The following is a 57,671-nucleotide window of genomic DNA, read 5'->3' as shown; positions in this document are numbered from 1 at the left end:
CGTGGTAGGCGCAGGTCTGGCACTCCGCGCTCCGGTCCAGGTCGGCGCCGAGTTCGCTGTCGGGAACCCGAAAGCGCGGACGTGCCAGGTGAGGGCACGCCCGTGATTACAGGTTGCCGACGGTCCAGCGGGAAACCTGGTCTCCGGCAGTGGTGGTAAGCCAGGTTCCGTCGCCGAGAGCGAGCGGGTCGGGGCCGGGTGCGGCCGGGTAGGTGAGTTCGGTGAGCAGGGTGAGGGTCCGCGGGTCGAGGAGGACATGGCGGGAGGTTTCCGCGAAGTCGTGTTCGGCGACCGCGGCGATGACAGCGGTGTCGGAGAGGAAGCCGGGGCGGTTGACGAGGCGGTCGTCGCCGGAGCCGGGGATGTCCGTGACGGAGATCGACGCGGCGTCCTGCCATGTTCCGTCGCCGGTGAGGGTGTGGAGTTGAAGGCGGGTGCCGGAGCGCTCGAGGGTGATCAGGCGGTCGCCGTCGGGGTTGCTGCCGGCGAGGAGTTCGTCGGGGCGGGCAGCGGGTGCGACGTCGAGCTTCCCATCGGCGCAAGCGACGGCTTAGGAGAGGGCGTCCTCCTGCCCTTGGCCGGCCGACAACAGCAACGCCCCGTCGGCTGTCGGCCGGCCGTGGAAGGTGTAAGTCGCCGACGCTGCGGTGAGGGCGATCCGGTCGATCACCTCCCCGGTCCGCGCGTCGACGGCGATGCACAGGTCACCGTCGTACGAGCCGTCCGCGGTCACAGGACCGGGAATGGTGGCGAGCACGTAGCGCCCGTCGGGGGTGGCGACGCACGCCCCGTCGCCGGACCCTCCGCTGCTCCACGGGGTGTGGTCCACGGTCCACAGCCGCCGGCCGGCGGTGTCGACGGCCGTCAGCGCCGCGTCCCCGCTCACGAACACCAGCGAGCCGTCGGCGTTCGGGGATGCGTAGCCGTGCTCGGCGAACGGTGCCGGGAAGACGGTGCCGTCGTCGAAGACCCGGTCGGCCTCGGGGCGGATGCGGTGGGCGGCGATGCTGTCGCCGTCGCGGGTGACGATCCACGCGGCCCTGCCGCGGGGCTGCCACCCGTCCGGCCAGCCGAGCGCGTCCTGCACTCCGGGAACGGTGGCGTGGGCGGTCGGGCGGGCGGGGGTGGTCACCGGTACATCTCTCCCTGTTGTATGACGGTTAGCCACCCAGTCTCCCACCAGTGTGCCGCGGCCGGGGCGGTGCGGCCGCGGCACACCAGGTGTCAGGGGAGCCATCGGTGAGCTGCCCTGCCGCGTCCAGGCCGTAGGCGACCGCGCGGCCGTTGAAGTCGCGCTCGCCCACGAGCCGTCCGGCGACATCGTGCTCGTACGTCCAGGTGAGGCCGTGCGGGTTGGTGATCCGGGTGAGCTTCAGCTCCGGGTCGTAGTCGAAGCGGTAGTGGGCGCCGTCGGGGTCGGTGAGGGCGGCGAGCAGGTCGAAGTACGTGTACTCGAACGTCGACGTGCCGCCGCCCGGGTCGGTGTGCCGCACGCAGTTGCCCTCGCCGTCGTACGCCCACCGCGCGGTGTTGCCGGCCGCGTCGGTGCGCCACGCGGGCCGCCCTTCGACGGTCCAGCCGAGCAGGGTGGTGCGGCCGAGCGGATCGGTGACCCGGCTGGGCAGGCCGAACGCGTCGTAGGCGCACGTGGACGTGGCGCCGAGCGGGCCGGTGACCGCTGTGGGCAGCCCTGCCGGGTTGTACGTGAAGGTGGTGGTGGCGCCGAGGGCGTCGGTGACCGTGACCGCGCTGCCGTGCGCGCCTCGCACGTACCGGGTGCTGGCCCCGGCCGGGTCGGTCGCGGCGAGCAGGTTCCCGCGGCCGTCGTAGGTGAACCGCTCGACGGCGCCGTCGGCGGTCGCCACCTCCAGGGGCTGATGCAGGTCGTTGTGGACGGCCTCGCTGAAGCTGCCGTCGGGCCGCGATATTCGGCGCCCCGCGGCCTGGGTGCGCAGGGCCGCAGGGCGGCCCGCGGCGGGGTGTGGTCAGCCGGGGATGCCCGCGGGGAGGCGGGTGGCGGGGCCGAGGTCGGGTTGCGGGGTGGTGGCGTGGTCGTGGAGCATCCGGCGGTCGTAGGCGAGTTGGTGGGCGCGGATGGCCTCGGTGTTGTCGACCGCCCAGGCGTGCAGCCGGCCGAAGGGCTCGCGCAGGGACTCGCCGAGCGGTGTGAGTGAGTACTCGACCCCGACCGGCGAGGTCGGCAGGACCTGACGCCTGATCATGCCGTTGCGCTCGAGTCTGCGCAGGGTCTGGGTCAGCACCCGCTGGGTCACGCCGTCGAGGTGACGCTTGATCTCGTTGAACCGTCTGGGTTCGGCCAGGACGGCCAGCACGGTCATCGACCACTTGTCGGCGATCTGGTCGAGGATCGGGCGGCTGGGGCTGTCGGACCGGTGGACGGTGTCGCCGGCGGGCGCAATAGTGGCCATTTCGATGCCCTTCGTGATCCGTGCAATGCCGAGGGTACGGGCGTGACGGTGACCGCCGCGCCCGCGGCTGGAGGGCCGGTCGACCCGCCGCAGGACCGGCCGGCCGGCAGGTACGGGTGGTCTGCGGACGGCGGTACGGCTTGGCATGGTCCCCTGACACGGGCGGCGAAGAGCGGGAGCCTCCAGGAGATTGTGAGCATGCCACGGCGAGATAGACATCCAATAGACCTTGATGTGCACATGGTCGACTTCGCGGCCCCGCCGGGCCTCCCGCTCAGCCGAGGGCGCGCGACATGAACCCCCGAACGCCGATCACCGCGGCGACCAGCAGGGCGGCGGACAGCACCAGCACGTCGATCCAGAGCGCGATCGACGGCCGCCCGGGCAGCGTCACCGCCCGCAGCCCCTCGCTGAGGTAGGTCAGCGGGTTGACCGAGGTGATCACCTGGAACCACCGCACCCGGCCCAGCGACGACCACGGGTACTGCACCGACCCGGTGAACGTCAGCGGCGCCAGCACCAGCGAGAAGGTGACGCCGATCCGCTCCGGCGAGACCACCGTGCCCAGCACCAGGCCGATCCCCGCGCCGGCCGCCGAGCCGAGCGCGAGGATGCCCAGCACCCCCGGCCAGGCCGACGGCGCCCAGCCCGAGGTGCCGAGCACCAGGAACCCGATCGGCGCCATCACCAGCCCGGCGAACAGACCGCAGAGCGTCCCGAAGACCATCTTGGCCACCGCGACCAAGCGGCCGCTCAGTGGCGCGAGCAGCCGGTCCTCGATCTCGCCGGACCAGGAGAAGTCCATGATCAGCGGCATCGCGGTGTTCTGCAGCGAGACCAGCAGCGCGTTCAGCGCCACCACCCCGGGCAGCAGGGTCGCACCGAAGTCGCCCCGGGTGTACCCGGCTTCGCCGAGCACCTTGCCGAACACGAAGAACAGCAGCATCGGCTGGACGACCACCTGCACCAGGAACGGACCCGGCCGCCGGGTGGTGGTGAACACGTCCCGCCACAGCACCGCGAGGAAGGTCCGCAGCACGGGGGCGGGTTGACGGGACAGGCTCCCGAGGGCGGCGGATGCGGCAGGCGCGGTCACCGCAGCTCCCTTCCGGTCAGCGAGATGAAAACGTCCTGGAGGCTCGGCCGGGCCACCGCCAGGTCGGTCGGCTCGGCCCCCGCGCCCCGCTCCGCGATGACGCGCAGCACCTCCGGCAGCAGGACCGACGGATCCTTCTTGGTCCGGACCCGGAAGCCGCACCGGCCCCGCCGGTCGGCGCCCTCCCCGGTACCCGGCACGGTGTCGTGCTCGACGCCCTCGACACCGTCGACGCCGGGCAGTTCGGCCAGCGCGGCCGAGAGCGCGGCGACCACCGCGTCCGCCCGGCCGTCGTGGCCGGCCGGGTCCGGTGCGAGCCGGACCTGCGCGGTGATCGTGGTGCCGCCGGGCAGCGCCCCGGTGAGCGCGTGCGGGGTGTCCAGGGCGAGGAGCCGGCCGTGGTCGACGATGCCGACCCGGTCGGACAGGCTCTCGGCCTCGTCCATGTCGTGGGTGGTGAGCACCACGGTGACGCCCTGCCCGCGCAGTTCGCGGATCCGCTCGTGCAGGAACAGCCGCGACTGGGGGTCCAGCCCGGTGAACGGCTCGTCCAGGAACAGGACTTCGGGCCGGTGCATCAGCGCCCGGGCGATCACCACCCGCTGGGCCTGGCCGCCGGACAGCCGTTCCACCCGGCGGCCGGCCAGGTCGGCGAGCCCCATCAGGTCGAGCAGTTCGTCGGTGCGCCGGACCCGCTCCGCCCGGCCGAGGCCGTGGTAGCGCCCGTGGAAGAGCAGGTTCTGCCGCACGTCCAGCGAACGGTCCAGGTTCTGCCGCTGCGGCACGACCGCGAGCAGGCGTTTGGCCTCGGCCGGCCGCGCCACCACGTCCGTGCCGTGGACCAGGCAGCGGCCCGACGTCGGCAGGATCCGGGTGGTCAGCACCCCGACGGTGGTGGACTTCCCGGCCCCGTTCGGGCCGAGCAGGCCGAAGACCTCGCCGCGGCCGACGGTGAAGCCGATCCCGTCCACGGCGGGCGGCGCGTGCGGGTGGTAGCGCTTGACCAGCTCGGTGACCGTGACGGCGTGGTTCATGACGTCCTCCCTCCTCCTGCGTCCGGGCACGGCCTAGAGCCGGCCGCCGCGGTCGACGAAGCCGATCAGGTCCTGGATCCGGTCCAGCGCGCTCACCCCGTGCACGTCCTCGACGGCGCGGGAGACCACGTGGCAGATCAGGTTGCGTTCCAGCTCGCCGATGCCGATCCGGTACATGTTGAGGTAGAGCCAGTTGAGCACCACCCGGTACTGCTGGAAGGTGTTCCAACCGCCGAGCTGGTCGGCCGCACCCCGGTGGCCGCCGAGCGTCTGGTGGAACGGGCTGCGCGCGGACCAGGCGGACCACGTCGACCCCCAGGCCTCGGGGTCACCGCTCTCGTCCGTGTTGAGGGCCAACTCCCCTGCGGTGATGAGCTTGTTGGCCTGCTCCCGGTAGTGCAGCAGGGTGTCGAGCAGCGCGCCGAAGGGCAGCACCTCGTGGTAGTGGGCGGCCGCGGTGATGGTGACGACCCGCTGCCGGAACCGGTCCGCGCTGGCCTCGTAGACCCGGTCGAAGCGTTCCCGCAGCCCGTCGGGGCTCTTCGCCAAAAAGGCGTCGGCGTGGCCGCGGTAGGACAGGTAGCCGTAGGTGACCGGAGGCAGGAAGCGGTGCGCCGTGGCGATGAACATGTCGACCGCGAGGGCCATCTTCGAGCCGCCGCCGCGGACCCGGTCCAGGATGGCGAAGGCGGTGTCGTTGGTGTCCACGTAGTAGTCGGCGAGCAGGTCGGCCGCCGCCCGCCCGCCGAGCACCTGCAGCCGACGGTCCAACTCCCCCGTCTCCACGGTGTTGTTGGCCGCCCAGGGCGTCAGCGGTCCCTGTTCCCGCTCGTGCCGGGCCAGCCGCTGGTGCTCGGCGTGGGAGGCGCGCTCGTCCAGGACCGTGAGGGAGGGGTGGGCCCGCAGGTACTCCCCCAGGATCCCCTCGGCGGCGGGGGCGACGACGGACTCGAAGGCCTCGGCGCTCGCCAGGACCGGGATCCGGACGTGCGGACCGCGCCGCCAGTGCGGCTGGAAGTACGCCCTGGACACGGCGGGGGCCACCGCCGCCAGGAACGGGCGCACGGCGTCGAGCAGCAGATCGGTCCGGTCGCGCTCGTGGTGGAAGACGTTCACGCTCCGCCAGGACGGCTCCGTCATGTCCCAACTCCTCGGCAGTTCAGCTCGATCAGGTACTCGGTGACGTGCGGACGGCCCTGCCGGTCGGTGAGCGCCGTCTCCGGCTGCGGTGCGACCTCGTGGAAGACCGCCGCGCTGCCCGGGTCCCGGGCCGAGCGTTCGAAGGCGGCGACCAGCAGCGGCGCGCCGAGGTCGACGAACATCGGCTTGCGGGCGCGGTCCTCGGTGAGCGAGCCCGCCGGGGCGGCGCCCAGCCGCAGCACCGAGACGAAGAACCGCGGCGGGATGCCGTGTTCGGCGAGCCAGCCGGCCAGCTGCAGCAGGAACGCCGCGTCCGACTGGCCGGGCGTGCGCCGCGGCAGGGTCCCCGGCTGGGCCACCCACGCGGCACGCCGCAGCACCACCCGGCCGATGGTCAGCCGGGGCGCGTGCAGCACCCGGCCGGTCGCGTTCCCGGCGCCCGCCTCGTGCTGCACCGGCTGGTCGGGGCGCAGCAGGATGGGGTTCTCGCCGAAGGCCTCGATCAGCAGGGCCATCACCGGCGGGAGTTGCCGTTCGTAGGAGAGCCCGCCGTGGACCGGCCGGACCGGGGTGGCGCCGTCGCGGAGGACCGGCAGTCCGTCCTGGTCGACGCCGACGGTGAGGTGGGCGGGCGGCGGGTGGTCGAGGCGGTCGGGCAGGGTGAGGTCGCGCTGGTTGAGCGAGGTGCCGAGGGTCCGGGTGAACTCGGCGTACCGCGGCGCGTTCGGGTCCCGGGGGTCGGCCGGGTGGACCAGGTCGACGGGGAGCGGCTCGTCGGCGAACCGGCGCAGCAGCCGGTGCACCTGGGAGCGGCCGCGGCCGAAGCCGGAGTTCACCGCGTTGACGATCAGCTGTGCGTCGCCGGGACCGCGGTCGTCGTACTGGGCGTAGACGGCGACCGAGCCGGGCGGGCGGATCCAGGGCGGCAGGGTGTCCAGCACCTTCTCGATCCGGTCCCGGTCCGGGAGTGCCCGGCGGACCTCGGCGATCAGCTGGACCAGGTGGCGGACCTCGGCGACCGGGCTGGCGCCGAGGGTCGCGGTCAGCCCGGTCATGGTGAAGGCGAGGGCGGCGGGGTGCAGGCGCATCACTTCGCCGCCCTCGCGGACCAGTTCGGCGTAGAACCGGTCGAAGGGCACGGTGGTGTCCGGGCCGAAGCGCTCCCGCAGGAAGGCGGCGACCGCGAGCCTGAACGGCAGGGTGTGGTCGAGGACCGCGAGCAGCCGGCAGGCGAGGGCGAGGTCGTCCAGGGCGCCGCGCCAGGACGGCAGCGCGGCCTCGGCGACCACGCCGGGGATCACGGACTGCTCGGTGACCAGGTCGCGGAGCCTGCCGGTGGTGCCGAGGCCGGCGAGCGTGTCGCCAAGCCGGTGGCCGAGCGCGACCCGTTCGGTGCCGCTCGCGTCGGCGTAGGCGCGCAGTTCCTCCCGGAGCGGGCCGAGTGCGGGCATCCGCCGCGCCAGCTGCCCGAGCGGGTCGGGGCCGTGTTCGTCCAGGTCGGTGCCGGCCAGCAGCAGTCCGGTGGCCAGCAGGGAACGCAGGTACCCGGCGGCCCGGTCCGGGGGTGCGGGCAGGGCGGCGGTCAGCGCGGCGAGGGTCGGTCCTTGGGCGGCGGCGCGCAGGCAGTGCCGGAGCGCCGGGGTGAGCGGCAGGGTGAGCAGTTCCTCGGCCGGTGCGGGGCCGAGGAACTGGACGCGGTCGGCGACCGGCCGTGCGCTCGGGTTGACCCGGACGGTCACCTCGGCGGGCGCGGCCGTGGCCGGGGAGGTCCACGGTGCGAGGGCGGACAGGTCGAGTTCGACGATCGAGCGCGGCGCCTCGGTCGCGGTCCGGCGCAGCGCCGGTCCGTCCGGGACGAAGCGGCCGAGGCCGCTGGCGGTGAAGGTGGTGAACGGGCTGGTCTTGGTGGCGGCGCGGGTGGCGTAGACGGCCAGCCGGATCAGTTCGGCCCGGCCGGGTCTGCCGCGCAGGACGGTGTGCAGGGTGGGGCTGGCGTGGGCGAGGCCCTGGTCGAAGCGGGCGTCGGCGGCGATCTGCCGCAGGGCGTCGGCGGTGGCGCGTTCCGCCTCGGCCAGCACCGCGGGCAGCTCGGCGCGGGCGGCCCGCAGCCGGGCGACGGCGTGTCCGAACTGGGCTATGTCGGAGGCGAGTTCGGTGCCGAGTGCGGCGGTGACCGGTGGCTCGGCGAGCAGCCGGGCCGGGTCGCGGAGCTGGTGCACGGCCCGTCGCAGGGCGACCAGTTTCGGTCTGGGGCCGGGGTCGGGCAGCGCCCCGATCACCCGGTGGCAGCGCTCGGACAGCGCCGCCGCGTCGGCGGTCAGCCCGGCCTCGGCGTGGACCGCCGCGAGCAGGGCGTGCCGCAGCCGCGGGTCGACGAGCCCGTCGAGCACGGTGGCCGGCAGGCCCGCGACGCGGACGCCGAAGGTGGTGGCGATGGCGGGGTCGCGGCTCATGGGAAGGGGTGGGGGTGCGGGTTGAGGTCGGCGTCGGTGAGCGGGCGCGGTGCGTGGCCGAGCCGGTACGGCACCTCGTGCAGCCGGGGCAGTCCGGTGGTGCGCCGGTTGCGGTGGCCGAAGGTCATCGGCAGTGCGCCGGGGGCGATCACCTTGACGCAGGCCAGGTCGGCGGCGCGGTGCAGCGGCGAGGTCTGGTCGACCACCACCACGTCCATGCCGCCCGCCAGCATCCGGTCGACGGCTTCGGTGAGGTCCTCGCGCAGGTCGGGGTGGGCCGGCCAGGGCCGTCGGCCGAGCCGGTCCCAGCCGATCGTGCGGTCGCCGTCGAGCAGGAAGGAGAAGCGGTCGAAGGCCTCGGGGGTGGCGGCGCACAGCGAGTGGTCGGTCATGACGCGGACCAGGTCGGGGTCGGCGGCCATCCGGCGGGCCCGCTCGGCCTCGGCGGGGTAGCGGCGCAGTTCCTGTTCCACGATGGGTGCGAGTTCGCCGAGGGCGCTGAGTACGGCGGCGACCGGGTCGAGGGCCGAGCCGCTGGTGCAGATGACCTGGGGGCGGGCCGGGTCGCCGGTGGCCTCCTGGGCCAGGACCCAGACGGCGGGGATGCCTTCGGTCATGGTGGTGTCGAAGGCCCGGACCCGGTAGCCGCTGCGTCCGAGGCGTTCGGCGACCAGCCGGATGCGCGGGTCGGGGGCGCGGGCGAGGTCGACCTCGGGCACCGGCAGCCGGGCGTACCAGGTGAGCAGGAACGCGTCGCGTTCGACGATCTCCAGGATGCCGTGCAGGACCGCCTCCTCCAGGCAGCCGCCGAGCGCGCAGCCGTTGGAGATCTCGAAGGTGAAGCCCCGGTCCGCGGTGGCGCCGGGCTGCCACTCGGTCCGGTAGTAGGCGTAGCTCTCCGGTACCAGGACCGGCCGGTCGCGGCCGAAGGAGTGGGCCCACACCCAGGACACCGCGGTGTCCTCGGTGAACGGCTGGTAGCGGCCGTCGGGGTCGGGGAAGCGCTCCGGGGGGAAGAGGCCGAGCGTGCGCGGGTCGAGGGCGTGGTCGGCGAGTTCGGCGTAGCTGCCGCGCACGGTGGTCCGCCGGCCCCAGGGCCACTGGCCGCCGAGCCGTTCCAGGGCTTCGGCGACGGCGGTGGTCCGGCAGGAGGCGTAGTCGCGGCCGCGGCCCCAGCCGGCCTCGCCGCGGTAGCCGTACTCCGTCAGGACCGCTTCGGCGAGCGGCAGGACGGCGTCGCGCATGCCGTTCGGCGGGGCGACGACGCCGGTCTCGGCGTCGACGTAGCGGGCGGTCAGGTCGGCCTCGGACAGGTCGCGGACCCGGGTGGCCCCGGCCCGGGGTTTGGGCCGCGGCCGGGGGGTGATCCGGGCCGCGTCGGCGGTGTCCGGCGGCAGTGTGCCGCAGACCCGGCACAGCGGGTCGGGCAGGAAGGTGTGCCGGGTCAGGGCCGCGGTCCGCAGGTCCAGGTACCAGCAGCGGTCCGGGGCGGCGCCGGTGTGCAGCAGGTCGGTGACCGCGTCGGCGGCGAAGGTGGTCAGCCAGCGCGAGGGTTCGGCGGCGATCCGCCCGTCGGCGCGCAGGTCGGCGGTCCGGCGGTCGGCGCGGGGGGCGGCGGTGCGCCAGGTCTGCAGGCACCAGGCGCAGCCGGGTTCGCCCGGGCGTACCAGCGGGCCGATGACGGCCCGGTCGAGTTCGGTCCACACCGGCAGCCATGGTTCGCCGCGGTCGTGGGCGGCCTGCCAGCCGTCGGTGTCCCAGCCGTCGCGGGCGACGACCAGTACGGCGGGCGGGCGCCGGGCGATGGCGGCGGCGAGCAGGCCGTCGCCGAGTACCGTCTCGCTCACCTCGGTGTCCCCCTCACCACGTCAGCCGGAACTCGGGGCGCCGCCCGGCCGGGTGTCCGGTGCCGAACTGCGCCATCAGCAGGCTGCGGCGGCGGCCCTGGAGGCCGAACCAGCCGTCCAGCAGGTGGGTGAGCACGTCGTTGTGGACCCGGCCGGCCACCTCGACGGAGGCGGCGGCCAGGCAGGCCCGGTGCAGGGCGGCTCCGGCGGCGGCCTGCTGGACGCGGTACCAGCGGGCGCCGAAGCGCTGTTCGGCGGCCTCGGCGTCGCCGACCGGCAGCAGCCACAGGTTGGCGGTGCGGGCGCCCTGCTGGGTGAGCGCGGCCAGCGCGGCCTCGCGCAGCCGCTGGCGGGGGTCGCCCTCGCCGACCGGTTCCAGCTGGTGCGCGCCGGGGTGGTAGCGGTAGGCGCCGGAGGGGATGCCGGTCACGTCGGCGATGACGCAGTAGTGCTCGACCAGGTCGGCCGGCAGGTCCCAGTCGGGTTGCCGGCCGTAGCCGGTGAGGATCGCGGCGAGGGTGTCGGCCGTCATGGGGTCGCCGTTGAAGCCGCGGATGGCGGCGTGCCGGGTCCGGGCGCCGGCCCGCAGGTCCGGGGCGGCCAGCGGCAGGCTGATCCGCTCGCCCTCGCCCGCGGGGGCGGCCGTCAGCGGTTCGGGGGCGGGGCGGCTCTGCGCGAGCACCGCCGCGTGGGCGCCGGAGGCGCGCGGGAAGGCGGCCAGCGAGGGGCCGCGGTCCGCGGGGGGTGTGGGCGGCAGCAGGTCGACGACGGCGTGCACCCCTTCCTCCCGGGGGTCGAGGCCGAGCAGGTCGGTGAGGTCGGCGTCGGGGAAGCAGAGCCGGGCGGTGGCCTGCTGCCCGTCGGCGACCGCGAGGGCCTGCGCCACCTGGATGCCGGACTCCAGGCAGGCGAGGCGGTAGTACATCTCGCCGTACTTGGCGGCCAGCCGCCAGAACACGTTGGTCTGCAGCAGGACGGTGGCCGCGGGCCGGGCCGCCGCCCAGCCGCGGTAGTCGCCGGCGCGCAGCTGGACCAGGTCGTGCCGGGCCGGGTCGTAGTAGTGGACGCCGGTGGGGACCTGGGAGTCGGGTCCGGCGAGGACGTACCACTCGGCGCTGTAGCGGGCGCCGCCGGAGGGCGTCGGGCGGCGGGTGACCAGCCACTGCAGCGGGTCGGCGTCGGGGATGGCCTCGAAGCTGTCGGTGAACGGCAGCAGGTCCAGCGGGGTCAGCCACTGCGAGCGGGTGATGCCGCCGAGGTCGGCGAGCAGCCGGCCGAGCCGGTGTCCGGACCGCTCCGGCGGCCAGGGCAGCGGGTGGCGCGTCGCCCCGGGGTAGCTCTTGACCAGCCGGGGGGCGAACGCCTTCGGGTCGGCCACCTCGGTCGGGGTGTGCACGTCGTCCTGGTAGCGGGTGACCTGGTCAGTCATGGGTCACACCGCACACAGGTCGAACGCGGTGCGGGTGAGCAGCAGCCGCAGGTGGGACTCCTGGGCCAGGCTGATGCCGAGCCGGTTGCACATCAGGTGGGCGCAGCGTTCCACGATCAGCTGCGGCACCAGGTGGTTGATGTGGTCCAGCACGTCGGCGGGGGCCTCGAAGGTCGGGTAGGCGTCCAGCCGGCCGAGGAGTTCCAGCTCGACCAGGGTGTCGTTGAGGTCGCGGGTGCTGGCGAGCCAGCCGTTGACCACCGATCCCCCGGGCAGGGCGACGCCGCGGGTCGACGCCCAGACCGCTTCCAGGCCGGCCCGCAGCTGGGCCTTGTTGGCGTCGAAGTGCCGCTCGAAGGCGGGCGAGCCCAGCAGTTGCGCGGCTCCGCCGCCGCTCTCGACCATGAACCGTGCCTGGTAGGCGAGTTCGGGCAGGATGCCGGTGAACAGGGTGCGGTTGGCGGCCAGCATGGCGAAGGCGTCCATGGCCCGCTGGCCGGGCTTGCGGCCGCGGGCGATCAGCTCGACCGCCAGGGCGCTGCCCGCCATCAGCTGCCGTTCGACCGCCTCCAGCGAGCGGCCGGTGCCGAAGACCTCGGTCTCGGGCAGGTAGTCGATGAACGCCACCGAGTTGTCCGGGTGCAACTCCCGGTCGTAGTCGGTCATCTGCTCCAGCGCGGCGAGGCCCGGCGCGGTGTCGGCGTACTCCTCGGCGGTCATCGGGGTCTGCGAGGGCGCGGTCCGGAAGAAGTCCGCGGCGCTCTCCTCGATCGCGGCCCGGACCTGCGGCACCTGCTCGGGCCGGGTGAGCACCCGCAGCCGGACGTGCGGGCCGCCCTCCCAGTAGCGCAGGAAGAAGAAGCCGTCGGCCTGCCCGGCCAGGCGCAGCCGTTCGACCGCGGGCCGCAGGGCGCCGACGATCAGCGCGTCCTGGTCGCCGTGGTGGAAGAGGTGGGCGCTGACCCAGGTGCGTGCGGGCATGTCAGACATAGGTGACTCCGGGCTCGTTGAGTTCCACGATGTACTCGGCGACGCGCTCGCCGCGGATCCGGCCGGGGTCCGGCACCATCTCGCTGATCTGCACGATCGCATGCGGCTCGGTGAGCCGGCGTTCCAGTCCGAGCAGCAGCAGCATGCTCGCGAAATCCACGTAGTTGGGCTTGATGTCGTTGCTGGGCCCCTGGCCGGTGCCGCCCTGGGCGAGGGCGGCGGGGTCCAGGACGGTGACGAAGCACCGCTCGGGGATGCCGTGTTCGGCGAGCCAGCCGGCCATCCGCAGCAGCCAGGCCGCGTCGCTGGTGGCGTCGGTGCGCCGGGGCAGCCGGTCGGCGCGGGTCATCCACATGGCGCGGCGCAGCACCACCTTGCCGACCATCAGCCGGGGCAGGTGGCGTACACCGTGGTCGGCGCGCGGGTCGGAGGTCATCCGCAGTTCGGTGTGCGGGCCGAACCAGGTGGTGGACTCGCCGAACGCCTCGACCATGAAGCGTGCGGCGGGCGGCAGCAGCCGGTCGCCGAGGCCGGGGTGAACCGGGCGGATCGGTCGGCCGAGGCGCCGTGAGACCAGCTCGGGCAGGCCGTCGGCGCCGCGCCGCACGGAGAGGTCGTTGACGGGCAGCAGGGCCTCGTCGGCGCGCAGGCTGCGTACGCCGGGGTAGTCGACGACCAGTGCGACGCCGGGCTTGCGGACGTTGACCGCGGACCTGGCGACCGCCTCGAACTCGGCGAAGAGCGCATGGTCGCGGCCGGTGGCCGGGCCGGGCTCGGCGGGCTGGTCCTCGCGCAGGTCCAGCCCGTCCAGGATCTGCCGGACCCGGTTGCGGCCGCGGCCGAAGCCGCAGCTGACGGTGTTGACCACCAGTTCCTCGCCGTGCGCGGCGGCGGCGAGCTGGCAGTACACCGCGACCGAGGTGGGGGTGCGCACCCAGGCCGGCCACTCCTTGGCCAGCGTGCGCACCTCCTCGGGGTCGACCCGGACCACGCCGTCCGGGTCGGGTGCCCGCTCGCCCAGCAGCGTCTTGACGGCGGCGCGCAGCCGGTACAGCTCGCCCAGTGCCTCGCTCGCGCGGTCCCGTCCGGCGGCGGCCGGGCCGGCCTGCTGTTCGGCGAGCGCGTCGCGGTAGAACACCATCAGCGGGACCTCGGCCCCGTCCGGGTAGCGGCGTTCGAGCAGCTCACCGAGGGTCAGCTTGGCGGGCAGGTCCGGTCCGATCAGGCCGAGCAGGGTGCGCACCGCGTCGAGGTCGTCCAGCAGCGGCTGCCAGCGTTCCCGGTCGAGGACGGCGGTGGTGCCCGGGTGGACGGCGTTCTCGTAGAAGCTGTAGCGGGCGAACTCCTTCGCCAGTTTCGGGTTGTTGAGGTACGCGTGGTCGCCCGCCTCGCGCAGCGCGGTCTCCAGGCCGCGGATCACGGCGTCGCGGACGGCGACCCGGTCGCCGGGCGAGCCGATCGTGGGGTAGCTCGACAGCGCCTCCTGCAGCCCGTGCAGGGTCCAGTCCAGCCGTTCCAGGCCGGGCCGGCCCAGCCGGTGCAGCCAGGCCCGCAGGTCGGACAGCGGGTCCGGGGCCTGGTCGGCGAGCGGCGGGACCAGCTCCAGGACGCCGAGGGTGACCAGTCGGCGCAGGAACACGTCGACCTGGCGGGCGTCGGCCGCCTGGGCCTGCAGGGCCGCGCGCAGCTCGTCGAGGGTGATCCGGCCCGCGGTCAGTTCCAGCACCCGGCGCAGGGTCGGGGTGAGCGCGAGGCTGTGGACGTGCTCGACCGGGCGGCGGCCGAGGAAGACCAGGGCGTCCCCGGCGACGGTGGCGCTCGGGTTGATCCGCAGCCGGCAGCCGCCGACGACGTCCGGGCGCTCCCCGACGGCGCGGGCGATGCGGTGCAGCGTCCCGATGCTGATCTCGGTGCCGGTCGCCGCGGCGGCCTGCCCCCGGGCCAGCCGTTCGGACAGGTCGACGGCGTCCGTGGCGCTGCCCCAGGCGGCCAGACCGCTGCTGGTGAAGGTGGAGTACGGGCTGGTCTTGGCTGCGGAACGGGCGAGGTACTGGGCGAGGCGCAGCACGGTCTGGCGCTGCGGGGCCCGCCCGGTGGCGAACCACTTGTGCAGGGCCAGGAACGCGTCCGGGTTGGCGTGCACCAGGCCGAGCTGAAACGCGGGCAGGCGGGCCGCGTCGTGCAGCGCGCGGTAGCTGTCGGCCCAGTCCTGTTCGAGCTGGTCCGGCAGGGCGGTGAGGAGGCGGTCGCGTTCGGCGAGCAGCGCCGTCCAGGCGCGCAGCGGGGCGGCCAGCTCGGCGGGCAGCTCGGCGAGCCGCTCCGGGTCGATGCGGCGGCCGCGGTGCACGGCGCGGCGGACCGCGACCAGTGCGGCCTTCGTCTCGCCGCCGCCCGCGGCGCCGACCGCGGCGTGCAGCAGCTGCGACAGGCCGCCGGTGGCGTCGGCGATCGCGGCGCGCAGCCGGACCAGCTCGCCCGCGGTGGCCCAGCTGCGGGCGCAGCGCAGCCCGTCCAGCACCTCGACCGGGCTGCCGGCGAGGCGGACCACGGCGGCGGGGCCGGGTGCGTACCGGGCCGGGGGGACGGGGGTCTGTTCCAGGGTGTCCATCAGCGGTCCACCGCCTCGGGCTCGACGGGTACGATCACGCGGCCGCCGGGGCCGGTCCTGGCCAGCAGGATCTGGAAGACCGGGGTGTGGCGCTGCTCGGTGAGGCCGAGGGCCTTGCGGACCCCTTCGGCGTGGTAGGCGTTGACGATCCGTCCGGACAGGCCCTGCGCGGCGGCGGCGACGCAGATCCGGTGCGCGAGCAGCCCGGCCTCCTGGTTGATCACCCGGTAGCCGCGGTCGCCGAAAGTGTCGAAGGCCCAGTCGCGGTCGCCGACCAGGTGCACGACGGCGCTCATGTGCCGGAAGACCGGTCCGGGGATGGTGACCCGTTCGATCGCGGCGACGGCGTCCGCTCCCTGGGCTCCGTCCGTGGTGCGGACCGGGTGGAGGGCGCCGGTGGCGTGGTCGAGCCGGTAGGCGCCCGCCGGGATCCCGGTGAGGTCACCGACCGTCAGGTAGATCTCCAGCGGGACCGGCGCGCCGGGCGGGACGGCGTCGCTGACGACGCCGTTGCGGGTCTCGGCGAGCCGCGCCCACAGTTCGTTCCCGTCGACCCGGGCCGGGACCGGCCGGAAGATGCCGGGCCCGGAGTCGCGGGAGCGCAGCACGGCGGCCAGCGGCAGTTCGGGCGCGGCGTGCGGGGGCCGGGGCAGCGGCGGGGCCGCGGACCGGGCGGGCGGCGCCGGTTCGGCGGCGGCGAAGGCCGCGGTGTCGGTGCGCAGCGAGGCGCGGTTGACCTCGGTCAGGGTCGGGCAGGCCTGGGCGACCTTCAGTCCGCCGGGCAGCACGGTCGGCGCGATCGGGTCGAGGCCCGCGGCCAGTTCCGCGGCCGTCGTCCCGGTCCGGACGCGTCGGGGTCCGGCTGCGCCGAGGTGCAGCGGCAGGACCAGCAGGGCCGGTTCCTCGTCGGGGTCGAGGCCGAGCAGCCGGTGCACCGGCTCGTCCAGGAACTGGTGGTGCACGTGCACCGTGAGGCCCATCGCCCGGGCCACCAGGTCGAGGTTGCCGGTCAGCAGCCCGGCCTCCTGGGTGCACAGCCGGTAGGCGTAGTCCCGGTAGATGTACGCGGTCTTGGCGAACAGGCCGGAGAGCACGAACACGGCCTCCGGCAGTGCGTCCCCGGTCGCGTCCCCGGTCGCGGTTCCGGTCGCGTGGAGCAGCAGTTCCCGGTGGTCGCCCTCGCGCAGCAGCACCAGCGCGTGGTGCGGTGCGTCGTAGTGGTACACGCCGGCGGGCAGGCCGACGTACAGCTGGACGCCGAACAGGCAGCGCGCGGAGGCGACCATCCGGTGGTAGGGCCAGGTGCCGTTGGTGTCGAACTCCTGGCGGGAGATGCCGTATCCGTAGCGCAGCAGGGTGGACAGCGCCGTGTCGTCGAAGGTGTCGACCGGGCTCGGCTCGCGCGGTGTGCGGACGGTCAGCGGGCGGCGCGGCCGGCCCCGGTAGATCTTGAACTTCAGCGGCTCGTCCGGGTTCCCGTACTCGGACTGCCGGGTCTCCATCGCCTCGGCCAGGTCCTCCAGGGTGACCCGGAAGAACTCGCGGCCGACGCCGCTCCCCGCCCGGCCCTGCGGCGGCCCGCTCACGGGAAGGGGTGCGGGTGCGGGTTGCGCACCTCGGCCAGCCGGGGCAGGCCGGTCACCCGCCGGGCGGTGTGTCCGAAGGTCATCGGCACCGAGCCCGGTGCTATCACCTTGACGCATGTGAAGCCTCCCGAGGCCTGTTCCGTGGAGGTGGTGTCGACGGCGACGACGTCCATGCCGGCTGCGGCGAAGCGCCGGACGGCCTCGTCGAGGTCCGCACCGATGTCGGTGTGCCGCGGCCAGGGCCGGCGTTCGAGGCCCTGCTGCCAGGTCGAGGTCTCCGGAGCGTCGAGCAGGAAGGAGTAGCGGTCGAAGCTGTCCGGGTCGGCCGCGCACAGCAGGTGGTCGGCCATCGACTCGACCTCGTCGGGGTGGCCGGCCAGGTGCCGGGCCCGCTCGCGCCAGCCGGGGTCGAGCGCCAGCAGTGTCACGTACTCGACGGTCTGGCTGAGTTCGTGCAGCGCGGCGAGCACCGCCTCGTCCGCCCGCAGTCCGCTGCCGCCGGTCGACACGGCCCGGGGCCGCCCGGTGCCGGTGACGTCCTCGGCGAGGGTCCAGAACGAGGGGATGCCGTGCTCACGGGTGCTGTCGAAGACGTGCACCCGGTAGCCCTGCCGTTCGATGCGCTCGGCGACCAGCGGGATCCGCCGGTCGGGCACGGTGGCCAGGTCGATCTCGGGCAGCGGGGTGCGCCCGTACCAGGCCATCAGGAAGGCGTCGCGCTCGGCGACTTCGAGGACGCCGTGCAGTACCGCCTCCTCGTAGCAGCCGCCGAGCGCGCAGCCGCTGGAGATCTCGCAGGCGAAGGACGGTTCGCCGCCGGCCGCCCGCGGCAGCCGGTAGTAGACGAAGCTCTCCGGCACCAGCACCGGCCGGCCCTGCCCGAAGGACCAGCCCCACACCCAGTTCGCCTCCGCGTCCTCGGTGAACTCCCGGTAGTGGAAGCCCGGGATGCGGAACCGGTCGGCGGGGTACAGGCCGAGGGTGCGCGGGTCGATCGCGTCGGCGGCCACCTGCGCGTACCCGGCCCGGACGGCGGTGCGCCGGCCCGGCCGGTACGCGGCGAGCCGCTCCAGCGACTCCGCCACCGCGACGGCCCGCGCGGACCCGAAGTCGCGGGTGCGGCCGTAGCCGGAGGCCTCGGTGGAGACGCCGGGCACCGCGAGCACGGCCTCGGTGAACGGGAACGCGTGCTGCGTGTACGAAGCCACCGAAGGGATCAGGCCGCTCTGCGGGTCCACGTAGCGCCCGTCGAGCCCGGCGTGGTCCAGCAGGCGAACCCGGCTGGACTCCGGCGACAGCTTGGTCCGCGGCTCGCGGACGATCCGCGCTCCGTCCGCGCTGTCGGTGACGACGGTCGAACAGGCCGGACAGTGCGGGTCGGTGAGGTACGTGTGCCGGGCCAGCGCCAGCGTCGCGGTGTCCACGGTCCGGAAGCTCTCGGCGCCCGGTCCGGGGCCGGCCAGTGCGGCGACGGTGTCGGCGAGGAAGCTCGGCAGTTCGCGGTCCTTCGGCACCTCGGCGGCCAGTTCGGCGGCGCGCTCCGGGGTGGCCGCCGCGGTGCGCCGGGTGTGCAGGCAGGTCGGGCAGCCGGGCGGCCACGGTCCGACGACCACCTGGTCGGGCTCGTGCCTGACCTGGGGACGGTCAGTCATGGACGACCACGGCCTGTGCCACGAACGGACACAGCCGGGCGACGACGGGGTCGTGGTCGAGCGGCACCGCGACGACCCGGCCGCCCTCGCGCGTCAGCCGCGCCACCAGGTCCTCCAGGGCCACCGGCGCCGGGAGCGCCGCAGCCGCCGGTCCGCCGCGCAGGGTGGCGGGCAGCTCGGGCACCGGCGCCGGCGCGTACGCGGGCTGGTCGGTGGCCTGGGCCTGGTAGGCGAGCAGGACCAGCTCCAGTCCCCGCTCCAGCGCGGGGGCGGGGGCCAGGTCGCTGACGTACGCGACGGTCGCCTTGGGGCCGGTGAACGCGAAGGTGGGCAGTCCGATCAGCGCGGTCAGGTCGTGTACCTCGACCGGCTGCTCGACGATCTCCAGCAGCTTCCGGTAGCGCGCCGCCCGCGGGGTCAGCTCCACAACCGCCAGGTCCAGCCGGGGCAGCGGGCCGGTCGCGGCCGACAGCGCCGCACCGACGGTCCCGTTGGCCGCCGCGACCACCGCCGCGCGGACCGCCGCCGGCCAGTCGTCGCCCGAGGCGGCGGCCGGCGCGGGGAAGACCGCCGCGGCGTCGACCGCGACCGGCTCGCCGGTCAGCACGTCCACGCCGGGCAGGCGCTCGCCCGTACGCGCGTCGTGCATCACGGCGGCGTAGCGCTCGAAGGCACGGCGCACCGCGCGCTGCCGCGACTCGACGACGTTCTCGCCGCAGCCGAACACCGGGAACGGGCCGCCGGCCAGGCCGACCGGGTCGGACACCAGGACCTCGCTGACGAACAGCGGCAGCTGCTCGTGGTCGCGTTCGGTGATCTCGGCGAAGACGCCGGTGCGCGGGTCGACGCAGTCGACGGCGCGCCGGCCGAGCTCCTCGTCGTCCACCGGCGCGGCGGCGGCCAGCCGGGCGAGGCGGGCCGGGTCGTCGGTGCGGGCGGGCCGCGCCAGCGGGTGGGGCAGGAAGGCGTGGGTCGCCGTCTCGAGCGTCTCCAGGTCGAACCGGACCAGCTGGTCGGCGTCGCCGGGGCGCTGCTCGGTCCCGGCGCCGGTGCCCTGGCCGATGCCGGTGAGGTGGCGGAACGCCGCGAAGCACAGCTGGTTGGCGACCAGGGCGACGGTCGGGCCGCGCAGGAACTCGCTGGGCGCGAGCTCGGGGTGGTCGCGCAGGTCCGCGCCGTCGAGCTCCGGCGTCAGGGCGCGCAGCCGCCGCCAGGCGGACTCCCAGGCGGTGGCGTCGCCGTCCGCGCCGGTCACCGGCCCGATCCAGGCCTCGTCACCGACCGTGACCACCTGGGCGGACGCGGCGCCGGCGGCCTTCGCGGCGTGCGGCAGGGCCAGCGCGCGCCCGATCATGGGGCGGTCCGCGACGTGCAGCACCATGGCGGCGCCGGCCGCGAGCCGGTCGAGGTGGCCGCTCTCAGCCGCGTCGAGGTCCAGGTGGCCGAGGCGCTGCTCGGGGTCCTGCTCCCGTGCTGCGGCGAGGTGTTCGGCGACCCGCTCGCGGTCGAGGGGCGACTCGCCGAACGGCGCCAGCACGCAGGCCCGCACACCGGAGCGCAGCTCGGAGTTGACCAGGGCCTGCAGCAGCGGGCCGGAGCCGGTCAGCACGAGTGCGCTGTCGCGGTAGGACTGGAAGCGCAGTTCCGGCGAGTCGACGAAGTACTCGATGAAGGCGATGTTCGCCGCGTAGGTGGTGGCCAGGTCGGCGGACAGCGTGTGCGGGCGGTCGTCCAGGACGTTCTTGACGTACCCCTTGCCGAGCAGCAGCATCGTCAGCTTGGCCAGCGAGGCGCGGCTGGACTCCGGTACGGCGGCGCACAGTTCGCCGAGGGTCCGGGTGCCGTCCAGCATCGGGGCGATCCGCTGGATCCACTCGTAGGTCGACGCGCCCTTGAGCATCGACCCGCCGAGGTTGCTGCGGATGTAGGCGCCCTCGGGCACCCGCATGACGTAGACGTCCCCGCGCAGACGCGGCCGGATCCGCTCCAGATTGACTTCCATGACCACCGCTTCTTGACGCGAGACTGATGACGGGCCAGGAGGAGGACCGAGAGCCACCCGGTCCCCGAACACGCACCGGCTAGAGCACAAGTGCCGGAAGGATCAGCACCCGGATCAGGTGCAGGAGCAGCACGGGCAGCAGCAGCAGCAGCTGCTGGCACCGCCCGAGGCGGACAGCTCGGTCAGGCCGTAGCCGGCCGTCACCGAAGCGGGCACAACCTCACCCAGGTCCACGAGCTCGAAGGCGCCGTCATCCAGCACCAGGTCGTCGAAACCCTCCATGTCTTCACACCCCCATTCCTCGCTCGATCTGCGTATCTGACGGAGCACCGGCACCGATCAGGTGCAGGAGCAGCACGGGCAGCAGCAGCAGCAGCTGCTGGCGCCGCCCGAGGCGGACAGCTCGGTCAGGCCGTAGCCGGCCGTCACCGAAGCGGGCACAACCTCACCCAGGTCCACGAGCTCGAAGGCGCCGTCATCCAGCACCAGGTCGTCGAAACCCTCCATGTCTTTACACCTCCATTCCCTTTCCGGGTGACAGAATTTGTCACAGTGATTTCACTACGGGCAGCACCTTGTCGCAGAAGAGCTGCAAGGTCTGCCCAGCCTCGGCGAGCGGCATCGCTCCGAAATCGATCTGCCAGAGGATCTGGTCGACACCGCCGATGTGGTCGTTGAAGGCGCGGATCCGGTCGACGACCGTGGCCGGCGAACCGACGATCGCGCCGCCTTCGGTGAAAAGCTTCTCGGGTTTGAGGCCGCGCAGCATCCAGCCGAATCCGGAATAGCCGCGGTAGGCCGAGGACTCCCGGCGGTCCCAGGCGCTGACGGCCTCCGCCCACACGTCCAGGTACCGCCGCAGGTACGTTTCGGCGATCTCCTCGGCGTGCGCGTCGGTGTCGGCGACCACCAGCGGCAGGCTGGCCGCGACCCGCGGGCGCAGCCCCGAGCCGCCGTGCGCGGCGGCGAACGCGTCGCGGTAGAGGGTCAGGTGGTCGCGGAACTCGTGCGGGGAGATCATCGGGGTGATCAGCAGCCCGTGGCCCTCGGTGCCCAGCCAGGAGAAGCTCTCCGGGGTGCGGACCGCGGCGCCCCAGATCGGCGGGTGCGGCTGCTGGGTGGGCCGCGGCAGGCCGGTGACGTCGCGGTAGGCGAAGAACGGGGTGGACTCGGTGACCTTCTCCTCGGTCCAGATCCGCCGCACCGCCCGGATGGTCTCGCGGAACCGGTCGACGCTCTCGTCCATGTCCACGCCCAGCGTGTCGAACTCGTCGGGCAGGTAGGCGCGGGCGAAGCCGACGTCCAGGCGGCCGCCGCTGATCGCGTCCAGCTGCGCGGCCTCCGCGGCCAGTTGGACCGGGTGGTGGAAGACCGGCAGCACACAGCCGGTGATCAGCCGGACCGTGCTGGTGCGGGCGGCCACCGCGGACAGGAAGCCGAGCGGGCTCGGGCAGTAGCCGCCGTAGTGGTGGAGGTAGTGCTCGGTCATCTTGACCGAGTCCAGGCCGCCCAGCTCCGCCCGGACCGACAGCTCCAGCGCGTCGCTGAAATAGGTGTGCGGGAGTTTCGTCTCCGGCGTGCAGTCAGGAAGAAAGGAAAGCCCGAAGCGCACCGATACCACTCCCCTAGCAACCGGATATCCGAGGAATTCTCCGAATCGACGCCCGCGCTATTCATCGCCCCCGTCCGGGGCCGGTGAAGGACCGGCTGATTCGCGGCTGACGCTACATCGGGCCACCGGACGCGTCAATATCCTTCGCACCGGGGGATCGCCGCCGAAAAGACGTCAGGTCAGCGCCGGTATCCCCGGGAATACTTACGATACAAAGCGCGCGTTATTGACGACGCCGGTCGGCACTGCGACCGTGTGTATCCGCTGCCGGCCCACGGGCGGGGGCTCCGGCGCGGGAAATGTGCGGGCCGGCGCCACCACGGCGGCCGAAGGCGCGATCCGTCCGGCGGAGACCGGTGCGGGATGCCACGGCGGAATGTCCACCTCACCCGACTCGGTACGGATGTGTAGCCATGACCTCCACGATGGACCCGGTCCACGTCACCGTCCCCGACACCGCTCCCCTCGGGCAGTCGGCCCCGCCGTCCGCCGGGCCGGCCGGGCGCAAGCCGGTGCACCTGGTCGAGTTCACCGCGATGCACGGCGTCCGCTACAGCGTCACCCTCGGCTACCTGAAGGCGACCTCGGTCGCCGACCCGGTCCTCGACGCGAGCTGCGAGTTCCACATCAGCGTGCGCGAGCAGAGCGGCGGCGAGCAGGCCATGAAGGAGCTGCTCGAGTCCTGGGACGAGCCGTTCGTCGTCGCGCTGACCGTCTTCTTCTGGAACCGCGCCCAGTCCATGGAGCTGGCCCGCCGGGTGAAGGAGCGCTGGCCCGCCTGCCGGGTGGTGCTCGGCGGCAACGACGTCAGCTACCAGCAGGACCCGGTGTTCGCCGAGGCACCGTGGGTGGACGTCCTGGTGCACGGCGAGGGCGAGTTGCGCTTCCGCGACCTGCTGCACTGCTTCCTCGACGGCGGCGACCTGGCCACCATCCCCGGCATCAGCTACTGGTCCGAGGGGGCGGTCGTCACCAACGCGGACGCGGACCGGATCACCGACCTGGAGCAGATCGTCTCGCCGATCCTCACGCCGGTCTACTCGGACGAGGAGATCACCGGCTCCTCGATGATCGTGTACGAGACCAACCGCGGCTGCCCCTACAAGTGCGCGTTCTGCTACTGGGGCGGCGCCACCAACTCCAAGGTCCGCCAGTTCGAACTGGACCGGATCTTCGCCGAACTGGACCGGCTGATCCGGCTGATGCCCACCGACGCGACGCTGTTCATCGCGGACGCCAACTTCGGCATCATCGCCCGCGACCGGGAGATCGCCAAGCACATCGTCGAACTCAGCCGGCGCTACGACAAGCGGCTGATCATCAGCACCAACTGGGCGAAGAACGGCAACGACCGGATCGTGGAGATCGCCTCCATGCTCCACTCCGCCGAACTGACCGGCGCCATCACGCTCTCCGCGCAGTCCTTCGACGCCAACGTCCTGAAGATCGCCAACCGGGCCAACATCCGCACCGACCACTACCGCCGGCTGCTCTCCCGCTTCCGCGCCCTCGACGTCCCCACCTACACCGACCTGATCTGGGGCCTGCCCGGCGAGACCTACGCCACCTACCTCGACGGGATCGAGGAGGTGCTGACCGCCGGCGGCTCCCCGGTGATCTACCCGCTGCTGCTGCTCAACAACACCGAGTACTCCCGGGAGTCCTTCAAGGACAAGCACCAGCTGACCACCCGCTGGATGCCCGGCGACATCACCAACCCGGAGCTGGTCGCCGACGTCGTGGTCGGGCACGAGTGCATGACCACCGACGAGTGGGTGCGCGGCATGGAGTTCCGCGTCGCCATGACGCTGTTCCAGAAGATCCTGCTGCGCTGCGCCCTGCGCGTCCTGCACGAGACGACCGGCGTCCGGATGGTCGAACTGTGCGCGCGGCTGTGGACGTTCCTGACCGAGGACTGCGCCGACCCGTTCCTGCGCGCCGTCGCCCGCAACATCGAGGTGGGCTACCGGGAGCCGGCCGACGTGGACATGGGGCTGCTGAGGACCGTGATCGGGGACCAGGTCGTGGTGCCCGAGGAGGTGCACTTCCAGGCGCTGCTGTGCCGCGCCGTCTCCACCGAGCAGGCGGCCGCCAAGCTGCTCGGCGCGGCGACGGACTGGCTCTGCGACCGGCTGGCCGCCGACGGGCACCCGATCGACCGGGTGCTGGTCGACGGCGCGCTGACGGTCGACCTCGCGGCGACCACCATCCTGCGCGCCAGCCTGCGCGGCGAGCTCAAGGAGGCCGAGTTCGCCGTCCCGCGCCGCGGCTGGGACCTGCTCGTCGAGGCCGGCGACGTCCCCTCCAGCCTCGACGCGACCGGCCAGGGCACCACCGTCCGCGGCACGGTCTGGGCACCCCCGCGCTGGGTCCACTACCCGATCAGCGTCTACGCCCTCTCCATCTGGCACGGCACGGGGCGTCCCCTGCACGACCTGCAGTACGCCCTGCCGGGCCACGACTGAGCGGCCGGGAAGGGGCGCGGCTCCGCCCCGCCGAGCGTCACGGGCCCGGCGGCAGCGGGACGGCGTCGTCAAGCAGGCCGTCCAGCACCACCGCGACGGCCGCCGCCGCACCGTCCGCTTCCTGTACGCGGCCGTCGGCGAACGTCACCTCGAAGCGGCCGTTGCCGGGCGCCTGGTCCTCGGGAGGTCGTGGCAGATGGGCGGCGCGGCCCGGCGGCTGAAGGTCAGGCAGGACATGGCCTTGCCCGGCGACAGGGCCCGCAGGCGCGGTTCCGCGAAGGCGGCCTCGACGAGGGCCCGCCAGTCGGGGTCCTGCCGGCGTTCGGCGTACGTCTCGGCGACCTGGTGCATCATCTTCCACCGGGCCGGCACGGCCTCGCCGCGTTCGTGCGCCTCGGCCAACTCCCAGGTCTGCGGGAAGGGCCGCTGCGCAACGTGATCGCGCACCGCGGATCCCCGGTGCCAGGAGTGCATCGCCCCGGCGGCCTCGGACAGGTCCTGCGTGCCGCCCGAGGCCATGGGGACGCCGCGCGCCCAGCAGTCGACGCTGAAGCTGCGCACGCCGCGGGCCGTCAGGACGTTCGCCGAGCGGCCGTCGGCCTCCGCCCTGGCGGCCACATGGCGCCGGCCCGGTGAGGACGTCAGCTCGACCACGAGCTCACGGCCCGCACGATCGGCCGCCGTCTGGAGCGCGTTCTGCACCGAGCCGGCCTCCGCCACGTCGGGATAGAGGGTGACGTACTCGTAGGGGGGATGGCCGGCATCGGTCGGCGCCACAGCGGGAAGCGGTTCGTCCTCGCGGAAAGGACTGGCCACCCGGGCCGCTGTCACATCTCGAACCTCCTCGGACATACCGCCGAATCTGCCAGGGCGGCCCGCCGCACGGTCAGCTACGGGACAGACCGGGAAGTGCCGCACGAGCTCCCGTGGGCCTGGAAGATCTGACATCCACTCGCACGATGATTGAGAAAGGTGAGTGAGGGCCCGGTCTCCCAAGACCGGGCCCTCACCCACCTTCGCCTGTCAGAAGGCCCAGTACTGGTCCTTGAAGTAGCCGCAGGTGTACTGGAAGGCGGCGCTGCCCTCGGCCGTCCCCTGGACCACGAGGCACTTGTTGCTGTTGTAGTTGACGTACCAGGTGCTGTCACTCGTGATGTGGTAGGCGTACCACTTCTGGTCGTTCAGCCCTGTGCAGGTGTACTGGAACACCGGCGCACCGTCCGCGGTGCCCTGGGCGGTGAGGCACTGGTTGCTGTAGTCGTTGCGGATCTCGGCCGGCGTTCCGCTGGTGTTGAGGTGCCAGCTCTGGTCCTTGAAGTTGCCGCAGGTGGTCTGCGTGGCGCGGGAGCCGTAGGCGCCGCTCGCCAGGACCACCAGGCACTTGCCGCTGTTGAGGTTGGAGAGCCCGTAGTGGCCGGGCGGGTTGATCACGCTCTTGGGCGTGACAACCGCGGCCGAGGCCGTGGCGGCCGGCACGAACACCGCCGATGCGGCGAAGATTGCCGCCAGAAGGCCGACCCGCTTGTTCGTCATCATCATGAAATTCCCCTCCCGATGGATCAAGCATGTTTCTCCGGCACCCGACCGGAGACCGCGCCGCACCTCGCCGTCACGCACTACCACCACAGCTGGTCCCGGAAGTCCAGGCACTGGTACTGGAACACGGGGCTGTTGTTGGCACCCCCCTGAACGACGAGGCACTTACCGCTGTTCGCGTTCTGGAACTTGTACTGGCCGGAGGAATTGACGTACACCGCCCAGAACTGGTCCGCGAACGAGAGGCACGCGTACTGGAAGGCGCCGCTGTCGCCGGTCCCCTGGGTCACGAGGCACTTGCCGCTGTTGACGTTCCGCAGCTGGAAGAACTGGCCGGAGGAGTCCGGGACGAGGTTCCACTGCTGGTCCGCCAGCCCCGCGCAGTTGTACTGGAAGGCGCTGCTGTCGCCGAACCCCTGCGTGACGAGGCACTTGCCGCTGTTGACGTTCTGCCACTGGACGCCGGAGAGCTGGGCACTCGAGAGCTGGGCGCCGGCGATGCTCTTGACGCCGGCCTGGGCGGTCAGCCGGGTGAGCGAGCGGTCCGCGGACGGGTCGTAGGACGCCGCCGAGGCGGACGTGGCCGCTCCGATCAGGGAGGCGGCTGCCAGCCCGGTGGCAGCGAACACGGATCCGAGGATCCGGGCCTTTCCACGCAACGTATCGATCATAATTTCCCCCTCTTCGGCAAAGCATTCCGAAAAAGAAACCGAAAGCAACGCCAATAGCTCGTCGGCGAAATGACCTTAGCATCGCCACCGACGGACCATCAAGGGAGTTCCTGACCGCACCAGCAAATGCGCGCGCTTGCACCGCACGGGGGGATATCGCATTTCTGAGCCATGTCAGCATTTGGGGCGTTCCGACCGGGGAGATCCCGACAGCCGAACTTCGCAGCCGAATACTCCGTTCCGTTTACGGTGCACCCGACTGTGGTATTTCTGGCCTCGGTGGCATCGATTTTCGGCCAGGACCGACGGCGACCGCACCCCGACGGCGACCGCACCCCCGCGGGGCTGCCCCGACCCCGGGCAACCCCGCCGTCGACGGGATCGCCGCCGGCCGCTACAGCCAGCCGCGGGTCAGTGCCGTGCGGGCCGCCTCGGTGCGGTTGCGGGCGCCGAGTTTGGCCATCGCGCTGGACAGGTAGTTGCGGACCGTGCCCTCGGCGAGGAAGAGGCGGGCCGCGATCTCGACGTTGCTGGCGCCGTCCGCGACCGCGCGGAGCAGTTCGCGCTCCCGCTCGGTCAGCGGGTCGGCCGCGTCCCAGGCGGCCACCGCCAGCTCCGGCGCGACCACCCGTTCGCCCGCGTGGACCCGGCGCAGGGCACCCGCCAGCTCCCCGATCGGCGCGTCCTTGAGCACGTAGCCGGCCACCCCGGCGTCGACCGCGCGCCGCAGGTAGCCGCTGCGGGCGAAGGTGGTCACGATCAGCACCCGGGTGGGGTCGCCGAGGGTGTTCAGCTCGGCGGCCAGCTCCAGGCCGGTGCGGCCGGGCATCTCGATGTCGGTCACCAGCACGTCGGGACGGTGGGCGCGGACCGCCGCCAGCGCGTCGTCGCCGTTGGTCGCGGTCGCCACCACCGTGATGTCCGGCTGCAGGTCGAGCAGCGCCGCGAACGCGCCCAGCACCATGCTCTGGTCCTCGGCCAGCACCACCCGGATCACCGGGCCGCCGCCTGTCGCGGCACCGTGATGGTGAGGGTGGTGCCGGCGGAGCCGGTGCGCTGCACGGCGCCGCCGAGCTTGGCGATCCGTTCCCGCACCCCGGTCAGTCCGGTACCTTCCGGGGCCGTGCCGCCGATCCCGTCGTCCGCGATCACCAGGCGCACCCTTTCCTCGTCCGCGTCCAGTCCCAGCCCGATCCGGCAGGTGGAGGCCCGGGCGTGCCGGGCCACGTTGGTGACGGCCTCCCGCAGCACCAGGCCGAGTTCGTGCTCGGCGGCCGCGACCAGGATCAGCCCGTCGTCGTAGTCGACCCGCAGCCGGACGCCGGTCCCGGCGAGCGCCCGGCGGGCGGCCTCCAGTTCGGCGCGGATGCTGGTCTGCCGCCAGCCGGTGACGGTGCTGCGCACCGCGGCCAGCGCCTCGCGGGCGTTGCGTTCGATCTCCTCGGCCTCCGCGCGGGCCCGCTGCGGGTCGGCCAGGACGAGTTCCTTGGTCAGCTGGGCGCGCATCACCACGGCGGTGAGTGAGTGGCCGAGCAGGTCGTGCAGGTCCCGGGCGATCCGTTCGCGTTCGGCGAGGGTCGCGAGCAGTTCGACCTGCGCGGTGCGCAGCCGCTGGTTCTCCAACTCCTGCTGGCGGTCGCGCTGTTTGAGCTCCAGCAGGCCGATCACCCAGATCAGCACCGACGCCGACACGAAGCCCCACAGCCGGTACGGCATCGGTACCCAGGAGACCAGCGCGGCCAGGGTGTTGAGCACGGTCAGGCCGGTGAACCACAGTCTGGCGTCGCGCCAGGGCAGGGTGTCGCCCGCGACGGCGGCCGCGTAGACGAACACCAGGCTCGCGTTGGTGTTGAACGGTGTGGCCAGTGCGCCGATCACGGTCAGCGGCACGATCGCCGTCCAGACGTGCCCGGTGGCCGGGCCGCGCAGCAGTTTCGCGCCGTACAGTGCGATCGTCGCCACGCACACCCCGCCGGCCAGCGGCCACTCCCACCACGACCCCTCGGGGGCGAAGTAGGGCTGCACCAGCACGAAGAGCAGGTAGCCCAGGTACACCCACTCCCAGGTCCGCAGCCTGGCGGCGACGGACCCGGGGGCGGGTTCCTGACGGGTGCTCATCTCATGGTCGGTACTCATATCCGGGCATGACGATAGGCCATCGTGGCCACCCCCGCCGATGCCAGCGTGGTGAGCAGCAGGGCGAGGACGTGGAGCAGGACCGGGCCGTGGCCGAGTTGGGAGAGTCCGAGCTGCGCGAGATGGTAGGTGGGGAGGAACCTGGCGATCTGCCGCATCACGTGGGGCAGGAACTGGATCGGGATCCACAGGCCGGAGAGCACCGCGAGCGGGAAGAGCAGCGCGTTGAGCAGGGCGATCGTCGCGTTGGTGCGAAACCGCAGCCCGACGGCGACGCTGATCAGGGTGAACGGGACGGTGCCCAGCAGCAGTACCAGCGCGACCCGCAGCAGCGCCCACACCGAGGCGTGCAGGGTGCCGAAGGCGGCGGCCGCCACCCCCATCAGCACCAGTACGCCGACCCCGTACAGCAGTGCGGCCATCGCCTTGGCGCCGAGGCTGATGCCGATCGGCACGGCGGAGACCCGTTTCATCCGCAGCCAGCCGAGGTCGCGGTCCTGGGCGACGCCGATGCCCGGCTGCAGCGCGGCCACGGTGATGACGCCGTAGGTGCCGAAGGTGGCGACCATGGCGGTGCCGGCCGAGATCCCCTGGGTGGTGTCGTGCCCGTACAGCAGGTTGAACAGGACGAAGAAGCCGACCGGCATCAGGATGCTGAAGAACAGGGAGGTGGGTTCCCGGACGATCGCGCGCAGTTCGTCGCGCAGTTCGACGCCGAACACCCGTACCGTCAGCCCGGCGTTCATCCGGTCACCTCCGCCCGCCGGGAACCGTCCCGGTCGTAGCCGGCGTCCGCGCCGGTGGCATCCGGGCCGGCCTCCGCGCGGTCCGTCAGCGCGAGCACCGCCTCCTCCAGTCCGGCGTCCTGGACCCGCAGTTCGGACAGGTCCGGGTCGCGGTCGAGCAGGACGCGCAGCAGGTCCTCGGGTGAGCGGGTCTGGATGCGCGACAGTCCGTGCTCAGGGGTCACCGACAGTACTCCCGGTAGTTGCTCCAGTTCGGAACGGTCGAGGCCGGTCCGGACGGTGACGGTGCGGTCCGGCAGCCGCGCGACGAGGTCGTCGGGCGGTGCGTCCGCGAGGACCCGGCCGCGGTCGAGTACCACCACGCGGTCGGCGACCGCGGCGGACTCCTCGATCAGGTGGGTGGTGACCAGGACCGCGGTGCCCTGCTCCCGGCGCCTGGCCAGGATCTGCCAGAAGTGGCGGCGGGCCACGGTGTCCAGACCGACCGTCGGTTCGTCGAGCACCAGCAGGGCGGGTTCGGTGACCAGCGCCATCGCCAGCTGTACCCGCTGCTTCTGGCCGCCGGAGAGCTTGGCGACCCGCCTGCGTCGCAGGTCGGTCAGGCCGAGCTCGTCCAGGACCGGGCCGGCGGCGGCCGCGCGCAGTCCGCCGCGTACGGCGGCGCCGGTGACCAGCTCGTGGACAGTGAGGGTGTTCGGGAAGCCGAGCGTCTGCTGGGCCACGCCGAGGCGTCGGCGGGTCGCCGCGCGGCGCGGGTCGCCGCCCAGGATGCGGACGGTGCCCTGTTGCGGGGTCAGCAGGCCGACGGCGAGGGTGACCAGGGTCGACTTGCCCGCGCCGTTCGGCCCGAGGAGGGCGACGCACTCGCCCGGGTCCACCCCGAGGTCCACTCCGTCCAGTGCGACGGTCTCCCCGTAGCGGTACCGGAGTCCCTCGGCGGTCAGTACTGCCGCTGTCGTTCCCATGACCGCCATGCTCCCCTTCCGGTGGTGGACCGGGGTAGTGATGGCCCGTCACCGGCGGGTGATGACAAATGTCAACGATGCGGTGCCTGACCTCCGCGGGAGGGTGCGTTCCGGTAGGGCTGGGTACGTCCTGTCGGGAGTGCCGCACCCGCCCGCACCGGTGTTACATATTTTGTTCATATTCATGTATTTATGATCCGGTCTGTCGGATACTGCGTCTCACCCGACCACGTCAGGCAGCCAGGGCAGACCGTGCCAGCGGGGGCGGCGTGGGGGGCGCTGGACTGGGGGTGCGGCATGCACGACGAAGACGTACGATTCGCGGTTCTGGGCCCGGTACGGGCCTGGCGGGGGGACACCGAGCTGGACCTCGGACAGCCCCAGCAGCGGGCGGTCCTGGCCGCACTGCTGCTGCGCAAGGGCGCGCACGTCACCCTGGACGGCCTGGTCGACGACGTCTGGGGGGACACCGCCCCCGCGACGTCGACCCGGCTGGTGCGCACCTACATCTACCGGCTCCGGCTGGTCCTGGGCCGCGCCGGGAGCGGCCACATCAGGTCCGTCGGCGGCGGGTACGTCCTGGAGGCCGGGCCCCGGCGCTGCGACCTGACCCGCTTCGGCCACCTGGTCTCCCAGGGACGCGCGGCGCGCACCGGCGGCAACCCGGCCCGGGCGGTCGGGCAGTACGCCGAGGGCCTCGCCCTGTGGACCGGCACCGCACTCGCGGGCGTCCCCGGCCCGTACGCCGACGCCCAGCGCGCCCGGCTGAACGAGCTGCGGCTGAGCGCCCAGGAGGAACGCCTCGCCTGCGCCGTCGCCCTCGGCCGGTACGACCACGCCGCCGCCGAACTCGCCGCCCTCGTCACCGAGCACCCGCTGCGCGAGCAACTGCGCGAACTCCAGATGCACGCGCTCTACGGCGCGGGCAGACAGGCCGAGGCGCTCAGCGTGCTGCGCGAGACCGAACGGCTGCTGCGGGCCGAGCTCGGCGTCGACCCCGGCCCCGGACTGCACGCCATGCACCGGCGCATCCTGAACGCGGACCCCGCCCTGCTGCCGCCCGTACCCGCGCCGCCCGGCGCCGCCGCCCCGACCCCCGTACCCGCCCCGCCACCGCCCGCACCCGCACCGCCCACCGCCGCCCCCGCCACCCGGATGCCCGTCCCCGCCCAACTCCCCCACGATCTGGTGCACTTCACCGGTCGCACCGGACAGCTCGACGAACTGAGCGCCCTGGCCGGGCAGGCGGGCCGCTCGATGGTGGTCGCCGCGATCGGCGGCACCGCGGGGATCGGCAAGACCGCCCTGGTCGTGCACTGGGCCCACCGGGCGGCCGGGAACTTCCCCGACGGCCAGCTCTACGTCGACCTCCGCGGCTTCGACCCGACCGGCACCCCGGTACCCGCCGGGACCGCGATCCGCGGGTTCCTCGACGCCCTCGGGGTACCGGCCGCGCAGATCCCGGCCGGCCACGAGGCGCAGACCGGGCTGTACCGCAGCCTGATGGCCGGCCGGCGGATGCTGGTGGTGCTCGACAACGCCTGCGACCCCGAGCAGGTCCGCCCGCTGCTGCCCGGCTCCGCCGGTTCCATGGTCCTGGTCACCAGCCGCAGCCAGCTCGCCGGCCTGGTCGCCCGCGACGGCGCCCACAGCCTCACCCTGGACCTGCTCACCCAGCAGGAGGCCCGCGACCTGCTCGCCCGCCGGCTGGGCACGCGGCGGGTCACCGCCGAGCCGGCCAGCGTCGGGGAGCTGATCGACCTGTGCGCCCGGCTGCCGCTGGCCCTCAACATCACCGCGGCCAACGCGGCCGCCCAACCCGCCTTCTCGCTCGCCGTGTTCGCCGCCCAGCTGCGGCAGGACCACAACCGGCTGGCCGCCCTCGACACCGGCGACGTGACCTCGAACGCCCGCGCCGTGTTCTCCTGGTCGTACCGGACCCTCGCCCCGGCCACCGCCCGGATGTTCCGCTTCCTCGGCCTGCACCCCGGGCCGTACATCACCGTGCCGGCCGCGGCCAGCCTCGCCGCCGTCACCCGCGAGCAGGCCCGCACCGCCCTGGACGAGCTCGCCCGGGCCTGCCTGCTGACCGAGTCCTCCCCCGGCCGCTACACCTGCCACGACCTGCTGCGGGCCTACGCCGCCGAGCAGTCCGGCGTCCACGACACCCCGGCGGAGCAGCACCGGGTCGCCCGCCGCACCCTCGACCACTACCTGCACACCGCCTACCCCGCCGCCCGCTTACTGGCCCCCGCCCGGGAGCAGTTGCCGCTGTCCCCGCCGGGCCCCGGCGTCCTGCCGGAGACCCTCGCCGACAGCCAGCAGGCCTGGTACTGGTTCAGCACCGAGCACCGGGTGCTGCTGGCCGCGCTCGCCCAGGCCGAGACCCGCGGCATGGCGGCCGAGGTCTGCCAACTCGCCCGGCCGCTCGGGGTCTTCCTGGAGCACCGCGGGCAGTGGCACGACTACCGGGCGGTCCGGACCAGCGCCCTGGCCGCCGCCCGGCGCCTCGGCGACCTGGCCGAAGAGGCCCGCGCACACCGCCAGTTGGCCCACCTGTCGCTGCTGGTACGGGCCTATCCCAACGCCCGTACCCACCTCGACCTCGCCATCGAGCTCTACCGATGTCTCGACGACCCGCTCGGCGAGGCCAACGCACGGCACGGACTCGCCCTCCTGCTGGACCGCCAGGGCCGCTACCGGGCGGCGCTCGACCAGGCCCGCCAGGCGCTGCCGCTGTACCGCGCGTCCGGCGAGCGCCGCGGCCAGGCCGGCGTCCTCAACGCCATCGGCTGCATCCACGCCCGGCTCGGCAACCACCGCCAGGCCCTGGACTCCTGCCGGCAGACCCTGGAGCTCCACCACGGCCTGGACACCGAGGACTTCGAGGCCACCAGCCTGGACAGCCTGGGCCACGCCCACCACCACCTCGGCCACCACCGGCAGGCCATCGAGTGCTACCACCGGGCGCTCGACCTGTTCCGCCGCGACCGGCACGTCCTGCACCAGGCCGACACCCTCACCCGTCTCGGCGAGACCCACCGCGCCGCCCGCGACCCGGAGTCCGCCCGCGACGCCTGGGAACAGGCCCGGCTGCTCTTCCAGAACCTCCAACTCCCCGACGCCGAGCAGCTCCACCAGAAGCTGCTGGAGCTGCGCAGCACCAAGCCCGTGCGCGCCACGGCCCGTACCGCCGCCCGCGCGACGGCCCGTACCACCCTGCCGGCGCACAGCGTCTGAACCGGCCGCCGTCCGTCCAGGCGCACCGTCGTCCGCGGGGGCCGGCCGGGGTGGGGGTGCCCGGGGCACCCCCGTCCGGTCAGCGCCGGGCCGTACCGGTCAGCCGGGCGCGGGCGATGATGTGGCCCGACATCGTGAAGGCGGCGACGGTCGGCGGGGTACCGGCCGGCAGGTGCAGGCCGGGCACGTCCAGTGCGTACACCGAGACCTCGTAGTGGTGCAGGACGTCACCGACCGGCGGGCACGGGCCCAGGTAGCCGGTCCGGCCGGCCTCGTTGGTCCCCGCGACCGCGCCGGCCGGGAGCGTCCGGCCCAGGCCCGTGCTGTCGGCGGGGAGGTCCCAGACCAGCCAGTGCCAGAACCCGGCGCCGGTGGGCGCGTCCGGGTCGAACATGGTGACGGCGTAGCTCCTGGTGCCCTCCGGCGCCCCGCTCCAGGCCAGCTCGAACTGCCGGTTGGGGCCGGTGCAGCCGAACGCGTCGGCCCAGGCGTCGTCCGGCAGGGTGCCGTCGGCGTCGAAGTCCGGGCTGGTCACGGTGAACCGCGCGACGCCCTCCGGGACCCCGCGCCGGACGGGACGGTAGCCGAAGGCGTCGGTCTCCACGGGGTCCACGGGGTCGGCCGGGCCGGTGGTGGCGGGAGCGGCATCGGCCGCGGCTGAGACTGCGGCTGCGGCTGCGGCTCGGGTGGTGCTGGTCATCGTGTCCTCCTCGAACGGGTTGCTCGGTCTCCACGATCACCGGGCACCGGGCGGCCGGGGAAGGCTCTCCCGATGCTGGTACGCGGGGTACCAGGCCCGGCGCTGGACATCGCACGGCGATCCCGGAGGATGGACGACGTGGAACACCGAACGACACCCCGCCGACCGGCACCCGGCCGCCCGGCACCGCAGCGCGCCGAGCTGGGCCGGTTCCTGCGCGCGGTGCGCGCCCGCCTCGGGCCGCAGGACGTCGGGCTCCCGGAGACGGACCGGCGCCGTACCCCGGGGCTGCGGCGCCAGGAGGTCGCCCAGCTCGCCGCGGTCAGCATCGACTGGTACATCCGGCTCGAACAGGGCCGGGTCGGCACGCCAGGAGCCGCGGTGCTCGACGCGCTCGCCGGGGCGCTGCGGCTGTCCCCGGCCGAACGCCGGCACCTGCACCTGATCGCCGGCGGCAGGTCCCCGGTCGGCGCCGGGACCTCGCTGCCGGTCGCGGACTCGATGCGGGTCCTGCTGGACGGGATGCCGCTGCTGCCCGCGTACCTCACCGACTTCCGCTTCGACGTCCTGGCGCACAACGCCGCCGCCACCGCGCTCTTCGGCGAGGACTTCGGCACCGGCGAGGCGGCCAACAGCGCCCGGATGCTGTTCCTGGTGGAACGGGTACGGGCGATGCAGCTGGACTGGACACGGGTCGCCCGCGAGACCGTCGGCCAGCTGCGGGCCAACCGGGCCCGGCACCCGGGCGACCCGAGACTGCGCCAGGTGATCGACGAACTCCGCGCGGAGAGTGCCGAGTTCAGCAGCTGGTGGGACGACCACACGGTGCGGCAGCGCGCCCACGGCACCAAGCGCCTGCACCACCCGGTGGTCGGCCCGCTGACCGTCCGCTACGACATGCTGGCCACCCTCCAGGACGGCGACCAGACCCTGACCGTGGTCACCCCGGCCGACCCCGCCGCCGAACACGCCCTGCGCGACCTGCTGGTACACCGGGCCACCTCACTCCCCCGCCCCGACGTACGGCCCCTGGCCTCGCGCACGTCCACAGCCGACGCCGCCACCGACCTTCGGCACGCCCGCTCCTGAACCCGGCAGCGAAGGACGGCCATGCGGACGACGTGACCGCGGTGATGGCCTCGCCACGGTGTTCCGAGGAGAATGCACACGGTGATGCAGCAGAGCGCGCGGTCCCGCTTCCGGGCCGCCCTGTTCGGTCTCGGTGAGCGCTGGGAGTCCGGCGTCGAGCAACTCGCTGCCCAGGTGGTGGCGGGACTGCTCGCCTTCGGCCAGGACAAGGCCGCCGTCGCCGCGGCGGCCGGACAACTCGCCGTCTCGGTCGAAGAGGACCCGTACGGGCGACGGAATCTCGGACTCTGCCTGAAGGACTACGACGTGCGCCTGGTGGACGTCCTCTGGCTCGCGGACGGCCTCGACGTTCCGGAACAGGTGCAACAGCGGTGGCCGGGCCTGCCCCAGCAGGAGTGGGAGTGCGCCCTCCGGGTGGCCAAACTGGTGCTCTCGGCACTGGGATCACCCTCGATCACGAACGACCGGGCGGTCGCCAATCCCGGACGGGACCAGTTCCGAGCCGCCCTGTCGGCCGTGGGCGACCACCCTGGAACGCCACCGCAGAAGCTCGCCACGGACCTGACGGCCGGGCTCCTGGCCTTCGCATCGGAGACCCCCGACAACCTCGCCGCCGCCGAGCGGCTCGGCGTCTCGACCGAGCAGGACGAGAGCGGCTGGAACGCCGGTCTGAGCATGCGCCAGTCAGGGCTCCGCCTGTCACGGCTCCTGGGTGGTGCACTCGGCAGCCCGCTGCCGCACCAGCTGCTGGAGGACTTCCCGGAGCTCATCCAGGAGGACTGGGACGCCGTGCTCACCGTGACCACGGCGGTTCTGACTGCACTCGAGTCCGAGCGCGTCGCAGGCAGGCACCGCTGACCGGACCTGTCGGCGGCGGGGTCAAGCCCGACCTCGGCCTGTTCGCTGATCTGCGCCGCCTCGCGGGGGTTCGCTACCGTCCACGCTGCGCGGCTCGTCGAGGCGTCGTCCCGACCGCTCCGGGTCTGGGCGCGTCCAGGGGCCGCCAGGCCGGACCGTCTCCATCGTGCCCGCCTCCGTCCAGCCGGACGTGTCCGAAGACCACGTCGGCGAAGTGAACGCCGAAGCCGACCGTGCCGGGCTCCGCCAGCTCGGCGACGAGGCGACGGCGGTGGTCGGCGGCCAGGGCGGGGTCGTGGTCGAAGGCCGCGGACCAGTCGGGGTGGTCGATCTGGATCGGCGAGATCACGGCGTCGCCGAAGGCGATCAGACGCCGTCCGCCCCCGGTGATCACGTACTCGGCGTGCCCGACGGTGTGGCCGGCGGTGACCCGCACGCGGACGCCGGGGAAGACCTCCTGCCCGTCCGTGACCGTCCGCACGTGCGGCGCGAGGACCGCGGCCTGCTCGGCCATGCCCTGGGCCTCCAGGAGGTCGCGCCGGTCCCACTCCGGCTCGGAGATCAGGTAGTCGGCGTGGCCGAACACGGGCCGGTCGCCGCCGGGAGCGGGATGGCAGGCCCAGCCGAGGTGGTCGAAGTGGAGGTGCGTGAAAGCCACCGCTTCGATGTCCTCGGGGCGGCGGCCGAGTTCGGCCAGACTGCGCAGGAGCGCACCTCCCCGGATCGCGCCGAGCGGGCCGTCCGGAGCCTCGTACGCCCGCGGGCCGAAGCCCGCGTCGATCAGCAGCGCGCGGTCACCGTGCTCCACCAGCAGACCACCGACGCTCCCCACCAGGCGGCCGGCGGCGTCCAGGTACTCGGGATGCGCGGCCCACACCTCCTCCGTGGTGTCCTGGAGCAGCTGCATCGGCCGGAGCCGCACATCACCGTCCGGCACGTACGACACCTTGGTGTCACCCAGCCACATCGAGCGGATTCCCGCCGGTCGACGCAGCCGCTCGCCGCGGTCGTCCCTCAAGCCACCCATGGATATCCCTATCTGATGTGTCATCAGCCAACCGGCGTCGCCCCTGCAATCGCGCTGCGGCCCTTGACCGACGATCACCGCGTCGTTCGAGGTGCCCATCTCACGTCTCCCGTGTACCAGGCTCTGCCAGCGGCCTGCTCGAGGACGGGTCGGCGGGTCCGGGTCCATACCGACGGGCGAAGCGATCAGTGCCCCGGCGGCGACGCTGTCCGCCGGGTGGAAGGACAGCATGGTGGAGCTGTCGTCGCCGGCAAACGATCACCCCGTCTTCGCGAACGCAGTGGGGAGTCAGTATCCTTCGGCTTCGAAGGTGCGCAGCAGATCGGCAGCGACGCTCACGGCAATGGTCGCCGGATCCTTGCCGGTGATGTCGGCCAGCCCGATCGGGGTCTTGATCCGGTCGATGCTGGCCTGGTCGTGACCGCCCTCGGTGGCGAGGCGCTTGCGGAACCGCACCCACTTGGCCGCCGACCCGATCAGCCCGATGGAGCCGAGATGGGTTGTGCGCAAGGCGGCGTCGCACAGCGCGGCGTCCTCGGCGTGATCATGAGTCATGATCAGGACGTGGGTGCCGCGCGGCAACTCCGCCAGCACCTCCTCGGGCAGCAGCGGTGTGTGCTGCACGGTCACCTGCGCCACCGCGTCTGCCAGCACGTCGAGCCGCTCCTCGGTGAGGATGTCGGAGCGGGTGTCGATCAGATGGAGGTCGAGGTCCTGGCGTGCGAGGATGCGCGCCAGTTCCAGCCCCACGTGCCCGACGCCGAAGATCGCCACCGCTCGTACCGTCGGCAGCGGTTCGAGCAGCACCGAGACCGTGCCGCCGCAGCACTGCACGCCGTGCTGGTTGACCACCTTGTCGTTCAGGGCGAAGTCGATCAGCTCCGGCGCGGGCTTGGACGCGGCGATCAGCTCTCGCGCCCGGTCGATCGCGACGGCCTCGACATTGCCGCCACCGATCGAGCCCCACGTCTCGGTCTGCCCGACCACGAGTTTCGCACCGGCGTCGCGCGGCGCGTGGCCGCGCACGGTCGCGACGGTCACCAGCACTCCGGCCTCCCGGCGTGCTCGCAGCCGTGCCACCGCGGCGACCCACGTCATGTCAGGCACCGCTCCACGCTTGTGCATCGGATTGGATCCTGCCGACGGCGATGTGCCCGCTTCCGGCCTGGCCGTTGGTGGCAGACCCGTTGCGGGTTCGGCCGCTACGGGCGTCACCGTTGCGGGCGTCACCGTTGCGTGAGGCATCGCCCTGGCGGGCCGCCTGGATCGCCCAGTAGACCGCCTCCGGTGTCGCGGGTGAGGCCAGCTCGACGCTGACACCGCTCGGCCCGAAGGCGGCGGCGGCCTGCCGCAACGCTTCCCGCACCGAGAACGCCAGCATTAGCGGAGGCTCACCCACCGCCTTGGACCCGTACACCGCGCCCTCTTCGGTGGCGTTCTCCAGAAGCGTGACGTTGAACTCCTCCGGCATCTCCGAGAAGCTCGGCAGCTTGTAGGTGCTCGCGGCCTGGGTCAGCAGCCGGCCGCGGTTCGGCCCGTCACTGGCGTCCCAGCGCAGGTCCTCGAGCGTCAGCCAGCCCGCTCCCTGCACGAAACCACCCTCGACCTGACCGATGTCGATCATCGGGGACAGGCTGTCGCCGACGTCGTGCACGATGTCCACCCGCCGGATGCGGTAGGCGCCGGTGAAGCCGTCCACCTCCACCTCGGCCGCGGCGGCGCCATGGGCGAAGTACTTGAACGGCGAACCCCGGAAAGCCTTCGCGTCCCAGTGCAGACCCTCGGTCCGGTAGAAACCGGCCGCCGACAGCTGGACCCGCTGGAGGTACGCGGTGCGCACCAGGTCGTCCCAGGCCAGCTCCTTGTCGCTGCCCAGGGCACGCGCGACGCCCTCGACGATCCGTACATCCGAGGCATGCGAGCCCAGCTGGGTGCCGGCCACCTGCAGCAGCCGGTCGCGCAGTTGCTCGCAGGCGTTCTTCACCGCCGCACCGTTGAGATCCGCCCCGGCACTGGCGGCGGTGGCAGAGGTGTTGGGCACCTTGTCCGTTCGCGTCGGGGCCAGTCGCACCTTGGGCAGCGGGATGCCCAGCGTGGTCGCGGCCACCTGCAGCATCTTGGTGTGCAGGCCCTGGCCCATCTCGGTGCCGCCGTGGTTGATCAGGACCGAGCCGTCCTTGTAGATCAGCACCAGCGCGCCGCCCTGGTTGAAGGCGGTGAGGTTGAAGGAGATCCCGAACTTGAGGCCGGTGATCGCAAGTGCCCGCTTGGTGTTCGGGTTCGAGGCGTTGAAGGCGGCGATCTCGCGCCTGCGATCGGTGATGCCGGCGTTGTCCTGGACCTGTTGCCAGACGGCGGTGATCCGTTCGGGGTGAACGACCGGCTGTCCGTACGGCGTCGACTGACCCTGCCGGTAGAAGTTGCGCTCCCGCAGCTCCGTCGGATCGAGGCCGAGCAGCGGCGCGCACCGGCCCATGATGTCCTCGATCACCAGCATGCCCTGCGGTCCGCCGAAGCCGCGGAAGGCGGTGTTGGAGACCTTGTTGGTCTTGGCGATGCGACCGGCGATGCGCGCGTTGGGGATCCAGTAGGTGTTGTCGATGTGGCACAGCGCACGGGCCACCACCGGCTCGGAGAGGTCCAGGCTCCAGCCGCCGTCCGCGGTCAGCGTGGCGTCCAGGGCCTGGATCCGGCCGTCGGCGTCGAAGCCGATCTTCCAGGTGGCGTTGAACCCGTGCCGCTTGCCGGACATAGTCAGATCCTGGGTACGGTTGAGCCGCACCCGAACCGGCCGACCGGTCAGTCTGGCGCCGAGCGCGGCGACGGCCGCGAACCCGTGCGGCTGCATCTCCTTGCCGCCGAAGCCGCCGCCCATCCGCAGACACTGCACGGTCACCTCGTGGCTGGGCAGACCGAGCACGTGCGCGACGATCTCCTGGGTCTCCGAGGGATGCTGGGTGCTGCTCTGGACGAACACCTGCTCGGCCTCGTCGATGTGGGCCAGCGCCGCGTGCGTCTCGAGGTAGAAGTGCTCCTGATCGGAGAACTGGAACTCGCCGGTGAACACGTGCGCGGAGTCGGCGAAGCCCGCGTCGACGTCGCCGGTCAGCAGCACGGGCCGGGCGCCGTGAAAACTGCCCGCCGCGATCGCTTCCTGCAGGGTGATCAGTGAGGGCCGTTCGTCGAGCTCCACCTCCACGGCCGCCGCACCGAGCCGGGCCGCTTCCAGGGTCTCGCCGAGCACCCAGGCGACCGCGTGGCCGTGGAACATGACCTCGTCGGGGAACAGCGGTTCGTCGTGCTTCATTCCGGCGTCGTTGACGCCGGGCACGTCCGCACCGGTCAGCACACGGACGACACCGGGTACGGCGAGCGCGGGCTCGGTGCGCAGCACGGTGATCCGGCCGTGGGCCTTCATGACCTGGACGGGGTAGGCGTGCAGTACGTCCTTGGTGCGATGGATCAGGTCGTCGGTGTAGAGCGCGTTGCCGGTGACGTGCAGGACGGCGCTCTCGTGCGGTACCGGGACGCCGACGACAGGCTTTTCGGGGCGTTCGGACAGCCGGCTCATGACGACACCGCCTCGGTGGTCCGTGCGTACAGCTTCAGCAGGCTCTGGCCGAGCATCGCGGAGCGGTAGGCGGCACTGGCGCGGTGATCGTCCATCGGCGTGCCCTCGGCCTGGAGCACCCGGGCAGCGGCCTCGACGGTCTCCGCCGCCCACGGCCTGCCCTCCAGCACCGCTTCGGTGGTGAGCGCGCGGATCGGGGTGGCGGCCACGCCGCCCAGGCCGATGCGTGCCTTGCGGACGATCCCGTCCTCGATGTCGAGCGCGAGAGCGACCGCCGCGCTGGAGATGTCGTCGAATCGCCGCTTGGCGACCTTGTGGAAGGCCGTGACCGGCGACAGCGGCCGCGGGATGCGCACCGCGCGGATCAGCTCACCGGGACGGCGCACGCTCTGGCGGTAGCCGGTGAAGTAGTCCGCCAGCGGCACCTCGCGCCGGCCGTCGGCGTCGGCGAGCACCACCGATGCCTCCAACGCGAGCAGCACCGGCGGGCTGTCACCGATGGGCGAGCCGGTACCCAGGTTGCCGCCGAGCGTCGCGGTGTTGCGGATGAGCCGGGATGCGAACTGCGGGAACAGCTCTGCCAGCAGCGGGATGCCGCCGTCGAGGTGGCGCTCGATCTCGGTGAGCGTCAGCGCCGCCCCGATCTCGACGTGGTCGGACTCGACGCGCAGTTCGCGCAGTTCGGACAGCCGGTCGACGGCGACCACGCAATCCGCCCGGCGGGAACGGATGTTCACCTCCACACCCCAATCGGTGGAGCCGGCGACCACCACCGCACCGGGCCGCTCGCGCAGCAGCTGCAGTGTCTCGGCGAGGGTGCTCCTCCGCAGGAACTCGCTGTCGTCCTGGACGTATTCGGTGGCAACCGGTGTCGGCGGGGACTGCTCGCGACGCTGTGCCAGCGGGTCCTCGTCGGTGGGCATACCGACGGCGAACGCGGCATCGCGAATCGGGCGATAGCCGGTGCAGCGGCACAGGTTTCCGCTCAACGCGTGCAGATCGAAACCGTTCGGTCCCTGCTCGTGGTCGGTGCCGTCGGCCGGGTCCGCGTGCGCGCAGCGGTCGGGCCGGTAGTACTCGGCAGCCATGCTGCAGACGAATCCCGGTGTGCAGTAACCGCATTGGGAGCCGCCGCGGACCGCCATCTCCGCCTGCACCGGGTGCAGGGTGGGCGGTTTGCCGGGTTCACCGGCGGTGGCCAGACCTTCGGAGGTGATGATCTCCTGACCGTCGAGCGCCGCGACCGGGACCAGGCAGGCGTTGACCGCCACCCAGTCGGTGGGCTTGTTCACCCCGGGACGGGCCACCAGCACCGAACAGGCCCCGCATTCGCCCTCGGCGCAGCCCTCCTTGGTGCCGGTGAGGCCACGCTCGCGAAGAAAGGCCAGCACCGTGGTGTGGGGCGCAGCCGGTGAAATCGGTGCTTCTTTCCCGTTGACCGTGATCCGCGCCGCTACCATGACAGGTCTTCGTTTCGGTGCGCGGTCGGTCGATTCATCGTCTTCGCCAATGTCAGGCAGCTTCCTGTATTCGGACTCGCCACGTGGGAGGAACGGGCGCACAATGGCGCGCCACAGCGGCGTGGCGGGAGGTCACGTGAGAGGAGCGGGCGCAGGACGGCACGCCACAACGACGTTCCGGGAGGGTTCCGGAGGTTGCGGCGGGAGGCCCCGAATGCGCCACGCACGGGCACATCGGAGACGGCGTACTCAGCAGCCGTGCGCGATCCGGCCCGGAACCCAGGCCGTGCGCCGGGCGAGGCGACCGAGATCGGAGTTGATGTACATCCGCTGGTCGCCTCCTTTCGGCGGTTATGGGTCGACTTCCACCGCAAACTAGTGGCTGAGTCCACAGCGGTCAAGAGGCTGACCTCGGTCGATCATCCAGGGGCGTACCGGGCCGCGGTGCGATCACATCGAGCGTGTTCGTGCTCCGAATCGGCCCACACTCGGGATCGTGGCGTTCCGTCCGGTCCACCGATTCGGAGAGCTCCTGGTCGGCCGGCTGCGACTGCCGGGGCAGTCCACATGCCGAACCTCAGGCCGCTGCCAGCGCCAGCCGAAGCGCACCGGCCGCCTCCGCCGTCGCCTCGCGGAAACGCCGGCCGACACCCAGGAAGTTGATGTACCCGTGGATGAGGTCCGGCTGGCGGCTGAGCGCGACCACCACTCCCGCGTCCGCCAGCCGCTGCGCGTATGCCTCGCCCTCGTCGCGCAGCGGGTCGAAGCCCGCCGTCGCGATGTACGCGGGCGGCAGTCCGGCCAGGTCGGTGGCGAGCAGCGGCGAGAGCCGGGGATCGGTACGGTCCACGCCTTCGGGCGCGTAGTGGTCGGCGAACCAGTCCATGTGCCCGCTGGTAAGGAAGAACCCGTCGGCGAAGAGCTCACGCGAGCGCCGGTGCCTCGACGCGTCGGTGGTCGGGTAGAACAGCAGCTGGAACACCGGTGCGGGCCCACCGCGCCGGGCGGCCAGCTGGGCGGTCACGGCGGCCAGGTTGCCGCCCGCGCTGTCGCCGCCGACCGCGATCCGCGCCGGGTCGCTGCCGAGGTCGGCGGCCTTGGCGTGGGCGAAGTCGAAGGCGGCCAGCGCGTCGTCCACGGCCGCGGGGAAGATGTGCTCGGGAGCGAGCCGGTACTCGACGGACAGCACTCGCACGCCCGCCCGCTGGGCGAGGAACCGCGCGGTGTTGTCGTGGCTCGTCCGGGTGCCGAGCACCCAGCCTCCGCCGTGGAAGAAGACCAGCAGCCCGGACGGCTCGGCGAGCCCGGCCGGCGTGTACAGGGTGGCCGGTATCTCGCCGTACTCGACGGGGATGCGGATCTCCCGCGTCGCCACCGGCTCGATCGGCGCGCCGCTCACCAGATGCCGCCCCAGATCCAGCGCCGCCCGCGAGTGCGCGACCCCGCCGGGGCTGACCAGGTGCGTACCCGAGAGCTGCTGCAGGCGCAGCAGCAACTGCGCGTCCAGCGCCAGCTCCTGGCCGTCCCGCCGCACCGGCGCGCCCGCGATCAGCCTCCGCAGCGGGCCGGGCAACGCGTAGGCCGCTTTCACGGCCGCCGCCTGGACCCGGACCTGGAACGGAATCGTCATCGTGCCTCCTGGCGCGCCCGCCGAGCAGTAGGGGGTTCCCCACCGCGAACGTACCGGTTGGTAGCAACCTTGAACAGAGACTCCGCCCGCGCCCGCCTCACCCTCGCGGACCTCGAGAAGCGTGCGTCCGGCCCCATCCCCGGCTGCCGGTTCGACCCGGGTCAGCACATCGATGACCTGCCGCTCGGCCCCCGCATACGCCGACGCCACCCGCTCACCCGCTCGCCCGCAGGCGGCTGTGGGGCCGCGATCGTCACCGACAACGGCGGCCACCTGACGATGTGCCCTGCGCGGCCGGGCCGGGTCTCGGTACCGCCCGGCACGGCGCGCTGCTCGCCCCGGCGTGGCGGCCAGGTCAGCGGATCACTCCAAGGCGATCGGTCAGTCCTGCCCCTGGGGGGCGCTCCAGTCTGTGGGCGTCCAGGTGGTGGCCGGTTCACCGGTGGTGGCGTCGAGCCGCTGTTGTGCAGCTGCGGCCCGGGGATGGCGGATCTCCCGATAGAGGCGCAGTGCTTCCTGCCAGACGTCCCGGGCCTTGCCGATCTGGCCGGCGGTGGCATGGGCCTCGCCGATGCCCATGCACGAGTCGGCCTGGAGGAAGTTGTCCGCGAGGTGCAGGCCGAGGTCCTGTTGTTGGCGGTAGAGACGGATCGAGGATTCGGTGTCTCCGTCCACCAGGTGGTACCAGGCGAGGTTTCCGATGGCCAGTGCCTCGTTGCGGCGGTCGTCGACCCGCCGGTAGATCGCGAGGGCTTCGTGGGTGTCGGTGACGGCCTGGGCGACGTGTCCCAGTCGCTCGTGGAGTACGCCTCGGTTCAGTAGCGCTGTCGCGCGAGGGCGAAGGCTCTGTGGGCCGTCGAGGAGTTCGAGTGCCTGGGTGCACTGGTGGACCGCTTGGTTGTAGTCCCCCCGGCTCGCCTGGACCGCGACGAGATCGACCAGCGCCCCGCCCTCGCCGGCCCGGTCGCCGATGGCCCGGTAGACCTGCCGGGCCCTCAGGTAGCTCTCCTCGGCCGCGTCGAGCCGGTCCGTGGCCCAGTGGATCCCGCCTACGCCGGACAGCATCAGCGCCTCAGCGGCTCGATCGCCGCAGGCCTGGGCGGCCTCGACCGCGAGTTGTTGCAAGGCCAGGTAGTCGTCGAAGTGGTGGCGTACGACGCGGAACTGCTTCTGCACCAGGGCGATCTGCCACACCCGCCGGTGAAGTCCGGCTTTCGCGGCGGACATCTGGATGGCGGTGAGGTTCTCCCGTTCCCGGTCGAACCAGGTCAGGCCCGCCTCGTAGCTGTCGAATGCCTCGGGCTCGACGGACCAGTCGGGAGGGCCGAGGGTCGGGGACGGCGTGTTGATCGCTACGGCCGCAGCGTGGCCGGTGGCCACTGCCCAGTCCGCCAGTCGGGCCAGTGGGGCGGCCGGGTCCGGCTCCGGTTCGGCTTCGGCCAGTTCGACCGCGAGCAGGCGCAGCAGGTCGTGGAGTTCGTAGCGGCCGGGTGTGCTCTGGTGGACGAGGTTCTCGTCCTGGAGCGATTCGAGGGCGTCATCAGCATCACTCACGGGGATTCCCGCGAGGGCGGCGACGAGGACAGGGGTGACGTCCGGGCCCGGATGGCAGCCGAGCAGACGGAAGACACGCTGAAGCGGTGCTGTGAGGCCTTGGTAGGAGAGGTCGAAGACGGGGCGCAGCGCCCGGCCGCCGGCGCGGATGGCTTCCAGGCGGCCGGTCTGCAGCCGGTTGCCCAGGTCCTCGAGGGTCCAGGCGGGCCGGGATCGTAGTCGGGCCGCTACCAGGGCGAGGGCCAGCGGGAGGCGGTCGCAGTACTCCACGATGCGTGTTGCGGCTTCGGGTTCCGCGGCGACGCGGTCGGGACCGGCGATCCGTTTCAGGAGGTCCAGCGATTCTGCTTCGGAGAAGGTGTCGACGGGCTGCGGATGCGCGCCGTCGAGGCCGGCGAGGCTGCGTCGGCTGGTGATGAGGACCAGGCAGCCGGGGTTGGCCGGGATCAGGTCGCGGACCTGTTCCTCCTCGGAGGCGTTGTCCAGCAGGATCAGCGCGGCGCGGGTGCGTAACCGGTCGCGGTACATCGCCGACCGCCCGTCCCTGTCGGCGGGGATCTGCTGGGCGGGCACGCCCAGGTGGCGCAGGAAGGACTCGAGCACCGTGGAGGGGTCTGCGGGTGGCAGCTCGGGGTCGAAGCCTCGGAGGTTCACGTGGAGTTGGAGGTCCGCGTAGTGGCCCGCGCGTACCAGCTCGTGGGCGGCGCGGATGGCGAGCTGGGTCTTGCCCACTCCGGCCATGCCCTCGATCGCGGAGATCACGACTGTGTTCGCCGCGTCCGGGATGCGGCGGCGGGTGGCCGTCTCGATGAGCTGGGCGAGGAGTTCCCGGCGGCCGGTGAAGGTGGCCAGATCCGGGGGGAGCTGGCCGAGTACTCCCGCGGGCCCGCCGGTCTTGGCCAGTCGGTGGACGTTGGCGTAGGCCTCGCGCCAGCGGGCCGTGTCCGCCTCGTTCACCCCCAGTGCCCGGACGATGGCGACGACCATGTCCAGGTCCAGGCGCCGCCGATCGGGTCTGAACGCGTCCACGACCGTGGACGCGGAGACCGTGCGGGCCGGTCGCATCAGCGGTCCGACGCGTTTGGCCAACGACCGGTACGAGGGCATTCCCGCCCACGCACGAAGCTCACCGAGCAGCCCGATGAACTGGGCGAGGTCCTCGGACCGGCTCGGATCCGGCATTCCGTCCCGTTGCTCGCTCACGACGCCCCCACCCCGAATTGGTCGTGCCCCTGACAGGAAAGTCTAGGAGCGGGTGTACGGGTTCGTGCGGGAAACGGGACATCACCCGGTCACCCTGGGCAGCCTGGTCGGGCCGCTTCGCGTAGCACCGGCGCAGGCAAGGTGCCGGCCGTCGACGCGGTACCACAGGCGATCCCGGCCCGTCGTGGGCCGGGACGTCGCTGCCGCAGAGGAGAGATCTTGAACGTCCGGAGCAGACTCGCAGCCGCCGCTCTCACCGGCGGCCTCGTCCTGGGGGGCGCCGCGCTCGCTGCCCCTGCCAGTGCAGCGGTCGCTGGGAACGGCGACTTCTGCGGGCCCACCACCCAGGTGGTCCCGGGCGGCAGCGTGTACGCCAAGGCGTGCGTCTCGATCAACAACGGCGTCTACCAGGCCCACGCGTACGTGACCAGCCAGGGCTTCGGCAACACCTTCGGCGGCTCGAACGTGTTCATCAACTCCGGCGGGCACTACTACGGCTACGGTGCCTGCAGCTTTCCGTCGCACGCGACGTTCTACAACATGACCTGCTACGGGCTCCCCCAGACGTCGAGCGTCAACGGCTACGTCCAGGGCCAGATCGAGATCGTGGTCAACGGCGGCTACTACAAGGCCTTCTCGCCGTCCGAGTACGTCGGCTGAGCCGATCGGCCGAGCCGCACCACTACGGCACCGAACGCGACGCAGGAGCGCCGCCGGCGCCTACGACCCCGACAGCGCGGGTGGCGCCGGGCGCGGTCCACGGCACCTCCCGGCCCTGCGGGCGTCAGCCTGAAGGCCGGCCGCGCCCGAGGCCGGCCGACCACCGTTCCCGTCCGGCCCCACGAAGCATCCGAGTTCGACCGGCGTCGCGCCCGAGGGGTGCACACCGGAAGGCCTTTGAGAACAACCAACACCCATGGAGGACAACGTGAGGATCAGCAAGAAGGTCAAGCTCGCCGTCGTGGGAGCCATCGCGGGCGGTGCGCTGCTCGCGTCCACCGCCGAGGCCTCCGCCGCGACCTACGACGGCGGGTCCGTGTGGGCGTACGGCTGCAACGGCTACATCATGAAGGACTCGGGCAACTGGGCGTACGCCGCGGTCTCGGGCCCCTGCTACATCAGCATCGACCAGACGAACAAGAACACCGGCGGATGGGCGAAGCCCGGTGGCTGGTACGGGTACTCCACCGGTGACGCCTACTTCGGCGACGGCGTCCACGGGGTGACCGCCTGCATCACCCCCTTCTCCGACACCAACTTCTCCTACGAGACCTGCGGACCTCTGGTCTGGCACTGACCCCTTCCTGATCGCCCCAGGGCGAGCGGAGGCCGGCGACCGAACCCGAGGTGCCAGGCGCACGGCGATGCGGGGGCCGAACGCGTCGGGGCCGGTGGTGCCGACCGGGTGAACCCTGCGATCGATGCGGGAGAGCAGTCCGAGGGGCAGTCGAGCGGGACCTTCCCGCCCGACTGCCCCTCAGGTGCTCTTCGGGGCACCTCACCCGGCGTTCGACCAGGGGGCCTTGAGTCCGGGAGGCCCCCCACGTCGCCCTTCTCCTGGGCACACCCCGGGCAACTGCCCGCAGCCGCGACAAGATACGCCGGATCAAGAGCACCACCGCTGCCAGCCTTCCCTTCCCACACGCTTCCCAGGCCGTGCAGATCGTGCGCCGCCGGCGCACCGACATCGCAGCCGGGCTTCGTCACCACTCCCGCGACATCACCGGTTCAACGGGGCGGGGCGGAGCGTGGGTGTCAGCGCTTGTCCGGCAGCAGGAATGCGCGGCGCTCCTCGGTGCTGAGTTCCCGGAACACCCTCTTGCGGGCGCGCCGCAGCAGGCCGTCGACGTCGTGTCCGGCCAGGGTCCAGATGCGTACGGTTCGGTCGCGGGAGGCGGTCGCGAGGCGCTTGCTGTCAGGGTGCCAGGCGAGGCTGTTGCTCCAGTCGGCGTGGACGCCGAGTACGGCGACCTGGGTGGCGGTGTCCGGGTTCCAGAGCCGGACCGTGCGGTCACGGGACACGGACGCGATGCAGGCGCCGTCAGGTGACCAGGCGACGTCCTGGACCGGGCCCTCGTGGCCGGCCATGGCGGCGAGTTCGGTGCCGCCGAACGGGTCCCACAGCCGAATCGTGTGGTCGCGGGAGCCCGTGACCAGACGGCGGCCGTCGGGTGACCAGTGGACCCTCCAGACGTGGTCCTGGTGGCCGTGCAGGGTGGTGACGGCGGTGCCGACGGCGGTGTCCCAGACGATGGCGGTGCGGTCCGTGCTCGACGTGGCGAGGTAGCGGCCCTCCGGTGACCAGGCCGTACCGCCGATCCAGTCCGCGTGGCCGCGCAGGATGTGGACGGTCGCACCGGTGGCGGCGTCCCAGATGCGAGCCGTGCCGTCGCGGGAGGCGGTGGCCATGCGGTTGCCGTCGGGAGACCAAGTGACGTGGGACAGTTCGCCGGCATGCCCGTTCAGGACGATGTCGTCGCCGCTGCCGTCCGCCCGCCACACGACAGCCGTGCCATCGCGCAGAGCGGTGACCAGACGGGTGCCGTCCGGGGCCCATGTCACCGCGGACACCTCACCTCCGCGCCGGACGCGGGTGGTACGGCCGGTGGCGAGGTCCCGGATACGCACGGAGCCGTCCTGGCCGGCGGAGGCGATGCGCGTCCCGTCGGGCGCCCAGGCGACGTGGAGGACCGCGTCGGCCTGGCCGCCGAGGACGTCGGTCGATTCGGTGACGTCCCACACGGCCGCGGTCCGGTCGCGGGAGGCGGTTGCCAGCCGCTTCCCGTCGGGGGACCAGGCGACGCCGTAGATGGTGTCCGTGTGGTCGGTGAGCCGGACGTCCCCACCGGTGTCGTCGAGGCTCCATACGTGGGCCGTACGGTGCGCGTCGCCACCGGCCAGGCGGGTGCCGTCCGGGGACCAGGCCAGGGAGTTGATGACCTCCGGGTTCTCCAGCGTCCGCTGCGCCTCCCATCCGACGGTGTCCCAGATCCGAACGGTCCGGTCACCGGAGGCCGAAGCGAGCCGGCGGCCGTCCGGCGACCATCGGACCGACTCGATGTTGTTCCGGTGATCGGTGAGCACCGTGACGAGGCCTGCCGTGGCCGAGGCCCAGACCCGCACCGTGCCGTCTTCTCCGCCGCTGGCCAGGTGTTCTCCGTCCGGTGACCAGGTCACGCTCCAGACCATGCGCTCGTGCCCGCGCAGCACCGCGCATTCGGTGTACGTGTCGGTGTCCCAGATCCGCACGGCGCGGTCGCTGCCGACGGACGCGAGGCGGGTGCCGTCGGATGACCAGGCGACACCGCCGACCCCCTGCTCCCGGTCGCCGGTCACCGCCGTGTGGCGGAGGACGGCCAGTTCGGCCCAGGTGTCCGTGGACCGGACGCGGACGGTGGAGTCCCTGCAGCCGACGGCAAGCCTGAGCCCGTCGGGGGCCCAGACCACCGCTTGCACCCGGGCGCCGTCCCGCTCGAGCACGACCGGTTGGTCGTCGCCCTCCGGGCGCCACACGCGGACGGTGCCGTCGTCGCTCGACACGGCCAGCCGCTGGGCGTCCGGCGACCAGGCCACCGCGGATGCGCCGCGTTCGAATCCGCGCAGCACCGCGCGCAACCGTGAGGCGCCCAGGGCCGTGTGCAGCGCCTGGACCGCGCCGGGTGTGGCCGCGCACTCCTCGACCGCCGCAAGGGCGGCGAGCACGGCGGCCTCGGGCTCCGTGTCGAGGACTTCGAGGGCCCGGACGGCCACCGCGTTCGCGGCACGTTCCATCGCCGCCCGATCCGCGCGTAGCGACCGGTCCACGAACTCCTCGACCAGCGGTGTCGCGCCGACCGTCCGCGCCGACTGCGCCAGCCACCGCTGTACGACGGACAGCCGCTCCCCTGTGAGGAGGTACGCGTCCCGGCGCTGCGCGCGGTCCCAGTCCTGCACCCAGCGTTCCAGCTCGGTGCGGCGGCGCAGGTCCTCGGTACGCGCGACGACCGCCTGGCGCAGCGGCGCCCACTGGCGGAACAGCGCCTCGTGCGCCACGTCCAGTACGCCCCCGTCGCTGGTGAGCAGGCGTCCGGCGACGAAGGCGTCGGCGACCTCCTGCTCATCCGGGGCGAGGTCGCCGCGGCGGACCCGCCGACGGGTGGCCTCATTGCCGTCGACGGTGACGAACCGCAGCAGGGTGGGGATCACGGGTGCGTCCGCCAGCTCGGCGGCGATCCGGTCGGCCCTCTCGGACAGGGCTCCGGCGACGCCGCCGAGGCCGCGGTAGGTTTCCTCGGTCACCGTCCCGCCGGACCCTCCGGCGCGCAGGTACAGCTCCTGGAGCGTGTAGGCGAGCAGTGGCAGCGCGTCGCCGCCTCCGCAGTCGTCGACCATGCGGGCCACGACGCCGGGCGCGAAGGTCAACCCGGCCTGCTCGGCGGGCTTTTCGATGACCTCGTACAGCGCGTCCCGAGCGAGCGTGCCGACGATGGTCGGCTCGCACACCAGCTCGGCGAGGCCGGACTCCAGGAACCCGGTGAGGAAGTCCGAGCGCAGAGTGGCCACCATCCACAGCCGCGGGTCACGGCGCAGCGCGTCCCGTACGGCGGCGAGGAACGCGTCGCGCTCCTCGGGCCCGGACAGGGTGAGCAACTCCTCCAGTTGGTCGATGACGAGCAATGCGGGTCGCTCGGCCGGCAGTTGGGTCAGTCGCTGTTGCAGGGCGGCGACCGGGGCCGCCCCTGGCGAGAACGGTGCTGCGACCGCCCAGCGTCCCCGCCGCCGGGCCAACGCCGGCAGCAGCCCGGCCCGCACCAGCGACGATTTGCCACTGCCCGACGGCCCGACCACGGTCACGAACCGCTGCGCCCGCCTCGGCGCCGCCGGGTGCAGCCGTCCGACCAGGTCGGCGATCTCCCGGTCCCGCCCGAAGAAGACGGCTGCGTCGTCCTCTGTGAAGGCTTCCAGGCCCGGGTACGGAGGCTGGGCCTGGTCCCATGTCCGGCGCACCGGCGACGGCCGGTCGAGAAGGTGCAGCGCGATCCGGCCTCCGACGAGAAGCACCAACGCGACACCGATCAACGGCACCGACCAGTCCCGCAACAGCCGCAGCGGCAGCGGCACATGGCCCGCTTGACCGGTCGCGTAGTTGGTCGCCATGCCCAGCAGCGTCCCGATCACCATGAGCAGGACATCGACCACGAGTTTGATGGGCCGTCGCTCCACAGATCGACAACCTATCCGGCGGAGAGGCTCGGATGGCCGGGATCCCCACAAGTAGCAACTGCCGTTCCGATCTCGGGCCGTCGGGCACGTCGGCCGGGCGCGGCACCGATCACCGGCGGCGGCTCGAGGCCGTGCCCACCTCCGTCTTCCTGGGTACCGAGAAATCCCCGTCGCGCCCGGGTTCGCACGGTGGCCCGTGCCGCGCAACAGGCCGAGGGCCGACCCACTGGCGATGGGCTGTCGATTTGTCGATCACCCTGTCTTGTGCGATGTCCGAGGCGCAGCTGCCGGCCGAGAGGTGGGGCCACCGACGTCCCGGGAGACCCCGGGCAGGCGGATGCGCGGGTCAGGCAGAGGCGCGCTCCAACAGGCCGCCGCGCTTCCCGGGTGCGAAGACGAGCTGCCAGCCGACCGCGGTCGCCAGCGCCCAGATCAGCCATCCGACGCCGAGATGCCGGGCGAAGACGCCGAGCGCCGACAGCAGGAGCAGGCAGGGAAGTGCCCAACCGAGGATGTCTTGCCACCGTGCACCGGAGACCACGGCGGCCAGCACGCTGACGCCGAAGTACACCATGAGGCCCGCGCAGAGCAGCCACCGGACGCTGTTCCCCGCAGGGTCGTGCGGATGCGCGATGGCCAGGCCCAGGCCGGCGGCGACGGAGGCGAGCGCGCAGGTCGTCAGGCAGTGCAGGGACAGGGCCAGCCGCACCGGAAGATCGCGCGGGCCGGTCTTCGGGATCCCACCGAAGCCGTAGAGCAGCGACATGCTCCACAGGCCGGACAGCAGGGCGAACGAACCCACCGCCGCGCCGGCCAGGTGCACGTCCCAGGAGGTGTCGGCGGCGACCGAGGTGATCTGGATGACCCCCTCGCCGAGCACGATGATGACGTAGAGGCTCAGCCGCTCCATCAGGTGCGGCACATCGGCGTAGGCCGCCTCGATCACCGGCAGCCGCCCGCGGTCGCCGTTCTTCCGCACGAGGCGCCCCGCCCACTCCTGCGCGCCCCGCAGCATGCGGCTGCCGGCGTCCGCGAATATGGCCAGCAGGTCGAACCCGATTCCCAGGGCCCACAGCCAGTAGCGCCACGGAGCATCCACCCACAGCGACACGATCCACGGCAGGACACCGAGACCCATCTGGGCCACCGGCCAGTCCATCACCACCCGCCCGCGCCGCCAGAACCGGCTGGACAGCCAGCGCAGGAAGACGTACGCGGCGACGAACGCGAGGTGGTGCCTGGTACCGCGGATCCCGGGGACGGCCGCGACCATCACGGCGAGGCCGAGCATCGCCAGGAGGAGATTGGGCGTCCGGGCGCGGTCCCCCTCGACGTTCCCGTAGACGGTGAAGCAGACCCAGGCGATCCAGAAGGCGAGGTACAGCAGGACGTACAGGGCGAGATCGGCGACCGTCGGGCCCTCGTGCAGGAGGTGTGACAACTGCGACACGCCCGCGACGACGACGAGGTCGAAGAAGAGCTCGGTCCAGGAGGCATGCCGCTCGGCGCCGCCCGCCGACTCGGCGGTGTTCATGAATGTCATGAGGTGATCATCGGTCATATTCCGATCGGTGATCTCCTGCAGGCTCCGGCTGGTGGCGTCAGCACCCTCCGACGCGATCCGATCCGACAACCGATCACACCCACCGGCGACTTCACCGCACCGACGTGACCGGCATCGCCTCCACCTAGGACAGGCCTCAGGTGTGGTTCGCGGGTCCGTGGTCGGGGCAGCCGGTCAGGGCGTTCGCGGTCAGCGCGAGGTGCTGGGTGAGTAGTTCTGCGGCGGTGTCGGCGTCGCGCGCCAGCGTTGCCTCCTCCAGCCGGCGGTGTTCGGCGATGCCGTCCCGGCCCGGGGCGCGGTGCGCCGACCAGCGGCGGGCCAGCTCGCTCGCGGTCCACATCCGGTCGAAGGCCTCCAGCAGGACGGCGTTGCCGCAGCCTTCCAGCAGGGTGCGGTGGAAGGCGCGGTGGGCTTCGGCCCATTCGGCGCTGTAGTACTCGCCCTCCCCTTCCGCGTACGCAGGGGTGCGGGCCAGCCGGTGGTGGGTGGCCCGCACGCGGGTCTCCCAGTCGACGTCGCCGCGTTCGATGGACATGCGCAGCATGACCGGTTCGATGGTGCGTCGGGCTTCCGCGATCTCCTGCCAGCGGCGGTCGGAGAAGGCCGGGACGGCGAAGCCGCGGTTGGGGAGACGGTCGGCGAGGCCCTCGCCGACCACCCGTAGCAGCGCCTCGCGCACGACGGCCAGGCTCACGCCCTGTTCCTTGGCGAGTTCCTGCGGTTTGAGGGCGTCGCCGGGGACGTACTGTCCGCGCATGATCGCGTCGCGCAGGCGTGTGTAGACCTGCTCGGAGAGCATCGGCTTCCCCGAGGCGGCCGCGGTGTGGGTCGTCATGCCACCACCATAGACGATCTGGAAAATAATCGATTATTGCTGCTATGGTCGATTCGAAGTCGTCGCCGGCATGCGGAATCGCCACCGCTGCGCGCCGGACGGCACTCGGGCGGACCCCTTCGCGGCCGCCCGCAATCCGGTCTGAAAAGGAACGATGCAATGAGCACCAACAACCCCTTCGCCCGCCTCCCGGAGGCGGCGTCCTTCACCGTCACCAGCACGACCGTCACCGACGGCGCCGCTTGGTCGGTCAAGCAGTACTCCGGCCTTTCCGGCATCCCGGGAGGGAAGGACGTCTCTCCGCAGCTGTCCTGGAGCGGCGCTCCGGAAGGCACCCGTAGCTACGCCGTCACCGTCTACGACCCCGACGCGCCCACCGGCTCCGGGTTCTGGCACTGGGCGGTCGCCGACATCCCCGCCACCGTCACCGAGCTGCTCGAGGGTGCCGGCGACGACACCGGCTCCGGCCTGCCCGAGGGCGCGTTCCAGCTGCCCAACGACGCCCGCATGGCCCGCTTCATCGGCGCCGCCCCGCCGGCCGGCCACGGCCCGCACCGCTACTTCATCGTGGTGCACGCCCTCGACGTCGACACCATCGGCGTGCCCGCCGACGCCACCCCCGCCGTCCTCGGCTTCACCATGGCCGGCCACATCCTCGGCCGCGCAGTCCTGACCGCCACCGCCGAGACCCCCGCCTGACCAGCAGCATGTCCCAACTCATCGACACCACGGAGATGTACCTGCGCACCATCCTGGAACTCGAGGAGGAAGGCGTGGTCCCCCTGCGTGCCCGCATCGCCGAGCAGCTGAACCAGAGCGGACCCACCGTCAGCCAGACCGTCGCCCGGATGGAGCGCGACGAACTGCTGCACGTCGCCCGCGACCGGCACCTGGAACTGACCGCCCGGGGCCGCCGACTGGCCACACGTGTCATGCGCAAGCACCGCCTCGCCGAGTGCCTGCTCGTCGAGGTGATCGGCCTGGCTTGGGAACAGGCCCACACCGAAGCCTGCCGCTGGGAACACGTGATGAGCGAAGCCGTCGAACGCCGCGTCCTGCACCTGCTGCAACACCCGACCACGTCCCCCTACGGCAACCCGATCCCGGGCCTGGAGGAGCTCGACGGGAAGAACACCACGGGTCCGTCCCCCGGGGAGGGAATGAAGGGATTGATCAGCCTCGACGACTTCGGGCGGGCCCCGGACGGCGCGAGCGCGGTCGTACACCGCATCGGAGAGCCGATCCAGGCCGACCTCCGGCTGATGCACACCCTGCGCCGCGCCGGGGTGCAGCCCGGCGCCGTCGTACAGGTGACACAGTCGCCCGACGGCGTCACGGTCACCACCTCACAAGGGGCCGCGGAACTTCCCGCACGGGCCGCCGCGCATGTCTTCGTGGCCGCGCACTGAACGGCCGTCACATGCCGCTCGTCATCGTGGCCGGGATGTCCGGGGTTGCGGGCCGGTGGGCGGGCTCGGGCTCGGTGCGGCATCGTCGAGCGCGGCCCGGCGGGCGGTGGCGTCCTGGCGCATCCGGCGGCGCAGCTCCCGGTAGGTGTGGTGGTCGGTGAGCGAGGGCCGGGCCGGCAGCGGAGTGGGCGGCCGGCGAGCGCGCGCAGGCGGCGGTCGGTCGGCGCTCGCCGACCGACCGTGGCCCAGCCCAGCCGACGAGTCGCGAGCAGGCGGCTCAGCGGGCCAGCAGGTCCCGGATCGCGGCCGCGATCTCGTCGGGTGCCTCTTCGGCCATGAAGTGCCCGGCTCGGGTCAGCCGGTGGTCCAGATCCGGCGCCCATGCCTTCCACACCCCGACAGCGTCGTAGCCGAGCTGCGCACCCCAGTCCTGCTGGACGACCGCCACGGGCATGGCCAGCTGCGACCCGGCGTCCAGGTCCGCCTGGTCGTGCGTGACGTCGATGTCCGCCGAGGCCCGGTAGTCCGCGACGATCGACGTCACCGCCGCGGCGCTCGCGCGCAGGTATTCGGCACGCACCTCGTCGGGCATGGTGGTCGGGTCGTTGGCCCAGGCGTCGAGGAACGAGCCGAAGAACGCGTCCGCACTGCCTGCGATCATCGCCTCCGGCAGGCCCGGCGGCTGCGCCATCAGGAAGAGGTGGTAACCGACCGCCGCCGAGGCGCCGTGCAGGACGTTCCACATGTCGAGCGTCGGCACGATGTCGAGAATGCCCAGGTGCGTGATGGTCTCCGGGTGGTCCAGCCCCGCCCGGAAGGCGACCAGGGCGCCCCGGTCGTGGCCGACGAGGGCGAAGCGCTCGTGCCCGAGCGCCGCCGCCAGGGTCACGACGTCGGCGGCCATGGTGCGCTTGGCGTACACATCGGGGTCGGTGGCCGCCGGCTTGTCACTGGCGCCGTAGCCCCGCAGGTCGGGACAGATCACCGTGTGCTCGTCGGCGAGACGCCCGGCGACGTGCCGCCACATCAGGTGGGTCTGGGGGAAACCGTGCAACAGCACGACCGGGCTGCCGCTGCCGCCGACGGCGGCAGCCAGCTCCACACCGTCCGCGCCGGGCAGGCGGAGGTGATCGAAGCCGGGAATGGTGGGCGTCATGAGGGAGCATCCTTGCGGGTCGGGGACTTGACCGGATCAGCTTGGGCGACAGCGATCAGCAGCCGATCAGTACGGTTGGGCGCAGCCGGCCCCTGGCCCGGAGGATGGGAGCATGCGAATCGACGTGCTCGGTGCGGTGCGGGCCCTCCACGACGACGGCAGCCCGGTCGACCTGGGCGGACCCCGCCATCGCGAGGTACTCGCCCGGCTCGTCGCCGCCGAGGGGCGGATGGTCACCACCGACACCCTCGTCGATGACCTGTGGACCGATCCGCCGGCCCGGGCCGTGGGCGCTCTGCGTACCTTCGTCGCCGCGCTGCGCCGCGCCCTCGAACCCGACCGACCGCCCCGCCATCCGCCGCGCGTCATCGTCACCGAAGGTCCCGGCTACGCGCTGCGCCTGCCGCGCGAGGACGTGGACGTCCATCGGTTCCAGGACGCCCTGGCCCGGGCCCGCCGCACGCCCGACGCGGTGACCGATCTCGGCGCGGCACTCGCGGCCTGGCGCGGACCCGCCTACGCCGATGTGGCCGGCTCCCCGTGGGCGCAGCGCGAGCAAGCCCGGCTGGAGGAGCTCAGGTTGGACGGGGTGGAACTGCGCGCCCGGATCCTCCTCGACTCCGGGGAAGGGGCGGATCTCGTCGCCGAACTGGGTGCCCATGTCGCCGAACACCCGTGGCGCGAGCCGGCCTGGGAGCTGGTGGCCCGCGCGCTGTACCGCGCGGGCCGCCGGGCCGACGCGCTGGCCGCCCTCCGCCGCGCCCGCACGATGCTCG

The 57,671-nt window shown here is 72.7% G+C and carries 44 protein-coding genes (1 of these 44 running past the window's edge); 9 read left to right on the top strand and 35 right to left on the bottom strand.

Features of this window, described 5'->3' with window-relative positions; all coding sequences use genetic code 11:
• Positions 1-550: 550 nt before the first annotated feature.
• The 17 genes from AC2TEW_RS05385 to AC2TEW_RS05305 all read right to left on the bottom strand — a co-directional run bounded on the left by AC2TEW_RS05385 (position 551) and on the right by AC2TEW_RS05305 (position 21,878).
• Positions 551-1,132: an outer membrane protein assembly factor BamB family protein gene (locus AC2TEW_RS05385; protein WP_484622144.1), complete on the bottom strand. Its 582-nt coding sequence runs from the start codon at positions 1,130-1,132 to the stop codon at positions 551-553.
• A gap of 28 nt (positions 1,133-1,160) precedes the next feature.
• Positions 1,161-1,865 carry a hypothetical protein gene (locus tag AC2TEW_RS05380; RefSeq protein WP_484622143.1) on the bottom strand — a complete coding sequence of 235 codons (705 nt, stop codon included), beginning with the start codon at positions 1,863-1,865 and terminating at the stop codon, positions 1,161-1,163.
• Positions 1,866-1,985: 120 nt separating this feature from the next.
• Entirely contained in the window at positions 1,986-2,429 is a 444-nt protein-coding gene (locus tag AC2TEW_RS05375; RefSeq protein WP_484622142.1) for a winged helix-turn-helix transcriptional regulator, read from the bottom strand.
• A 274-nt stretch (positions 2,430-2,703) separates the two neighbouring features.
• Positions 2,704-3,525, bottom strand: coding sequence for an ABC transporter permease (locus AC2TEW_RS05370; protein ID WP_484622141.1), 822 nt, complete (start codon positions 3,523-3,525; stop codon positions 2,704-2,706).
• Positions 3,522-4,559: an ABC transporter ATP-binding protein gene (locus AC2TEW_RS05365; protein WP_484622140.1), complete on the bottom strand. Its 1,038-nt coding sequence runs from the start codon at positions 4,557-4,559 to the stop codon at positions 3,522-3,524. Before AC2TEW_RS05365 ends, AC2TEW_RS05370 begins: the two co-directional genes overlap by 4 nt.
• A 33-nt stretch (positions 4,560-4,592) precedes the next feature.
• Positions 4,593-5,699 (bottom strand): thiopeptide maturation pyridine synthase, encoded by a 1,107-nt coding sequence (locus tag AC2TEW_RS05360; RefSeq protein ID WP_484622139.1) that lies wholly within the window; start codon positions 5,697-5,699, stop codon positions 4,593-4,595.
• Positions 5,696-8,152 carry a lantibiotic dehydratase family protein gene (locus AC2TEW_RS05355; protein ID WP_484622138.1) on the bottom strand — a complete coding sequence of 819 codons (2,457 nt, stop codon included), beginning with the start codon at positions 8,150-8,152 and terminating at the stop codon, positions 5,696-5,698. Before AC2TEW_RS05355 ends, AC2TEW_RS05360 begins: the two co-directional genes overlap by 4 nt.
• Positions 8,149-9,999, bottom strand: coding sequence for a TOMM precursor leader peptide-binding protein (locus AC2TEW_RS05350; RefSeq protein WP_484622137.1), 1,851 nt, complete (start codon positions 9,997-9,999; stop codon positions 8,149-8,151). Before AC2TEW_RS05350 ends, AC2TEW_RS05355 begins: the two co-directional genes overlap by 4 nt.
• Before the next feature lie 13 nt (positions 10,000-10,012).
• Entirely contained in the window at positions 10,013-11,428 is a 1,416-nt protein-coding gene (locus AC2TEW_RS05345; protein ID WP_484622136.1) for a nitroreductase family protein, read from the bottom strand.
• 3 nt (positions 11,429-11,431) lie between these two features.
• Positions 11,432-12,409, bottom strand: coding sequence for a lantibiotic dehydratase C-terminal domain-containing protein (locus AC2TEW_RS05340; RefSeq protein WP_484622135.1), 978 nt, complete (start codon positions 12,407-12,409; stop codon positions 11,432-11,434).
• Between the two features lies 1 nt (position 12,410).
• Positions 12,411-15,026: a lantibiotic dehydratase gene (locus tag AC2TEW_RS05335; RefSeq protein WP_484622134.1), complete on the bottom strand. Its 2,616-nt coding sequence runs from the start codon at positions 15,024-15,026 to the stop codon at positions 12,411-12,413.
• Positions 15,026-16,612: a SagB family peptide dehydrogenase gene (locus AC2TEW_RS05330; protein WP_484622133.1), complete on the bottom strand. Its 1,587-nt coding sequence runs from the start codon at positions 16,610-16,612 to the stop codon at positions 15,026-15,028. The genes AC2TEW_RS05335 and AC2TEW_RS05330 overlap by 1 nt, the downstream gene beginning before the upstream one ends.
• Positions 16,609-18,264 (bottom strand): TOMM precursor leader peptide-binding protein, encoded by a 1,656-nt coding sequence (locus AC2TEW_RS05325; RefSeq protein ID WP_484622132.1) that lies wholly within the window; start codon positions 18,262-18,264, stop codon positions 16,609-16,611. Before AC2TEW_RS05325 ends, AC2TEW_RS05330 begins: the two co-directional genes overlap by 4 nt.
• The gene (locus AC2TEW_RS05320) at positions 18,257-20,266 is read right to left on the bottom strand and encodes a hypothetical protein (protein WP_484622131.1); all 2,010 of its coding nucleotides are present in this window, start codon (positions 20,264-20,266) and stop codon (positions 18,257-18,259) included. Before AC2TEW_RS05320 ends, AC2TEW_RS05325 begins: the two co-directional genes overlap by 8 nt.
• A 114-nt stretch (positions 20,267-20,380) precedes the next feature.
• Positions 20,381-20,548 carry a thiomuracin/GE37468 family thiazolyl RiPP peptide gene (locus AC2TEW_RS05315; protein WP_149038406.1) on the bottom strand — a complete coding sequence of 56 codons (168 nt, stop codon included), beginning with the start codon at positions 20,546-20,548 and terminating at the stop codon, positions 20,381-20,383.
• Positions 20,549-20,605: 57 nt separating this feature from the next.
• A complete protein-coding gene (locus AC2TEW_RS05310) occupies positions 20,606-20,773 on the bottom strand; it encodes a thiomuracin/GE37468 family thiazolyl RiPP peptide (RefSeq protein WP_149038406.1) in 168 nt (55 codons plus the stop codon).
• Between the two features lie 40 nt (positions 20,774-20,813).
• Complete coding sequence (locus AC2TEW_RS05305; protein WP_484622130.1) at positions 20,814-21,878, bottom strand: LLM class flavin-dependent oxidoreductase; 1,065 nt, start codon at positions 21,876-21,878, stop codon at positions 20,814-20,816.
• Positions 21,879-22,291: 413 nt separating this feature from the next.
• On the opposite strand from AC2TEW_RS05305, the gene AC2TEW_RS05300 reads away from it, so the two are divergent.
• On the top strand, positions 22,292-24,343 hold the full coding sequence (locus AC2TEW_RS05300) for a radical SAM protein (protein ID WP_484622129.1): 2,052 nt from the start codon (positions 22,292-22,294) through the stop codon (positions 24,341-24,343).
• A gap of 144 nt (positions 24,344-24,487) precedes the next feature.
• Here the strand turns inward: AC2TEW_RS05300 and AC2TEW_RS05295 are convergent, their stop codons facing one another.
• From AC2TEW_RS05295 to AC2TEW_RS05265, 7 genes are all read right to left on the bottom strand, one after another.
• Complete coding sequence (locus tag AC2TEW_RS05295; protein WP_484622128.1) at positions 24,488-25,195, bottom strand: DUF6193 family natural product biosynthesis protein; 708 nt, start codon at positions 25,193-25,195, stop codon at positions 24,488-24,490.
• 171 nt (positions 25,196-25,366) lie between these two features.
• Positions 25,367-25,882, bottom strand: coding sequence for an RICIN domain-containing protein (locus AC2TEW_RS05290; RefSeq protein WP_484622127.1), 516 nt, complete (start codon positions 25,880-25,882; stop codon positions 25,367-25,369).
• Between the two features lie 77 nt (positions 25,883-25,959).
• Positions 25,960-26,508 carry an RICIN domain-containing protein gene (locus AC2TEW_RS05285; protein ID WP_484622126.1) on the bottom strand — a complete coding sequence of 183 codons (549 nt, stop codon included), beginning with the start codon at positions 26,506-26,508 and terminating at the stop codon, positions 25,960-25,962.
• Positions 26,509-26,944: 436 nt separating this feature from the next.
• On the bottom strand, positions 26,945-27,514 hold the full coding sequence (locus AC2TEW_RS05280) for a response regulator (RefSeq protein ID WP_484622394.1): 570 nt from the start codon (positions 27,512-27,514) through the stop codon (positions 26,945-26,947).
• A 29-nt stretch (positions 27,515-27,543) separates the two neighbouring features.
• Positions 27,544-28,668, bottom strand: coding sequence for a sensor histidine kinase (locus tag AC2TEW_RS05275; RefSeq protein WP_484622125.1), 1,125 nt, complete (start codon positions 28,666-28,668; stop codon positions 27,544-27,546).
• A 14-nt stretch (positions 28,669-28,682) separates the two neighbouring features.
• Positions 28,683-29,432: an ABC transporter permease gene (locus AC2TEW_RS05270; protein WP_484622124.1), complete on the bottom strand. Its 750-nt coding sequence runs from the start codon at positions 29,430-29,432 to the stop codon at positions 28,683-28,685.
• The gene (locus AC2TEW_RS05265; protein WP_484622123.1) at positions 29,429-30,397 is read right to left on the bottom strand and encodes an ABC transporter ATP-binding protein; all 969 of its coding nucleotides are present in this window, start codon (positions 30,395-30,397) and stop codon (positions 29,429-29,431) included. The genes AC2TEW_RS05270 and AC2TEW_RS05265 overlap by 4 nt, the downstream gene beginning before the upstream one ends.
• Positions 30,398-30,694: 297 nt before the next feature.
• Here AC2TEW_RS05265 and AC2TEW_RS05260 point away from each other — a divergent pair, with 297 nt between their 5' ends.
• Positions 30,695-33,637, top strand: coding sequence for an AfsR/SARP family transcriptional regulator (locus AC2TEW_RS05260; protein WP_484622122.1), 2,943 nt, complete (start codon positions 30,695-30,697; stop codon positions 33,635-33,637).
• Between the two features lie 79 nt (positions 33,638-33,716).
• Here the strand turns inward: AC2TEW_RS05260 and AC2TEW_RS05255 are convergent, their stop codons facing one another.
• Positions 33,717-34,337: a YbhB/YbcL family Raf kinase inhibitor-like protein gene (locus tag AC2TEW_RS05255; protein ID WP_484622121.1), complete on the bottom strand. Its 621-nt coding sequence runs from the start codon at positions 34,335-34,337 to the stop codon at positions 33,717-33,719.
• 138 nt (positions 34,338-34,475) lie between these two features.
• On the opposite strand from AC2TEW_RS05255, the gene AC2TEW_RS05250 reads away from it, so the two are divergent.
• Together AC2TEW_RS05250 and AC2TEW_RS05245 are read left to right on the top strand one after the other, a co-directional pair.
• The gene (locus AC2TEW_RS05250; RefSeq protein ID WP_484622120.1) at positions 34,476-35,426 is read left to right on the top strand and encodes a helix-turn-helix transcriptional regulator; all 951 of its coding nucleotides are present in this window, start codon (positions 34,476-34,478) and stop codon (positions 35,424-35,426) included.
• An 81-nt stretch (positions 35,427-35,507) separates the two neighbouring features.
• Entirely contained in the window at positions 35,508-36,284 is a 777-nt protein-coding gene (locus AC2TEW_RS05245; protein ID WP_484622119.1) for a hypothetical protein, read from the top strand.
• A gap of 73 nt (positions 36,285-36,357) precedes the next feature.
• Here AC2TEW_RS05245 and AC2TEW_RS05240 read toward each other — a convergent pair whose 3' ends face one another.
• The 6 genes from AC2TEW_RS05240 to AC2TEW_RS05215 all read right to left on the bottom strand — a co-directional run bounded on the left by AC2TEW_RS05240 (position 36,358) and on the right by AC2TEW_RS05215 (position 46,729).
• Positions 36,358-37,311 (bottom strand): MBL fold metallo-hydrolase, encoded by a 954-nt coding sequence (locus AC2TEW_RS05240; RefSeq protein WP_484622118.1) that lies wholly within the window; start codon positions 37,309-37,311, stop codon positions 36,358-36,360.
• Between the two features lie 288 nt (positions 37,312-37,599).
• Positions 37,600-38,409, bottom strand: a complete 810-nt coding sequence (gene xdhC, locus AC2TEW_RS05235; RefSeq protein ID WP_484622117.1) for a xanthine dehydrogenase accessory protein XdhC — start codon at positions 38,407-38,409, stop codon at positions 37,600-37,602.
• Position 38,410: 1 nt separating this feature from the next.
• Positions 38,411-40,882, bottom strand: coding sequence for a xanthine dehydrogenase molybdopterin binding subunit (xdhB, locus tag AC2TEW_RS05230; RefSeq protein WP_484622116.1), 2,472 nt, complete (start codon positions 40,880-40,882; stop codon positions 38,411-38,413).
• Complete coding sequence (locus AC2TEW_RS05225; protein ID WP_484622393.1) at positions 40,879-42,342, bottom strand: xanthine dehydrogenase small subunit; 1,464 nt, start codon at positions 42,340-42,342, stop codon at positions 40,879-40,881. The genes xdhB and AC2TEW_RS05225 overlap by 4 nt, the downstream gene beginning before the upstream one ends.
• A 577-nt stretch (positions 42,343-42,919) precedes the next feature.
• Complete coding sequence (locus AC2TEW_RS05220) at positions 42,920-43,972, bottom strand: alpha/beta hydrolase (protein WP_484622115.1); 1,053 nt, start codon at positions 43,970-43,972, stop codon at positions 42,920-42,922.
• Between the two features lie 381 nt (positions 43,973-44,353).
• On the bottom strand, positions 44,354-46,729 hold the full coding sequence (locus AC2TEW_RS05215; protein ID WP_484622114.1) for an NB-ARC domain-containing protein: 2,376 nt from the start codon (positions 46,727-46,729) through the stop codon (positions 44,354-44,356).
• Positions 46,730-46,948: 219 nt separating this feature from the next.
• Between AC2TEW_RS05215 and AC2TEW_RS05210 the strand changes: the two genes are divergently transcribed.
• Positions 46,949-47,389 carry a hypothetical protein gene (locus AC2TEW_RS05210; protein ID WP_484622113.1) on the top strand — a complete coding sequence of 147 codons (441 nt, stop codon included), beginning with the start codon at positions 46,949-46,951 and terminating at the stop codon, positions 47,387-47,389.
• Between the two features lie 268 nt (positions 47,390-47,657).
• Positions 47,658-48,026 (top strand): hypothetical protein, encoded by a 369-nt coding sequence (locus AC2TEW_RS05205; protein ID WP_484622112.1) that lies wholly within the window; start codon positions 47,658-47,660, stop codon positions 48,024-48,026.
• A gap of 458 nt (positions 48,027-48,484) precedes the next feature.
• Here the strand turns inward: AC2TEW_RS05205 and AC2TEW_RS05200 are convergent, their stop codons facing one another.
• The 3 genes from AC2TEW_RS05200 to AC2TEW_RS05190 form a co-directional block, all read right to left on the bottom strand.
• Positions 48,485-51,931: an NACHT and WD repeat domain-containing protein gene (locus AC2TEW_RS05200; protein ID WP_484622111.1), complete on the bottom strand. Its 3,447-nt coding sequence runs from the start codon at positions 51,929-51,931 to the stop codon at positions 48,485-48,487.
• Between the two features lie 346 nt (positions 51,932-52,277).
• Positions 52,278-53,474 (bottom strand): low temperature requirement protein A, encoded by a 1,197-nt coding sequence (locus AC2TEW_RS05195; RefSeq protein ID WP_484622110.1) that lies wholly within the window; start codon positions 53,472-53,474, stop codon positions 52,278-52,280.
• A gap of 157 nt (positions 53,475-53,631) precedes the next feature.
• Positions 53,632-54,330 (bottom strand): GntR family transcriptional regulator, encoded by a 699-nt coding sequence (locus AC2TEW_RS05190; protein WP_484622109.1) that lies wholly within the window; start codon positions 54,328-54,330, stop codon positions 53,632-53,634.
• Between the two features lie 159 nt (positions 54,331-54,489).
• Here AC2TEW_RS05190 and AC2TEW_RS05185 point away from each other — a divergent pair, with 159 nt between their 5' ends.
• On the top strand, positions 54,490-55,029 hold the full coding sequence (locus tag AC2TEW_RS05185; protein ID WP_484622108.1) for a YbhB/YbcL family Raf kinase inhibitor-like protein: 540 nt from the start codon (positions 54,490-54,492) through the stop codon (positions 55,027-55,029).
• Positions 55,030-55,037: 8 nt separating this feature from the next.
• Positions 55,038-55,739, top strand: a complete 702-nt coding sequence (locus AC2TEW_RS05180) for an iron-dependent transcriptional repressor DtxR (RefSeq protein ID WP_484622107.1) — start codon at positions 55,038-55,040, stop codon at positions 55,737-55,739.
• A gap of 277 nt (positions 55,740-56,016) precedes the next feature.
• On the opposite strand, the gene AC2TEW_RS05175 is transcribed toward AC2TEW_RS05180, so the two are convergent.
• Positions 56,017-56,895 carry an alpha/beta fold hydrolase gene (locus AC2TEW_RS05175; RefSeq protein WP_484622106.1) on the bottom strand — a complete coding sequence of 293 codons (879 nt, stop codon included), beginning with the start codon at positions 56,893-56,895 and terminating at the stop codon, positions 56,017-56,019.
• A 112-nt stretch (positions 56,896-57,007) separates the two neighbouring features.
• Here AC2TEW_RS05175 and AC2TEW_RS05170 point away from each other — a divergent pair, with 112 nt between their 5' ends.
• Positions 57,008-57,671, top strand: partial view of an AfsR/SARP family transcriptional regulator gene (locus AC2TEW_RS05170; protein ID WP_484622105.1) — the beginning only. 1,274 nt of this gene lie beyond the right edge of the window; only the first 664 of its 1,938 coding nucleotides appear in the window; the start codon lies at positions 57,008-57,010; its stop codon lies beyond the right edge, outside the window.

The sequence above is a fragment of the Kitasatospora sp. NEAU-CNBT7 genome, from assembly GCF_057220535.1.
The sequence above is the reverse complement of the archived record's forward strand: the minus strand, read 5'-3'. Positions and strand labels throughout refer to the sequence as shown.

Coding starts and splice junctions, on each gene's coding strand:
- AC2TEW_RS05270 (WP_484622124.1), bottom strand. CDS start 29,432: ATGAACGCCGGGCTGACGGTACGGGTGTTCGGCGTCGAACTGCGCGAC.
- AC2TEW_RS05335 (WP_484622134.1), bottom strand. CDS start 15,026: ATGGACACCCTGGAACAGACCCCCGTCCCCCCGGCCCGGTACGCACCC.
- AC2TEW_RS05195 (WP_484622110.1), bottom strand. CDS start 53,474: ATGACATTCATGAACACCGCCGAGTCGGCGGGCGGCGCCGAGCGGCAT.
- xdhB (WP_484622116.1), bottom strand. CDS start 40,882: ATGAGCCGGCTGTCCGAACGCCCCGAAAAGCCTGTCGTCGGCGTCCCG.
- xdhC (WP_484622117.1), bottom strand. CDS start 38,409: ATGACGTGGGTCGCCGCGGTGGCACGGCTGCGAGCACGCCGGGAGGCC.
- AC2TEW_RS05355 (WP_484622138.1), bottom strand. CDS start 8,152: ATGAGCCGCGACCCCGCCATCGCCACCACCTTCGGCGTCCGCGTCGCG.
- AC2TEW_RS05240 (WP_484622118.1), bottom strand. CDS start 37,311: ATGGGTGGCTTGAGGGACGACCGCGGCGAGCGGCTGCGTCGACCGGCG.
- AC2TEW_RS05295 (WP_484622128.1), bottom strand. CDS start 25,195: ATGTCCGAGGAGGTTCGAGATGTGACAGCGGCCCGGGTGGCCAGTCCT.
- AC2TEW_RS05300 (WP_484622129.1), top strand. CDS start 22,292: ATGACCTCCACGATGGACCCGGTCCACGTCACCGTCCCCGACACCGCT.
- AC2TEW_RS05365 (WP_484622140.1), bottom strand. CDS start 4,559: ATGAACCACGCCGTCACGGTCACCGAGCTGGTCAAGCGCTACCACCCG.
- AC2TEW_RS05175 (WP_484622106.1), bottom strand. CDS start 56,895: ATGACGCCCACCATTCCCGGCTTCGATCACCTCCGCCTGCCCGGCGCG.
- AC2TEW_RS05185 (WP_484622108.1), top strand. CDS start 54,490: ATGAGCACCAACAACCCCTTCGCCCGCCTCCCGGAGGCGGCGTCCTTC.
- AC2TEW_RS05360 (WP_484622139.1), bottom strand. CDS start 5,699: ATGACGGAGCCGTCCTGGCGGAGCGTGAACGTCTTCCACCACGAGCGC.
- AC2TEW_RS05345 (WP_484622136.1), bottom strand. CDS start 11,428: ATGACTGACCAGGTCACCCGCTACCAGGACGACGTGCACACCCCGACC.
- AC2TEW_RS05180 (WP_484622107.1), top strand. CDS start 55,038: ATGTCCCAACTCATCGACACCACGGAGATGTACCTGCGCACCATCCTG.
- AC2TEW_RS05225 (WP_484622393.1), bottom strand. CDS start 42,342: ATGGTAGCGGCGCGGATCACGGTCAACGGGAAAGAAGCACCGATTTCA.
- AC2TEW_RS05325 (WP_484622132.1), bottom strand. CDS start 18,264: ATGACTGACCGTCCCCAGGTCAGGCACGAGCCCGACCAGGTGGTCGTC.
- AC2TEW_RS05310 (WP_149038406.1), bottom strand. CDS start 20,773: ATGGAGGGTTTCGACGACCTGGTGCTGGATGACGGCGCCTTCGAGCTC.
- AC2TEW_RS05255 (WP_484622121.1), bottom strand. CDS start 34,337: ATGACCAGCACCACCCGAGCCGCAGCCGCAGCCGCAGTCTCAGCCGCG.
- AC2TEW_RS05375 (WP_484622142.1), bottom strand. CDS start 2,429: ATGGCCACTATTGCGCCCGCCGGCGACACCGTCCACCGGTCCGACAGC.
- AC2TEW_RS05260 (WP_484622122.1), top strand. CDS start 30,695: ATGCACGACGAAGACGTACGATTCGCGGTTCTGGGCCCGGTACGGGCC.
- AC2TEW_RS05320 (WP_484622131.1), bottom strand. CDS start 20,266: ATGGAAGTCAATCTGGAGCGGATCCGGCCGCGTCTGCGCGGGGACGTC.
- AC2TEW_RS05275 (WP_484622125.1), bottom strand. CDS start 28,668: ATGAGCACCCGTCAGGAACCCGCCCCCGGGTCCGTCGCCGCCAGGCTG.
- AC2TEW_RS05280 (WP_484622394.1), bottom strand. CDS start 27,514: ATGGTGCTGGGCGCGTTCGCGGCGCTGCTCGACCTGCAGCCGGACATC.
- AC2TEW_RS05315 (WP_149038406.1), bottom strand. CDS start 20,548: ATGGAGGGTTTCGACGACCTGGTGCTGGATGACGGCGCCTTCGAGCTC.
- AC2TEW_RS05220 (WP_484622115.1), bottom strand. CDS start 43,972: ATGACGATTCCGTTCCAGGTCCGGGTCCAGGCGGCGGCCGTGAAAGCG.
- AC2TEW_RS05340 (WP_484622135.1), bottom strand. CDS start 12,409: ATGCCCGCACGCACCTGGGTCAGCGCCCACCTCTTCCACCACGGCGAC.
- AC2TEW_RS05290 (WP_484622127.1), bottom strand. CDS start 25,882: ATGATGATGACGAACAAGCGGGTCGGCCTTCTGGCGGCAATCTTCGCC.
- AC2TEW_RS05190 (WP_484622109.1), bottom strand. CDS start 54,330: ATGACGACCCACACCGCGGCCGCCTCGGGGAAGCCGATGCTCTCCGAG.
- AC2TEW_RS05265 (WP_484622123.1), bottom strand. CDS start 30,397: ATGGGAACGACAGCGGCAGTACTGACCGCCGAGGGACTCCGGTACCGC.